The sequence below is a fragment of the Kineococcus arenarius subsp. arenarius genome (assembly GCF_050871845.1).
Taxonomy (GTDB): domain Bacteria; phylum Actinomycetota; class Actinomycetes; order Actinomycetales; family Kineococcaceae; genus Kineococcus.
In genome coordinates, this window is the sequence record NZ_JBJLSE010000024.1 from 1 (window position 1) to 44,497 (window position 44,497).

The window sequence follows — 44,497 nt, forward strand, 5'->3', positions numbered from 1 at the left end:
CCCCCACCCGTCGGGTGGGGGCCTTCGTGCTGCCGGGGTGGAGGCGAGGGGACTCGAACCCCTAACCCCCTGCTTGCAAAGCAGGTGCGCTACCAATTGCGCCACGCCCCCCCGGTGGGGCCGGACCGCGCTCAACGCACGGTGTCGGTGGCCTCCGCCCAGAGGTCGCGCTCGGCCTTCGCCGACGCCTTGCGGCGCCACGCCAGGGCGGCGCCCGCGACGACGGCCACCAGCAGGAGCTTCTTCACGCGTGACCTCCACAGCGGTTCCAGGACGGCCACGAAGGCTAGCACGGGGCCCTCGACCGGCCCGGGCCCGCGGGACCGCCGCAGCGCGGCGCTCAGGTCCGCACCGCGCGCGCCGACGGGAGAGCACGACCCGACGCGACGCAGAGGACCATGGACGCACCGCAGACCGCACCGCAGACCGCACCGCACCGTCCCGGCAGGCCCGCCGGCGCGGCGCCCGCGAGCGCGCTCCCGGGCGGTGCGGGCGTGCGCACCGCGGTGGTGCACGAGTGGGTCGGCGCGCGCGCCGGGGCCGAGCAGGTCTTCGAGGCCCTGGCGGGCACCTGGCCCGACGCGGACCTGTACGCCCTCAGCAGCGCTCCCGGCGTGCACCTGGACCTCGGCGGCAGGCCCTTGCGCACCACCGCCCTGGACCGGAGCGCCACCCGCGAGCGCCGCGCCCTGACCCTGCCGCTGATGCCCCTGGCGTGGCGGGCCCTCGGACGCGGCGACTACGACCTGGTGGTCACTTCCCACCACGCCTTCGCCACCGCCAACCGCCTCGCGCGGCCCGGCGGCACCCACCTGGCGTACGTGCACACCCCCGCCCGGTACGTGTGGAGCCCCGAGCTGGACGGGCGCGGCACCTCGCCGCTGCTGGCGCCGGCGCGGCACCTGCTGGCCGGCGTGGACCGCCGCGCGGCCGCCCGCCTGAGCGGCGTGGCCGCCAACAGCGCCGAGGTGGCGCGGCGGGTCGAGCGCTTCTGGGGCCGCGAGGCCACCGTCGTGCACCCCCCGGTGGACGTCGACCGCTTCGCGCCGGCCCCCGGGGACCGCGACGAGCTGCACCTGCCGGACGGCTACCTGCTCGCCCTGGGCCGCTGGGTGCCCTACAAGAACCACCTCCTCGTCGTCGACGTCGCCGAGCGGCTGGGGCGGCCCGCCGTCCTCGCCGGTGCCGGGCCGCTGGCCGCCGCCCTGCGCGAGCGGGCGGCGGGCGCGTCCGTGCCGGTGCTCGTCGTGGAGCGCCCCGCGGACGCGCAGGTGCGCGAGCTCCTGCGCCGTGCGAGCGCCCTGGTGTTCCCGACCTTCGAGGACTTCGGCATCGTGCCGGTGGAGGCCATGGCCTCCGGCACGCCCGTCGTGGCCCTGGCCCGCGGGGGTGCCGCCGAGACCGTCGTGGACGGCGTCACCGGAGCTCTCGTGGCCGAGCACTCCCCCGCCGCGTACGCCGAGGCGCTCACCCGCGCCGAGGCGTGCTCCGCGGCCGCCTGCACCCTGCGGGCGCGCGACTTCGGCCCGGAGCGCTTCCGGGAGCAGGTGCGGGCGTGGGTCGCCTCCCACGGCGGGGGGCGCTGACGTGGAGCTGTTCCTCGGCGCGGCGCTGGCCGCCACGGGTGTGCTGGTGTGCGTGACCGCCGGCGACCGCACCCGCCTGCTGGTGGCCGCCTTCCTCGCCGTGCCGCAGGTCTTCGCCGGTCCGTTGGGGGCGCTGTCCCTGCCCCTGAGCCAGTGCTGGGTGGTCCTCGCGACGCTGTGCTGGCTGCTGGAGCGCAAGGGCGTGCCGCTGCGCGACCCGGTGCTGCGGGCGGTGCTGGCGCTGGCCGTCGTGCAGGTCGCAGCCGTCGTCTGGTCGCCCGAGCCGCTCGCCGGGGTGCTGGAGGCCGCCCGGCTGACGTCCTTCGCCTTCCTGTACCTGCACGCGGTGCGGGTGGAGCGCGAGGACCCCCGCGGCGCGCGCGGGCCGCTGACGGTCGTGCTGGCGTGGGCGCTGGTGGCGGCCGCGCTGGTGTGGGTCTTCCGGTTGTCGCCCGGGCTGGAGACGGCGTTCCTGCGCTCACCGCTGGCCGTCGCCGTCGCGGGGCCGGACGCCATGACGGCGTTCTGGGGCGAGGGCGCCAACAACGTGATGGACCCCGCCAAGGCCGGTGGGTTCTTCATCAACGCCAACGTGGCTTCCATGTTCCTGGGGGTCGCGACGTTCGCGTTCCTGGCCCTGAGCGTGGACGGCCACCGGCGCCGGTACCTCCTCGGTGCGCTGGCGACCTGGTCGGCCACCTTCGCGACCGGCTCGAAGACCGCCGCCGCGCTGGCGCTGCTGCTGCCGGTGGTGGTGCGGGCCGTGCACGTGCTGGGACGCCCTTCGGCGCGCTGGTTCCTGCCGCAGGCCGCCGTGGTCGTGGCCGGCGGCGCCTGGTTGCTGCCGCGCCTGCTGGAGCGGTACGTGCCCGCCTACGCGGACGCCTCCTCCGAGAGCCTCGCCAGCCGCGCCCCCATGTGGGAGGCGGCCCTGCAGATGTTCCAGGACCACCTGCTGCTGGGGCTGGGGCACGGCGGGTGGGCGCGCACGATGGAGCTGTACGCGCACCTGGGCGTGGACGCGCTGCCGCCGCACAACCTGCTGATCGCCGCGTGGGCGTCCACCGGCCTGGCCGGGGTGCTGGTCCTGCTGCTGCTGGCCGCGACCGTCCTGCACCGGCTGCTGGCCGTCGTGGTCCGCCGGGCCGGCTCCCCCCTGGCCCGCACCGCGGGGTTCGCCCTCGGGGCGTGGCTGTGGGCGCTGGTGCACGGCATGGGCGACAACACCGCGGTCTACGGGGAGGCCAAGTCGATGATCCTGCTGGCGCTGCTGCTGGGCGTCGTCACGGCCCGCCAGGACGCGGGGCCGGCGGTCCCGCCGGCCGTCGAGGCCCCCGCCCGGAGGTCGGCGTGCCCCGCGTAGCGGTGCTGCGCCACCAGCTGGCGGTGGCCTCGGAGCCGTTCGTGCTGGAGCAGGCGCGCCGCTTCACCCGCTACGAGCCGGTCCTCGTGGGGCGCGACCCGCTGCCTGCGCACGCCGACCCGGGCCTGCCCGTCGTCACCCTGGCGCAGCGGTGGGGCCCCGCCGCCGCCGGGTACGCGGTGGGTGCGCTGTCCTGGCCGCTCACCCGGGTGCTGCGCGAGGTGCGCGCCGACGTGGTCCTGGCGCACTTCGGCGTGGAGGGCGCCCACGCGCTGCCCAGCGCGCAGCGCGCCGGGGTACCGCTGGCGACCGTCTTCCACGGCTTCGACGCCACCTGCACCCGCGCGGCCCTGCTGCGGGCGCGGCGCGCCTCCTGGGTGACGTACGTGCGCCGGCTGCCGAGGCTGGCGCGGCACGGCGACCTGTTCCTGCCCGTGTCCGGCCACCTGCGCGACCGGCTCCTGGCGCGCGGCTTCCCCGCCGACCGCACCGTGACGCACCACCTCGGCCTGGACCTGGGCAAGGTCCCCGCCGCAGCGCCCGCCGGGGACGGCCGCACCGTCGTGCACGTCGCGCGGCTGGTGGAGAAGAAGGGCACCGAGCACCTCCTGCGCGCCGTGGCCCTGCTGGCCGCGCGCGGCGGCGACGTCCGGCTCGTGTGCGTGGGCGACGGCCCGCTGCGCGGCGCGCTCGAGCGGCTCGCCCGCGAGCTGGGGATCGCCGACCGCGTCGTGTTCACGGGGGTGCTGGCCAACCCGGACGTCCTGGCGCACGTCGCCGCCGCGAGCGTGCTGTGCCTGCCGAGCGTCACGGCGCGCTCCGGCGACCAGGAGGGCCTGGGCCAGGTGCTGCTGGAGGCGGGCGCCCTCGGCCGGCCCGTCGTCGCCACCGCACACGGCGGGATCCCCTCCGCCGTCGTCGACGGCGTCACCGGCCTGCTGGTACCCGAGGCCGACCCGGCCGCGCTGGCCGGCGCGCTGGCCCGGCTGCTGGACGACCCCGCCCTGGCCCGCCGCACCGGGGAGGCGGCGCGCGCGCACGTGCTGCGCTCCTTCGACGTCGCCCGGCAGACCGGCCGGCTGGAGGACCTGCTCGACGGGGTGCTGACCGCCCGCGGCGCGGGGGGTGGGCGGCGGTGAGCGGCCGCCTCGTCGTGCTGACCCGCGGGTTGCCGCTGCACGCGGCCGGCGGCATGGAGTCCGTCGCCTGGGACGTCTCGCGCGCCCTGGCCGCCGGCGGCTCCGCCGTCACCCTGATCACCACGGCGGTGCCGGGCCGTCCGGCGGCGTGGACCCTGGACGGCGTGGACGTGCGGACGCTGCCGGGGACGACGCCGGGGCGCTACTCGCGCACCTGGTGGTCCTCCTCCCGCCGCGCGCTCGAGGAGCTGCTGCGCACCGGTCCCGTCGCCGGCGTCCTGTCCGTCAGCGCCGGGGCGTTCTCCTGCGTGGACGTGGCCGCACCCGCCGGGGCGGTCCGCCCCCGGTTCGTCCTGCAGGCCCACGGCACGTCCGCGGCGGAGCTGACCTCCAAGCTGCGCAGCGGGTCCGCGCTCACCGCGCTGTCCGCCGTCCGCAACGCGCGGGCGCTGCTGCGCGACACCCGCACCTACCGCCGCTTCGACGCGGTGGTGGCGGTCGGGCCGGCCGTGACGGCGTCGCTGACCTCCCCGCCGCTGGGCCGGCTGGTGCGGATGCCGCCGGTGCGCACCGTCGCCAACGGCGTCGACACGTCGGTCTTCCACCCCGACCCGGCCGCGGCGGCCGCGGTCCGGCGCGAGCTCGGCGTGCCCGCCCCGGCGCGCCTGCTGCTCGTCGCCGGGCGCTTGCACCCGCAGAAGCGGGTGGACCGGGCGCTGCGGGCGCTGCGGTCGCTGACGCGCACCCGCCCCGACCTGGACCCGCACCTGCTCGTCGCCGGCGGCGGCGACGACGAGGGGCGGTTGCGGGCCCTGGCCGCGGACCTCGGCGTGGGCGGGAGGGTCCGCTTCACCGGCTCCGTGCCGCGGGAGCGGCTGGCGTCGCTCTGCGCCGCGGCCGACGCCTCCCTGCTGACCTCCGCCTGGCGCGAGGTGGGCCTGACGATGACGGTGCTGGAGTCCCTGGCCTGCGGAACCCCGGCGCTGGTCCCCCTGGGCACCGCCGGCACGCAGGACGCCGGCGGCGCCGTGACGCGCGTCGACGTGGCCGACGAGCGGGCGCTCGCGGCCGCGGCCGGAGGCGTCCTCGACCGCGGCCGCACCGGGGGGACCCTGCTGCCCGCGCACTGCGAGCTGCGGCGGGTGGCGCGCGAGTACGAGCGGGCGCTGCGGGGCCGGTGATGCGCTCCGCCGTGCAGCGGCTCTTCTGGGGCGGGCTGGCCGGCAAGCTGCTCGGCCTCGTGCGCGAGGTGCTGCTGGCCGCCGCGTACGGCACCGGTGCGCCCGCCGTGGCCGCCCGGGTCGCCCAGACCGCGACGCTCGTGCCCGTCGACCTGTTCACCGCCGACGCCCTCAGCGCCGGGTTCCTGCCGGTGCACGCCGAGCTGCGGCGGCGCGACCCCGCCCGCGCCGCCGCGCTGTTCCACGGGCTGCGGGCGCTGCTGCTGGCCCTGGCGCTGGTGGTGACCGTCGCGCTGCTCCTGCTCGCCGGCACCGTCGTGGACCTGCTGGCGCCCGGCCTGGACGAGGCCACCGCCGGCACGACGGCCACCTTCCTGCGCGTCATGGCGCTGGGGGTCCCCAGCTACCTGCAGTTCGCCCTGCTCAGCTACCTGGAGGCCTCGCACGGCTCCTTCCGCCTCTCCAGCGCCCGTGCCACCGTCCAGAACGCCGGGGTGGTGGCGGGGCTGGCGGTGGCCTGGTGGCTCTCGGCCCCGGTGGCGCTGGCGTGGGGGTTCCCCGCCGCGTACGTCGCCCTGCACGTCTGGGCGCACCGCTCGCTGCGCCGCCGCGGGCTGCTGCCGCCGGCGCGCTGGGACCGGCGCGACGCGCGCGCCGTCCTGGCACCGCTGTGGCGGCGGGTGCGCCCCCTGCTGCTGCTGCCGCTGGTGCTGCAGGCGTCGGTGGTGGCCGAGCGGGTGGTGGCCTCCCTGCTGGGCGACGGCGTGGTCGCCGCCGTGGACTACGCCCGCTTCGTCGCCACCACGGGCGTGAGCCTGCTGGCGGTGCCGCTGGGCCTGGCGGGTCTGGCGGTGCTGCCCGGCCTGAGCGCGAGCGCCACCCTGGAGCGCCTGGAGCGGCTGGTGCCGGCGGTGCTCGTCGTGGTGGTGCCGCTGTCGGCGGTGCTGGCGGTGGACGCCGGCGGGGTGGTGCGCGCGCTGTACGGGCGCGGCGCGTTCGACGCTGCGGCGGTCGCGACCTCCGGGCAGGTGCTCACCGGCTTCGCCGTCGGGTTCTGGGCGCAGGCGCTGTCGTACGTGCTGGTGAAGGCGCTGAACGCGCGCGACCGCAACCGCGCGGCCGTCACCGCCCTCGCCGCCGGGCTGGCGGTGACGCTGGCCGTGGACCTGACCCTGCCGGCGGTGCTGGGGCCGGTGGCGCTGGGCTTGGCCGTGTCGGCGGGGGCCGTGGTCACCACCGCGCTGGCGGCCCGGGCGCTGGGGGTGGGGGCGGTGCTGGCGCGGGGCGCGGCGCTGTGCGCGCCGGGGGCGCTGCTGGTGGCGCTCGCGGCTGCGGCGGCGGGGGCGGCGGTACCGGGGACGTGGGCGGGTCTGTCGCTCGGCTCGGCGGCAGCGCTGGTGGTGTGGGGGCTGCACGTGGCGTGCGTGCCGGCGCTGCGCCGCGCGCTCGCGCAGGTGCTGCGCCGCTCCTGAGGGCTCGGGGCCCACCCGGGGTCAGTGGGCGAGCAGGCCTTCCACCGCTCCGCGCAGCTCCTCGCCGCGCGAGGCCCAGTCGTGCCCGGCCGCCGCCCGCCCGCAGTGCAGCACGCGTTCGGCCCGCTCGGCCGCGGGCGCCGTCAGCAGGTCCAGGACCCGGTCGGCGAACGGGCCGGCGCCGTCCTCGGTCCAGACCGCGCCGGGCAGCGCGGGCACCGCGGGCAGCGCCGTGCTCACCACCGGCACGCCGGCGGCGAGGTACTCGTACGTCTTCAAGGGGCTGATCCCCTCCGTGAGCGGCGTCAGCCGGTACGGCACCAGTCCGACGACGGCCGCGGCCAGCTCCGCCGCCAGTTCCCGGGGGGGGAGCGGTCCCACCACCTCCGCACCCTCGGCCAGCAGCGCGCCCCACGCCGGGTGCGCCGTCGTGCCCGGCGCCACGGGACCGACCAGGCGCACGCGAGCGGTGCCCCGCAGGCGTCGTGCCAGCGCCGCCAGCAGCTCCAGGTCCACCTTGTGCGCGGCGAGCGTCCCGGCGAACACGGCCACCGGTTCGCGCGGTGCCCGCCGCTGCGCCGCGGCGGCCGCGAACAGCTCCACGTCGGCGACGTTGGGCAGGTGCCGCAGCGGGGAGAAGCCCTGCCGGTGCAGGTGCTCGCGCACGGCGCCGCTCGTGGCGATCGCCAGGTCGGCCGCGCCGGCCAGCTCCCGCTCGGCGGCCAGGAGGCGCGCGCGGGGCACGCCGGGGTTCTCGTGCAGCAGGTCCACCAGGTGGTAGACGGTCGCGTCGGCGAGGCCGGGTAGGTCGTACGCGAACGGGGTGTACGTCCACAGCACCCGCGGGCCGGGGTGCTCGGCCCACCGCCGCACCTGCCGGTGCAGCAGGTGGGCGTTCAGCGCCCGGGTCGCCGGCCCGTGGTGCGGGACGAGCCGCGGCGCGACGACCGCCGCGCCGGGCGGGACGGGCCGGGCCGCGCGGGACGAGGCGGGGCGCAGCGCTCCCGGCAGCAGCCGCCGCAGCACCCGGCGGGCGTCGCCGGGGCGCAGCCGGCGCGTGCCGGTGCCCTCGGCGAACACGACCGGCCAGCGGCGTGCGAGCGCCGCCACGGCCCGGTGCTGGTTGGTGGCGACGGCCGCGTCCCAGTCCGCGGTGCCCAGCACCAGGACGAGGGGGCCGGGCGCGCTCACCGGCCGGCGGCCGCGACGACCTGCACGACCGTGCGCAGCAGGATCTTCACGTCCAGCCACAGCGACCAGTTCTCGACGTAGTGGTTGTCGTAGCGGGCCCGGTCGGCGATGGAGGTGTCCCCGCGCAGGCCGTTGACCTGGGCCCAGCCGGTGATGCCGCACGGCACCCGGTGGCGCCACAGGTACTCGTCGTGCTCGGCGCCGAAGCGCTCCACGAAGTACGGCCGCTCCGGCCTCGGGCCCACCAGGGACATGTCGCCGCGCAGCACGTTCCACAGCTGCGGCAGCTCGTCCAGGGACAGCCGGCGCATCCAGCGGCCCAGCGGGGGCAGGCCGTCGTCCGCGACGCTCCACCGGGTGGCGCTCTCCTCCGCCGTGGCGCGCACGCTGCGGAACTTCAGCAGCTCGAAGCGGCGCCCGGCCAGCCCCACCCGCTCCTGGCGGAACAGCACGCCCGGTCCGCCGTCCAGGCGCACCGCGAGGGCGCACAGCCCCAGCAGCGGACTCAGCAGGAGCAGGCCCGCCGCGGACGCCACCACGTCCACGACCCGCTTGAAGCGCCACGACGGCGCCCGGAACGCCGGACGCCGCAGCCGCACCAGCGGCACGCCGCGCAGCAGCTGCATCGTCCGGGAGGTGCTGGTGACCTGCCAGTAGCGCGGCACCGTGAAGATCTCGACGTCCAGGCCGTGGCAGGCGCGCAGGACGTCCACGACGACGGGTTCGGGCACGTTGGAGTACCCGATGATCACGACGGAGGCCTCGTGCTCGCGGACCAGGCGCGGCAGGTCGGCGATCCGGCCGAGCACCGGCAGCGGCCGGGAGCACGGGGGCAGGCGCGGTTCGTCGTCCACGAAGCCGACGGGCAGCAGGCCGTGCTCCCGGCGCGCCAGGACGCCCGCCAGTTGCGCCCCCAGGCCACCGCAGCCGACGACGAGGGTGCGCCGCCCGCCCCGTCCGCTGCGGCGCACCGCCTGCACGAGCACGTACGCGCCGGCGCGGGCGGCGACGACGAGCGCGGTCTGGGCGGCCGCGAACCGCAGCAGCGGCCCGTCCACGGGCCCGGCCCCCAGCACGACGTCGGCGAGGGAGGTCACCCCCAGGGCGGCCAGGGCCGCGGCCAGCAGCAGCGGCAGGTCGTCCAGGGCGCTGGGTTCCAGCCGGGGCCGGTACAGGCCGGTGAAGCCGTGCACGGCCAGCAGGGACACGCCGAACACGGCCAGGCCCGGGTGCCGCAGCCCGTCGGCGAGGCCGGGCAGGAACAGGTCCGCCAGCAGGACGACCAGCACGCAGCCGGCGTCCACGGCCACCAGCAGCGCGGTCAGCCGCGAGCGCGGGCGGCGGGCGGTGCCCGGCACCGGGCAGGGCTGTCCCGGGACCGGTGGGCGGGCTCCCGCCGTCGGGTCTCCGGTCAGCGTCACGTCGGTGCTCCAGGTGCTTCGGGCTGCTACCACACGGCTCGGGGATCCCCCGGGTTCCGTCGGCCGGACGGCGTGTCGACTTGAGCCGGAGGGGGCGCGGAACCCGGTTCAGGTCGTCCGCCGTGACGCCGATGGACCCTCGTCCGCACCACCGGGTGCCGGCCCCACCTCGCCCGACCCTCAGGAGCACCGAGGAGCACCGCCCGATGGAGCTGGTCGACTACCTGCGCGCGCTGCGCAAGCACTGGGTGCTGGTGGTCCTCTCGGTGCTGGTCGGACTGGGCGCGGGAGGCGGGTCGACGGCGCTGAGCACCCCGCTGTACCGGGCGGACTCGCTGCTGTTCGTCTCCATGCACGACGGCGGCAACGCCGTGGCGCTCATGCAGGGCGGCATGTTCACCCAGCAGCGGGTGCAGTCCTACACGGGCGTGCTCACCAGCCCCAAGGTGCTCCAGCCCGTGATCGACGAGCTGGACCTGGACACCACGGCGCGCGCGCTGGCGGAGCACATCGGCTCCGACGCCCCGCTGGGCACGGTCCTCATCGAGGTCACCGTGGAGGACTCCTCGGCGCAGCGGGCCGCCCGCATCGCCGACTCGGTCGCGAAGCACTTCGGCACGGCCGTGGCTGAACTGGAGCGGCCCTCCCCGGACGTGGTCAGCCCCGTGCGCGTCAGCGTGCTGCGCCCGGCGGAGGTCCGCGAGGAGCCCATCGCCCCCAGCCTGTCCCGCAACCTCGCGCTGGGCCTGCTGTTCGGGGTGAGCGCCGGGACGGGCCTGGCGGTGCTGCGGGAGGTGCTGGACACCACCGTGAAGACCCCGGCCGGCATCACGGACCTGGGCACCCCGCTGCTGGGCACCACCCTGCTCGGGGAGGGCGGCGAGAAGCCGGAACTGGTCGGGGAGCACGCGCGCACTCCGCAGTCGGAGGCGCTGCGGCAGATCCGCACGAACCTGCAGTTCGCCGACGTGGACCACCCGCCGCGGGTGGTGGTGGTCACCTCCGCGCTGCCGGGCGACGGCAAGAGCACCCTGGCGGTGAACCTCGCCCTGACGACGGCGCTGGCGGGGGTGCGCACGATCCTCGTGGAGGCGGACCTGCGGCTGCCGAAGGTGGCGGAGTACCTGGGGGTGGACCGCAGCGCGGGCCTGACGACGGTGCTGGCCGGGCGAGCCGACGTGGACGACGTGCTGCAGCCCTACGGGGACTCGGGCCTGTCGGTGCTGGCCAGCGGGCCGATCCCGATGAACCCCTCCGCGCTGCTGGGCTCGCGGCACATGGCCGACCTGCTGGAGCGGCTGCGTGAGCGCGCCGAACTGGTCATCGTGGACAGCCCGCCGCTGCTCCCGGTGGCCGACGCGGCCGTGCTGGCCCGGCAGGCGGACGGGGCGATCGTCGTGGTGCGGCACGGGCGCACGACCCGCGACCACCTCACCCGTGCCCTGGAGCGGTTGCGGGCGGTGGACGCCCGGGTGCTGGGCGCGGTGCTGTCGATGGTGCCCGCGCGGCGCTCGGAGTACACCTACCCGTACGACTACGGGTACGGGTACCAACCGGAGACCGCGACCGACGCGGAGCCGTTGCTCGCGGAGCGCTGAGCGGCCGGGCGCGCCGGGGCGGCCACGGCGTCGAGCACGTCCTCGACGGCCGCAGCCAGGCGCCGGGCGGTGCTGCGGTGCTCGGCCACCGGGTGGCGGTGCACGTCGGGCACGTCGTCGGCGACGGGAGCGGCGGGAGCGGTGGGCCCGCGCATCGCGGGCGCCGCCGCCAGCAGCGCGCGCCAGCCGGCGGCGGGGTCGGCCTCGCCCCGCTCGCCCCCGCCGCGCGGCACGGCGGCGGCGATGCGGGCGAGCTCGGGCAGGGTGAACGTGCGGCGCTGGGCCGTGGGGAGCACGTCCACCACGGCAGCGCGGTGCCGGCGCGTCATGGTCAGCACCAGGTCGGCCTCGTGCACGAGCGCCTCCTCGAGCTGCCGCGCGGCGAACCCGTCCGGCGGGGAACCGGTCACCTCCTGCAGCACCTGCGCGGTGACGGGGTCCACGCCCTGCCCGACGAGGGCGCGGGTGCCCGCGCTGCTCACCCGCACGCGGGACGCGCGGGCGCCGAACCGCTCGTCGAGCCGGTGCCGCAGCAGGGCCGCGGCCAGCGGGGAGCGGCTGACGTTGGCGGTGCACACGACGAGGACGCCGAAGCCGGCACGGCTCACGGCGCCATCTTCAGCACCTGCCGCCGCTCGCGCAGCGCACCGAGCAGCGCCGCGGTCTCCACGTGCCGCCGCCCCTCCAGCAGCGCCTGCTTGGCCGCCGCCTGGGCGGCCGCGGAGACCTCCTCGTGGCTGAGGCCGCTGGCGGTGGAGGCCACGCGGGGCCACTCGACGGCGCTGAGGTCGAACTCGCGCAGGCGGCGCAGCACCACCTCGTGCACGACGCCGGTGGTGGGCAGGGGGTAGTCGACGAGGGCGTCGAAGCGGCGCAGCACCCACCGCTCCAGCAGCTGGGGGCGGTTGCTGGTGGCGACGACGAGGCTGGTGGAGGCGTCCTGGGCGAGCAGGGTCGTGAAGGAGCGCAGCGCGTCGCGCGAGCCGGTCCCGGGTGCGCCGCCCGCGTCGGCCGCCGGGCGGCGCGCCGGGTCGAGGAGGGCGTCGAGGTCGTCGAAGAGGTAGACCGCGCGCGTCTGGGCGACGAGGTCGAAGACGAGCCGCAGCTTGGCGGCGGCCTCGTCGGCGTCCAGCTCGGCGACCGCGTCGAGGGGGACGGTGAACACCGGCAGGAGCAGCTCGGCCGCGAGGGCGTGCGCCGTCATGGACTTGCCCGTGCCGGGCGGACCGGTGAGCAGCAGGCGGCGCACCGGGTCGAAGCCGTGCGCGCGCAGGGTGTCCTGGCGGCGCTGCTCGGCGAGCACCCGGTGCAACCGGGACATGACGTCCGCTCCGAGGGCCACGTCGGCCAGCCGGGTGCCGGGCTGCACCACGGTCAGCAGGCCGGCGAGCTCGCCGCGCGGTTGAGCGAGCGGCACGGCGCGAGCCGGCAGTCCGGCAGCAGCCGGGCGCGCGCCGCGGCCGGCGTCCAGGAGGGCGCGCACCTCCTCGGCGTAGCGGGTGCGGCCGGTGCGGGTGGCGGCTTCGGCGATCTGCAGCACCACGGAGCGGAACCGGGTGTCGTCGCCCAGGCTGTGGCTCTCCACCAGCGCCTTGACCTGTGCCGCCGTCGCCATGACCCTCCCTGAAGTCACCAGGAGCCTACAGGGAGTGATATGAAGCCCGGGGCGTCGACGGACCGCCCCGGAACGCGGAGAACCCCGCACCGGATCGGCGCGGGGTTCTCGGGAGGTGGGCCTAGGAGGACTTGAACCTCCGACCTCTTCCTTATCAGGGAAGCGCTCTAACCGACTGAGCTATAGGCCCGGAACTGCGCGAGCGCAGCGGTCCCCACTCTACCGGACGCCCGGGCGTGCCACCGACCGCCGGTGTCTGCCGGTGGGTGGTCAGTCGTCCGAGAGCGTCACGTGCAGGCCGCCGACCAGCGCGGCCGACACGTTGTACAGGAACGCCAGGATCGTGGACAGCGCCGTGAGCAGCACCACGTCGACCACCGCGATGACCGTGGCCAGCGACAGGACCTTGCCGAAGCCCAGGTAGTCCAGCAGGTTGACGTCCACCTCGCCGCCGACGACGTCGCGCAGCAGCCCGTTGACGTCGGTGAAGACGCCCATGCCGTCCAGCACGCTCCACACCACGGCCGTGGCCACCACCAGCGCGATGCCCACCGCCACCGACAGCAGGAACGACAACTTCGTCACCGACCACGGGTCCACCCGCGCCAGCGTCAGCCGGACCCGCCGCGGCACCTCCACCGCCTGCGCCGGGCCCGTGCGCGCCGCCGGGCGGGACGGTGCTGCAGCGCTGGCCTTCGACGGGCTCGCCGCCGCGGTGGCGGGCGAGGAGGCCGTGCGTTCGGCGGGGCTCACGAGGCACCTCCGGAGTCGGTGTCGGTCTCGACCGCGGAACCCCCGTCGGCCGATCCAGGAGACCGTACGTCATGAGCCGGGTCCGGCGCAGTGTCTGCGGGGGACGGGGGCTCGTCCGCGCCGAGCGCGGCGGCCTGGTCGTCCCCGCTCCCGGCCACGTCCTGCAGCGGGTCGTCGACCCCCTGGACGGTGGCCTCCGACGCCTCCTCGGCGGCCACCTCGTCGTCCAGGACGCGCTCGGCGTTGCGGGCCACCGCGATGATGCGGTCCCCCGGCTCGGGGCGGGCGAAGGTGACGCCCATCGTGTCGCGGCCCTTGGCGGGGACCTCGTCCACCCGCGAGCGCACCACGCGCCCACCGGCCATGACGACGAGGACCTCGTCCTCCCCGGAGACCGTCAGGGCGCCCACGAGGTCGCCGCGCGCCTCGGCGAGCTTGGCGACCTTGATGCCGAGCCCGCCGCGCCCCTGCCGGCGGTACTCCGCGATCGCGGTGCGCTTGGCGTACCCGAGCTCCGTGACGACGAAGACGTCGAGGTCGTCGGAGGCCACGGCCATCGCCAGCAGCTCGTCGTCGCCGCGGAACTTCATGCCCGTCACACCGGAGGTGGCCCGCCCCATCGGGCGCAGGGTGTCGTCGGCGGCGGGGAAGCGCACGCTCATCCCCTTGCGGGAGACGAGGAAGAGGTCGTCCCCCTCGTCGACCAGGGCGGCGGCGAACAGCTCGTCGTCGACCTCCTCGCCGTCCGCGCCGGGGCGCTGGCGCAGGTTGATGGCGATGAGCCCGCCGGAGCGGTTGGAGTCGTACTCGCTCAGCCGGGTCTTCTTGACGATGCCGCCGCGGGTGGCGAGCACCAGGTGCGGCGCCTGCTCGTAGTCCGCGATGTCCAGGACGGCGACGATGCGCTCCCCCGGCTGGAAGGCCAGCAGGTTCGCGACGTGCTGGCCGCGCCCGTCGCGGCCGCCCTCGGGCAGCTCGTAGCCCTTGGCGCGGTACACCCGGCCCAGGTTCGTGAAGAACAGCAGCCAGTGGTGGGTCGTGGTGGTGAAGAAGTGCTCCACCACGTCGTCCTCGCGCAGGGACGCCCCGCGCACGCCGCGGCCGCCGCGGCGCTGGGCGCGGTACAGGTCGGTGCGGGTGCGCTTGGCGTAGCCGCCGCGGGTGACGGTGACGACGACGTCCTCGACGGGGATGAGGTCCTCGACGCTCATGTCGCCCTCGAAGGGCAGGATCTGCGTCTTGCGCTCGTCGCCGTACCTGTCGACGAGCTCGGTCAGCTCGTCGCCGACGATCTGCCGCTGCCGCTCGGGCCGGGCGAGGATGTCGTTGTAGTCCGTGATGAGCCGCATCAGTTCGTCGTGCTCGTCGGTGATGCGCTGGCGCTCCAGCGCGGCCAGCCGGCGCAGCTGCATCTCCAGGATGGCGCGGGCCTGGACGTCGTCGATCGCGAGGAGCCCCATCAGGCCGTCGCGCGCGGCCTCGACCGTGGCGCTGGCCCGGATCAGGGCGATGACCTCGTCGAGCGCGTCGAGCGCCTTGAGCAGGGCGCGCAGGATGTGCGCGCGCTCCTCGGCCTTGCGCAACCGGAACCGGGTGCGGCGCTGGATGACGTCCAGCTGGTGGGTGATCCAGTGCTTGAGGAAGGCGTGGATCGGCAGCGTGCGCGGCACGCCGTCCACCAGCGCGAGCATGTTGGCGCCGAAGTTCTGCTGCAGCTGGGTGTGCTTGTAGAGGTTGTTGAGCACGACCTTGGCCACGGCGTCGCGGCGCAGCACGATGACCAGGCGCTGACCGGTCTTGCCGGAGGTGTGGTCCTGCACGTCCGCGATGCCGGACAGCCGGCCGTCGCGGACGAGGTCCGCGATGTTGACCGCCAGGTTGTCGGGGTTGACCTGGTAGGGCAGCTCGCTGACGACCAGGCAGGTGCGCCCGGAGATCTCCTCGACCTCGACGACCGCGCGCATGGTGATGGAGCCGCGACCGGTGCGGTAGGCGTCGTTGATGCCGCGGTGGCCCAGGATCAGCGCACCGGTCGGGAAGTCCGGGCCCTTGACGCGCTGCAGCATCGCGGCCAGCTGCTCGTCGTCGGAGGCGTCCGGGTTCTCCAGCAGCCACTTCACGCCCTCGGCGACCTCGCGCAGGTTGTGCGGCGGGATGTTGGTCGCCATGCCGACGGCGATGCCGGCGGAACCGTTGACGAGCAGGTTGGGGAACCGGCTCGGCAGGACGTCGGGCTCCGCGGTGTGCCCGTCGTAGTTCGGGGAGAAGTCGACGGTCTCCTCGTCGATGTCGCGGACCATCTCCATGGCCAGCGGCGCCATCCGGCACTCGGTGTAGCGCGGCGCGGCGGCCGGGTCGTTGCCGGGCGAGCCGAAGTTGCCCTGCCCGTCGACGAGCGGGTAGCGCAACGACCAGTCCTGGGCGAGGCGGACCAGCGCGTCGTAGATGGAGGTGTCGCCGTGCGGGTGGTAGTGACCCATGACGTCACCCACGACGCGGGCGCACTTGGAGTACCCGCGGTCCGGGCGGTACCCGCCGTCGTACATCGCGTACAGCACGCGGCGGTGCACGGGCTTGAGCCCGTCGCGCACGTCCGGCAGCGCACGCGAGACGATGACGCTCATCGCGTAGTCGAGGTACGAGCGCTGCATCTCGAGCTGCAGGTCGACCTGCTCGACGCGGTCGCCGGTGGGGGGTTCGGTGGTGCTCTCGCTCACGGCGGGGTCCCTCTCAGGTCACGGGTTCTCGGGTGCTGGTTCCACGTGGAACGAGGGGGACCTACACGTCGAGGAACCTCACGTCGCGGGCGTTGCGCTGGATGAAGGAGCGGCGCGACTCCACGTCCTCGCCCATCAGCACCGAGAAGACGGCGTCGGCCGCGGCGGCGTCCTCGAGGGTCACCTGCAGCAGCGTGCGGTGCGCGCGGTCCATGGTCGTCTCGGACAGCTCGTCCCAGTTCATCTCGCCCAGGCCCTTGTAGCGCTGGGTCCGGTTCTCCTTGGGCAGCTTCTTGCCCGCGGCCAGCCCGGCCTCGATGAGGGCGTCGCGCTCGCGGTCGGAGTAGGCGAACTCGTGCTCCACACCGCCCATCCACTTGATCCGGTACAGCGGCGGCTGGGCCAGGTAGACGTAGCCGTTCTCCACCAGCGGGCTCATGTAGCGGAACAGGAGGGTCAGCAGCAGCGTGCGGATGTGCTGCCCGTCGACGTCCGCGTCGGCCATGATGATGATCTTGTGGTACCGCAGCTTGTCGAGGTTGAACTCCTCGCCGATGCCGGTGCCGAACGCCGTGATGAGCGCCTGCACCTCCTGGTTGCCCAGGGCCCGGTCCAGCCGCGCCTTCTCGACGTTGAGGATCTTCCCCCGGATCGGCAGGATCGCCTGGGTGCGAGGGTCGCGCCCGCGAGTGGCCGACCCGCCGGCGGAGTCGCCCTCGACGATGAAGACCTCGCACTCCGAGGGGTTGTTCGACTGGCAGTCCTTCAGCTTGCCGGGCAGCGAGTTGCGCTCCAGCAGCGACTTGCGGCTCGCCTCGCGGGCCTTGCGGGCCGCCTGGCGCGCCACCAGCGCGGAGTGCGCCTTCTTCGCGATGGTGTACGCCTCCTTGGGGTTGGAGGCGAACCAGTGCCCGAGGTGCTCGCGCACCTGCGCGTTGACGAAGGTGCGCGCCGAGGTGTTGCCGAGCTTGGTCTTCGTCTGGCCCTCGAACTGCGGCTCGGACAGCTTCACCGAGATGACGGCGGTCAGGCCCTCGCGGATGTCGGAACCCTCGAGGTTCTCGTTGTCCTTGAGCAGCTGGGGCTTCGCGGCCCGGGCGTACTCCTGCACCAGCGCCGTCAGCGCCGTGCGGAAGCCCGTCTCGTGGGTGCCGCCCTCGGTGGTGTTGATGGTGTTCGCGTACGTGAAGACGGCCTCGGAGTAGGCGGTCGTCCACTGCATGGCGATCTCCACGGAGATGCCCTGCTCGGCGTCCTCCGCCTCCAGGGAGATGATCGAGTCGTGCAGCGCGTCGTTCTTCTTCTGCGCGTTGACGTGCCGGACGTAGTCGACCAGGCCCCCGTCGTAGCGGTAGGTCACCTCGCGCAGCGGCGCCTCGTCGACCGCCTCGGCCTCGGCCTCGCCGTCGGCCGTGGGGCGCTCGTCGTGCAGCGAGATCGTCAGCCCCTTGTTGAGGAAGGCCATCTGCTGGAAGCGGGTGCGCAGCGTCTCGAAGTCGAACGTCGTCGTCTCGAACGTCTCCGCGCTCGGCCAGAACGTCACCGTGGTGCCGGTCTCCGCGGTCTCCTCGCCCTTGGCCAGCGGGGCCACCGGAACGCCGTCGGCGTACGACTGGCGCCAGACGTGGCCCTGCCGGCGCACCTCGACGTCCAGGCGGCGCGACAGCGCGTTGACCACGGAGATGCCCACGCCGTGCAGCCCGCCGGACACCGCGTACCCGCCGCCGCCGAACTTGCCACCGGCGTGCAGCACCGTCAGCACGACCTCGATCGCCGGGCGGCCCTCGCCGGGCATGACGTCCACCGGGATGCCGCGGCCGTTGTCCTGCACCCGCACCCCGCCGTCGGCGGTCAGCGTCACCCCGATGGTGTCGCAGTGACCGGCGAGCGCCTCGTCGACGGAGTTGTCGACGACCTCGTAGACCAGGTGGTGCAGGCCCCGCTCACCGGTGGAGCCGATGTACATGCCGGGGCGCTTGCGGACGGCCTCCAGGCCCTCCAGGACGGTGATGGCGTCGGCGCCGTAGTCCGAGGACGGGGTGCCGTCGGCCGCGACGGCGTCCGCCAGGGACGGCGCTTCCTCCGGTGCGGGCGACTGCTGGTCGGGGTTGGTCGGCTCTTGGTCTGGCACGAGCGCGTGCTCTCCCTCCGCGTCGAGCGGCGCGGGGGCGGGCGTGCGGAGACGAGCCCCGAGACGCCGGGGCCACCACGACCGCCAGGTTCACGCCATTCTACCCCGCGCGGAGCCGCCGGACGCGTCAGCGGGCCGCCCAAGGCGCCTGTGGCGCGCCGACCCCCCGTCCGCGGGGGGACCTACGCGCCGCCACCCGCGAGCGCGCAGCGCGCGTTCCGCGGCTCCCGCACCACCAGCGGCCCGGTCACCCGTAGGTGTCGCGCGGGCCGCGCCCGCCGGGGGCGGAGCGGTTCCCCTTGCGCCAGGACGGGCCCTGCGGCCCGCGCACCACGACCTTCGTCACCACGCCGTGGCCCAGCTCCTCGTCCAGGCGCCGCACCAGCACGCTCGTCAGCAGGCGCACCTGCGTGGCCCACGCCGTGGACTCCGCGCGCACCACGAGCGTGCCGTCCTTGAGGGTCTCCGGCGCGCAGTGCCCCGCCAGCTCCGGGCCGACCACCGCGTCCCAGCGCCCGAACGCGCCGCCCACCGCCACCGGCTGCTCCCAGCCCCGCTCGCCCACGAGCCGGCCCAGGGTGGACTCCAGGGTCTGCGGGTCGCGCGCGTCCGGCCAGGCCCCCGAGCGGGCCGAGGCGCCGGTGCGGCGCGCCCGCTCCTCCGCCCGGGTGGCACCGCCGCCGCGGCCGCCGGCGCCCTGGCCCGCGCGCCCGGGTCGCAGGCCCTTGGCCGCGGCCGCGGCGCGCGCCCGGCCCAGCGCCGTGCGGGCCAGGTCCGCCCCCGTCGTGGTGGCCTCCTGGCCGGTGGACGGCTCGGGCAGGTCCGCGCCCGCGTCCGCGACGGGCTGCGCGGGGTCCTCCGCCGGACCCTCCCGCGGCGCGTCGGCGTCTCCGCCGGCCGCGTCAGTCGCCACGGACGGCGCTGCCCGTGCTCACGAGCACCCGGTCGGCCCCGCTGCCCCGCAGGGCCTGCGGGACGTCCTCCGGCACCGCGGCGGTCACCAGCACCTGCTCGGCGCCGGCCACCACCTGCGCCAGCCGCTCGCGCCGCCCGGCGTCCAGCTCGGCGAACACGTCGTCCAGCACCAGCACCGGACCGCCCGGGTCGGTGTGCTCGTCGTCCTCGCGCAGCAGCCGGTAGCTGGCCAGCCGCAGCCCCAGCGCCACCGACCAGCTCTCCCCGTGGCTGGCGTACCCCTTGGCGGGCATCCCCCCCAGCGTCAGCACCAGGTCGTCGCGGTGCGGGCCGACCAGGCACACCCCGCGCTCCAGCTCCGCCTTGCGCTGCTCGGCCGTGGCCGCCAGCAGCGCCAGGCGCAGCTCCTCGCGCAGCGGCAGCGCACCGCCGGCGGCCGTGGCCGCCCCCTCGGACAGGACCGGGAGGGACGAGCGGTAGCCGAGCTCCAGCTCCCCCTGCCCGCCGCTGACCGTGCGGTACGCCTCCGACGCGGGCCCGCGCAGGTCCTCCAGCAGCGCCAGGCGCGCCGCCAGCAGCTCCGAGCCCACGGCCGCCAGGTGCTCGTCCCACACGTCGAGGGTCGAGGCGTCCGCGCGGCCGCTGCGCAGCGCCGCACCGGCGGACTTCAGCAGCGCCGTGCGCTGGCGCAGCACCCGCTCGTAGTCGCTGCGCACCCCGGCCAGGCGCGGCCAGCGCGTGACGAGGAGGTCGTCGAGGTAGCGCCGGCGCCCGTCCGGGTCGCCCTTGACCAGGGCGAGGTCCTCCGGGGCGAACAGGACGGTGCGCAGCACCCCCAGCAGCTCGCGGGGACGGCGCAGCGGGGCGCCGTTCAGCCGCGCCCGGTTGGCGCGGCCGGGCGTGATCTCCAGCTCGATCAGCGCCCGGCGCTCCCCCCGCACCAGCTGCGCGCGCACCACGGCCCGCTGCGCCCCCTGGCGCACCAGCGGGGCGTCCCCGGCCACCCGGTGGCTGCCGAGCGTGGCGGCGTACCCGATCGCCTCGACCAGGTTCGTCTTGCCCTGCCCGTTCAGCCCCACGAACGTCGTCGTGCCCGGCCGCAGCTCCAGCTCCAGGCCGGGGTACGAGCGGAAGTCGACCAGCGACAGGTGCGCGACGTGCACGCGCTCGGCGTCAGTGCGTCGAGCCGGAACCCGAGGTGGGCCCGGCGGCGTTCACCGCGTGCCCGCCGAACTGGTTGCGCAGCGCGGCGACCGCCTTGATCGACGGGGAGTCCTCCTGCCGGGAGGAGAAGCGCGCGAACAGGGCCGCCGCCAGCACCGGCATGGGCACGGCGTTCTCGATGGCCTGCTCCAGCGTCCAGCGGCCCTCGCCGGAGTCCTGGGCGTAGCCGCGGATGTTGTCGAGCTTGGGATCCTCCTCCAGGGCCCGGACCATGAGGTCCAGGAGCCAGGAGCGCACGACCGTGCCCCGGGTCCACGCCTTGAACACGGCGGGGACGTCCTTGATGATCCCCTTCGCCTCGAGCAGCTCGTAGCCCTCGGCGTAGGCGTGCATGAGGCCGTACTCGATGCCGTTGTGGACCATCTTGGAGTAGTGGCCCGCGCCGACGCCGCCGGCGTGCACGAAGCCCTCCTCGCGCGGGCCCTCGGGGCGCAGGGCGTCGAAGATCGGCATCGCGAGCTTCACGTGGGCGTCGGCGCCGCCGCACATGAGGCCGTAGCCGTTGTCCTTGCCCCACACGCCGCCGGAGACGCCGCAGTCCATGTACCCCGTGCCGCGCTCGCTGAGGAGCTTGGCGTTGATCTCGTCGTCGGTCCACTTGGAGTTGCCGCCGTCGATGACGAGGTCGCCGTCGCCCAGCAGGGGGGCGAGGTTCGCGACGGTGTCGCGGGTGACCTTGCCCGAGGGGACCATCACCCACACGACCTTCGGGGAGGGCAGCGCCTCGACCAGCGCGGCCAGCGAGGGGACGTCGGTGACGTCCGGGTTGGGGTCGTACCCCGTGACCTCGATGCCCTTGTCACGCAGGCGGGCGCGCATGTTGCCGCCCATCTTCCCCAGACCGACGAGTCCGATGTGCATCGGGACGACCCCTTCCTTCCCCGGCTGCCCGGGGTTCGCGTGCGTGCCGGCTCAGCCGGCGAGGCGGACCGGCATCAGCAGGTACCGGTAGCTGTCGTCGTCCTCCCCCTCGGCCTCGGCCTGACCGGTGATGACGGCGGGCCGGGTCGACTGGGTGAACGACAGGCGGGCGTAGGGCGCCGACAGCGCTCCCAGCCCGTCCAGGAGGAACTGCGGGTTGAAGGCGATGGCGATGGGCTCGCCCATGAGGGACGCCTCGAGGGCCTCCGTCGCCTGCGCGTCCTCGCCCTGCCCCGCCTCCAAGGACAGCACGCCGTCCTCGAAGCGCAAGCGCACGGGCGTGTTGCGCTCGGCCACCAGCGCCACGCGCTTGACGGCCTCGGCCAGGGCTGCGGTGGACACCACGGCGTGGGTGGGGGACTCGGCCGGGAACAGCGCCCGCACCTTGGGGTACTCCCCGTCCACGAGCAGCGAGGTGGACTGCCGGCCGTCGGCGGAGAAGCCGATGAGGTCGCTGCCCCCGTCGGCCAGGGCCATGCGCAGCGTGCTCGTGCCGCCCAGGGAACGGGCGACGTCGGACAGCGTGCGGGCCCGCACCAGCGCGGCGGTGGTGAAGTCCGGAGTGCTGGGGTTCCAGCGCAGCTCGCGCACGGCCAGGCGGTAGCGGTCGGTGGCCAGCAGCGTCAGCCGGCCGCCCTCGATCTCCAGGCGCACGCCCGTGAGGATCGGCAGGGTCTCGTCCCGGCTGGCCGCGACCGTCACCTGGGCGACCGCCTCGGTGAACTCCGAGCCCGGCACGGTCCCGGACTCCCCGGGCATCGCGGGCAGGGCGGGGTACTCGTCGACCGACATCGTCAGCAGGGTGAAGCGGCTCGCGCCGCAGGTGACGACCACCTTGGAGCCGTCGGTGGTCAGCGTCACCGGCCGCGGCGGCAGGCTGCGCGAGATGTCGGCCAGCAGGCGGCCGGAGACGAGCACCCGCCCACCGGTGCGGACCTCCGCGGGGACCTCCACGCGCGCGGAGACCTCGTAGTCGAAGGTCGACAGCCGCAGCGTCCCGTCGTCGCCGGCCTCCAGGAGCACTCCCGCCAGCACCGGCACGGGGGGCCTGGACGGCAGGGCCCGGGCCGCCCACGCGACGGCGTCCGCCAGCACGTCGCGCTCGACCTGCAGCTCCACCAGGTACCGCCTCCCGCCGAGTCCACCTCGTCCGCACCCACCCGCAGCGCGGGCGGCTTCCGACAGTAGTGGAGAGCCTGCCGGTCGGTGCAGGCGGCCGTCCACCGCCCGTCCACCGGTCTCCACAGCCTCCCCGGCTCCTCCGGGGCAGGGGTGGAGGTCCCCCGTCCCCAGCAGGTGTCCACACATCTCGTGGGTTGACGGATCCATCTCCAGGGGGATCCATCGTCGTCGTCGCCCTTGTGCAGCCTGTGGATGGACGGGCGTCGTCGCAGGTCAGCGCGGTCGGCGACCCGTTCTGGGCGTGTGGACCGCCTGCGGACGCCGGCCGCCTCCCGTCCACAGGCCTGGGGACGGCGGGAACGGCGCCCACAACCGTCCCCAGGCGGTCCCTGCGGTGTCCACGGTTCGTCCACCGGGTTGTCCACGGTTGGGGATGTCGGTGTCCACAGAGTTGTCCCCAGCGTGTGGACACCCGTGGACAACCTTCGCGACCCTCCGGACGAATGTGGGTCCACCTGTGGAGAAAACGATTTCCGTGGGGTGCCGAGCGCTCCGGACGCACGAGAGCCCCCGCACCGGGGGGTGCGGGGGCTCAGGGGAACCGTGCGGAAGTGCACAGGTGTGGGGACAACCTGTGGACGACGGCGCTCAGCTGGGGATCGCTGGGGACGACGGCCCCTCAGCGGCCGGTGGTGCGCTGCAGGAGGCGCCTCAGGCGCCGGCCTGCTTCTTGATGCGGTTCGTCAGCTCGGTCACCTGGTTGTAGGTGCTGCGCCGCTCCGCCATCTGCTGCTTGATCTTGCGCTCGGCGTGCATGACGGTCGTGTGGTCGCGCCCGCCGAAGTGCTGACCGATCTTGGGCAGCGACAGCTCCGTCAGCTCCCGGCACAGGTACATCGCGATCTGCCGCGCCGTCACCAGCGTGCGCGAGCGCGACGTGCCGCACAGGTCCTCCAGCGTCACGCTGAAGTACGACGCCGTCTGCCCCATGATCGCCGCTGCCGTGATCTCCGGCGTCTCGTCGTTGGGGATGAGGTCGCGCAGCACGATGTCGGCCAGCTGCATGTCCACCGGCTGCCGGTTCAGGCTCGCGAAGGCGGTGACGCGGATGAGCGCCCCCTCCAGCTCCCGGATGTTCGAGGAGATCTTCGAGGCGATGTACTCGTTGACGTCCTCGGGCACCTCCAGCCGCTCCCCGATCGCCTTCTTGCGCAGGATGGCGATGCGGGTCTCCAGGTCCGGCGGCTGCACGTCCGTGATCAGGCCCCACTCGAAGCGGCTGCGCATCCGGTCCTCGAAGCCCGACAGCTGCTTCGGCGGCAGGTCGGAGGTGATCACGACCTGCTTGCTCGCGTTGTGCAGCGTGTTGAAGGTGTGGAAGAACTCCTCCTGCGTCTGCACCTTGTTCGACAGGAACTGGATGTCGTCGATGAGCAGCACGTCGACGTCCCGGTACCGGCGCTGGAACGCCTGCGCCTTGTCGTCGCGGATGGAGTTGATGAAGTCGTTGGTGAACTCCTCGGAGTTCACGTACCGCACCTGCACCCCCGGGTAGAGGTTCTGCGCGTAGTGCCCGATGGCGTGCAGCAGGTGCGTCTTGCCCAGCCCCGACTCGCCGTAGATGAACAACGGGTTGTAGGCCTTCGCCGGCGCCTCGGCCACCGCCACCGCCGCGGCGTGCGCGAAGCGGTTGCTGGCGCCGATGACGAAGGTCTCGAAGATGTACTTCGGGTTCAGCCGGGCGTTCTCGGTCTTCGCGCCCGGCTTCGAACGGGACGCCTGCCGTCCGGTGCCGGCACCGCGGTCCACCTTGAAGCCCGTGAACAGCAGGTCCGGGTCGGAGTCGTCCAGCGAGGGGTCGTCCTCGCCCGCCGCCGGCGAGGAGCGCACGTCCGCCTCGCCCTCCGGGCGGGCCCCGCGCTCGCGCTCCAGGCTGCTGACGCCCCCGCCGGGGCCCGTGCCGCCGTGCTCCCCCGTCAGCTCCGGGGCCAGGGTCTGCCCGATGGAGGTGTCGACCGTGACCGCCAGCCGCACCGCGATGCCCAGTTGCTCGCTCAGCGCGCGGGTCAGCGGCTCGCGGACCTTCTGCTCGATGACCTCCTTGGTGAGGTCGTTGGGCACCGCCAGCAGCGCCGTGCCGTCCAGCAGCCCCAGCGGCCGGGTCAGCCGCACGAACGCGCGCTGGTGCGGGGTCACACCGCCCTCGTCGAGCTGCGCGACCGCGCGCTCCCAGACGTCGGGGAAGTTGCCCCGGTCGGTCTCCACTCGAGCCATCTCCCGTCGTGCCCGGCCAGTTCGACGGGCTTCGTCCACACCTCTGTCCACACACTGTGCACGACGGCCGGGTAGGACGAGGCACCCCTCGACGCGCCAGGGTCAGCGGGGGCGTCGGCAGTCGGACGGGACGGTAACAACGGCGGCGGTCGCCGTTCAAGTGGCGTCCGCCGGGCGGTCACCTGCACGGGGCACCGGGTGGCGCGACGGCGCTTTGACCGGGGTGGGGGCGCCACCGTACCCTGCTGGGGATTGTGCTCCGTGGCACCTCCGGTGCGCCGAACGACTCGGCCGCCACCGGCAAGGACCGACGGCGGAGCCCCGGCCCTTCAGCGAGCATGGAGAACTGACGTGAGCAAGCGGACCTTCCAGCCGAACAACCGTCGGCGGGCCAAGACGCACGGCTTCCGCCTGCGCATGCGCACCCGCGCCGGCCGCGCCATCCTCTCCGCGCGCCGCGCCAAGGGCCGCGCGCAGCTGTCCGCCTGATCAGCGTCCGCACGAGCGGCACCCGGTGCTGCCGGCAGCGCACCGCCTGAGGTCGCGGGACGACTTCACCGTCGCCCTGCGCCAGGGCGTGCGCGCCGGTACCCGCCGTGTCGTCCTGCACTGGGCGCAGACCGACGAAGCCCACCCCACGAGGGTGGGCTTCGTCGTGTCCAAGGCCGTGGGCAACTCCGTGGTGCGCAACCGCACCCAGCGGCGCCTCCGGCACCTCGCGGCCGCCCGCCTGCCGGTCCTGCCGGCGGACGGCGGCCTGCTCGTGGTGCGGGCGCTGCCCGCGGCCGCGGGCGCCACGTCGTCCGACCTCGCCGGAGACGTCGACCGGGGGCTGCGCCGCCTCGGACTGACGCCCTCGTGAGCCCCGCCGGCGGCTCCGAGCCGCGCTCGTGGTGGCACCCGCTGCGCTGGCCGGCGCTGCTGCTGGTCGCGCTGGTGCGCACCTACCAGTTCACTGTCTCCCCCGTGCTGGGGCCGACGTGCCGGTTCTACCCGTCCTGCTCCGCCTACGCGGTCGAGGCGCTGCGCACCCGGGGAGCGCTGGTCGGCACCTGGTTGACCGTTCGAAGGCTCCTGCGATGCCACCCGTGGAACCCTGGTGGCGTCGATCCCGTTCCGCCCAGGGGTCCCTCAGGGCGGGGACAGCACCGATGAGGGCGAAGAGCCCGTCTCGAGAGGACTAGCCGCAGCATGATCGAGTTCTTCTACGACCTCTTGTACCCCATCCAGTGGGTCGTCGCCTGGATCATGGTGCGCTTCCACGACCTGCTCACCGCGATCGGGCTCGACCCGGCCGGTGGTGCGGCGTGGTCGCTGTCCATCGTGGGCCTGGTCGTCGTCATCCGCGTCCTGCTCATTCCGCTGTTCGTCAAGCAGATCAAGGCGATGCGCGGGATGCAGGTCATCCAGCCGGAGATGCGCAAGATCCAGCAGAAGTACAAGGGCAAGACCGATCCTGCCAGCCGTCAGGCGATGCAGCAGGAGATGATGGCCCTGTACCGCACCTCGGGCACCAACCCGATGGCGAGCTGCCTGCCGATCCTGCTGCAGTCGCCGATCTTCTTCGCGCTCTTCCACACCCTCAACGGCATCGGCAAGGGCGAGGCCGTCGGCCCGCTGAACGCCGAGCTCGTCGAACAGGCGGACAACGCGACGATCTTCGGCTCGCAGCTGTCCGACATCTTCCTGCAGTCCTGGGGCCAGGAGGGTGAGCTCAGCACCATCGTCCTCACCGCGGTGATGATCGTGCTGATGTCGCTGTCGCAGTTCATCACGCAGAAGCAGCTGATGGCGAAGAACACCTCCTCGGCGTCGATGGAGGGCAACCCGTTCGCGCAGCAGCAGAAGATGATGCTCTACATCCTGCCGGTCATCTTCGCCGTCTCCGGCGTCAACTTCCCGATCGGTGTCCTCTTGTACTGGCTGACGACGAACGTGTGGTCCATGGGGCAGCAGTTCTTCGTGATCCGTCGCATGCCGAACCCCGGGTCCGTGGCGGAGAAGCAGCTGCAGGAGCGCCGTGCGCGCCGCGCCGCCCGGCGCGGCCAGGTGCTGCCGGCCACGGACGCCGGCGCCGCCGCGTCGGCCGACCACCCCACCACCACGGCTGCGCAGGCTCGCCGCCAGCGCCAGCAGCCCAAGCGGGGCGGCAGCCGGGAGAACCGGCGCCCCAGCGGCTCGCGCAGCAAGCAGCGCCCCGGCAACCGCTGACACGACCGACCACGAACGACCGAGGAGGACCACGGGTGAACGCCACGACCGGCGCGGTGGAGACGGACGCCGAGGACGCTGCGACGACCACCGCTGGACGCCCCGCACCGCAGCGGCCCGGGACCGCAGCCAAGCGGCTCGAGGAGGAGGGCGACATCGCCGCCGACTACCTCGAGGAGCTGCTGGACATCGCCGACCTGGACGGCGACATCGACATCGACATCGACAACGGGCGGGCCTCGGTGGCGATCGTGGCTGACGAGGCGGGCACCCCTGCCCTCCAGCGCCTCGTCGGTGCTGACGGCGAAGTGCTGGAGGCGCTGCAGGAGCTGACGCGCCTCGCGGTGCAGGCGCAGACCGGTGACCGCACCCGGCTCCTGCTGGACGTCGCCGGGTACCGCGCGGACAAGCGCACCGCCCTGGTCACCCTGGCTGAGGAGGTCTGCGCCCGGGTCCGCGCCAACGGCGAAGCGGAGCGGCTGGAGCCCATGTCGGCCTTCGAGCGCAAGGTCGTCCACGACGCGGTCTCCGCGCAGGGGCTGACGAGCGAGTCGGAGGGTCAGGAGCCGCAGCGGCGGGTCGTCGTCCTGCCCGTGGCCGGAGACGCTGCCGACGAGACGGTCACCGACACGGCTGAGGAGTCCGCGGACTGACCCGGCTCCTGCTCCCCGGCGGATAGGGTGGCCGGGTGCTAGACGAGGTTCCCGAGGGCGGTGGCGTTTCACGTGAAACGCTACCGCCCTCCGTCGTTCCCCCGACCGCTGCGGACGTGTTCGGCGATCAGCTGAGCGCGGTGACCGCCTACCACGATTTCCTCGCCACAGCGGGGGTGGAGCGCGGCCTCATCGGCCCGCGCGAGGTGCCTCGCCTGTGGGATCGCCACCTGCTCAACTGCGCCTACCTCGGTGACCTCATCGAGGAGGGCAGGACCGTCGTGGACGTCGGTTCGGGAGCGGGCCTGCCGGGCATCGCCCTCGCACTGGCACGCCCCGATCTCCGGGTGCAACTCATCGAGCCCCTTGAGCGCCGCTACACCTTCCTGCGTGAGGCGATCAGCCGCGTCGACCTCGGGGACCGGGTCGCGGTGGCCCGAGGTCGAGCGGAGGACGTCACCGGCGAGTTCTCCGGCGACGTGGTGACGGCCCGAGCCGTCGCACCGCTGGCGACCCTCTACGGCTGGACCCTCCCGCTGTGCCGGCAGGGCGGGTACCTGCTGGCCATCAAGGGCCGCAGCGCGGCGGAAGAGGTCGCCGCTGCATCCACGGTCCTGGCTGAACTCGGCATCGACAGTGCACCCGAGGTCGTGCACTGCGGCCCGGCCGGGGACGAGGGCACCACGGTCGTCCGAGTCGCGCGGGGCAACGGTCCACTGCGTCGGCGTCCAGTGCAGTCCGGGACCGGCAAGACCCCTGGCAATCGGCGTCAGCGGACGTCACGAACCTCTGGAAGGAAGAAGGCGTGACGCACTTGGGATGGTTCGGGACGCTGCGGTCGGCCTCGTCGCGAGGACTCGGGTGGCTGGGGCGCGCCGAGCAGGCGAACGCCCCTCATGTTCCACGTGAAACCACAGACCTCGCCGTCGCAGCTTCACCGTCGATGCCGGCCGCGGCCCCCGAGGCCACGCCCCCCGCTCCCCGAACCGCTGCGGGGGAGGAAGGCGCCGCCCCCCCAGCCCCCTCCTCCGTCGCCGTGGAGGCTCCCGCGGTCGATGAGGCCGTTTCACGTGAAACGAGCACCGAGGGACGGGAAACGGGAGCGGTCGACGCCCCCGGAGAGCCTGAGGGCTTCGCCGTCCCCGCTGTTCCACGTGAAACGGTGCGCCCCTTCGTGCAGGAGCGCTTCCCACGGCCGGCTGAGACCCGGATCCTCACCATCGCGAACCAGAAGGGTGGGGTCGGCAAGACGACGACCGCGGTCAACCTGGCGTCGGCCCTCTCCGCCGCGGGCCTGAAGGTCCTCGTGCTCGACCTGGACCCGCAGGGCAACGCCTCCACGGCTCTGGGCATCGAGCACCACGCGGAGGTGCCCGGTGTCTACGAGGTCCTCGTGGAGGGCAAGGCGCTGGCCGAGGTGGTGCAGCGCTGCGACGAGGCCCCGGACCTGTGGTGCGCTCCTGCGACCGTCGACCTGGCCGGCGCGGAGATCGAGCTTGTGTCCATGGTGGCGCGGGAGTCCCGGCTCCAGCGGGCGTTGACCAAGTACCTCAAGACCCTCGAGCGCAGCGGCGAGGGGCGGGTGGACTACGTCCTCATCGACTGCCCGCCCAGCCTGGGTCTGCTCACCATCAACGCGTTCGTGGCCGCCCCCGAGGTGCTCATCCCCATCCAGTGCGAGTACTACGCGCTCGAGGGCCTGAGCCAGCTGCTGGCGAACATCGAGCTGATCCAGGAGCACCTCAACCCGGACCTGACGGTCTCCACGATCCTGCTCACCATGTACGACGGCCGCACGCGCCTGGCGGCGCAGGTGGTGGACGAGGTGCGTCAGCACTTCGGCGGTCAGGTGCTGCGGGCCCTCGTTCCGCGCTCGGTGCGCATCTCGGAGGCACCCAGTCACGGCCAGACGGTCATGACGTACGACCCGTCGTCCTCCGGGGCGCTGGCGTACCTGGAAGCCGCCAGGGAGATCGCCCACCGGGGCGAGACGCTGGACGCGGTGTCGGACGGGGAGCAGGGCGTCGCCGCCGTCGCGCCACCGCCGGCGAGCGACCCGTGGTCGCGGTGGACGGACGGAACAGGGAGCCGGCGCGGTGTCGCGTCGAAGGAGGGTGGAGCGTGAGCGAGAAGCGGCGTGGGCTCGGACGTGGTCTGGGCGCGCTCATCCCCAACGGTGCGACCGCACCGTCAGCGGCCCGGGGCGGGGCAGCGGCACCGCCACCCGTGATGCGCCCCGGCGCGCGGCCGGTGGACCTCTTCTTCGACCAGACGACGGCGCGACTGCCCCGCCCGGCCGAGGAGGCCGCTGAGCCGGTCGTGCCCGTCGAGGCACCCGTCGAGACCCCTGTCGAGGAGGCGCGCGCAGCCACCGCGGTCGCCCCCGTCGAGGAGGAGGCGGCAGCGGACGCCGCCGGGGCACCGTTCGGCGACGAGGGGACCGGGTCCGGCGACACCCCGCAGCCGAACGAGGTGGTCGGGCCCGACCAGGACCCCTCCGCGGCGCCGGTGGACCCGCCCGCGGACGACCCGGCGGACTCAGCACCCAGCACCACCACGGTCCAGTCGGCGACCGAGCCAGCGGACGAGTCCACGGAGGGTTCCGTGGACGGCCTGCTCCCCGTGCCGGGGGCCCGCTTCGCCGAGGTGCCGATCGGTGCCATCACGCCGAACCCGCGTCAGCCCCGCACCGTCTTCGACGAGGACGAGCTGGCCGAGCTGGTGCACTCCATCAGCGAGATCGGCGTCCTCCAGCCGGTCGTCGTGCGTCCGATCGACGCCGCGGGCGACGGCTCGCCGCGCTTCGAGCTCGTCATGGGCGAGCGGCGCTGGCGTGCAGCCACCGAAGCCGGGTTGAACGCGATCCCGGCGATCGTCCGCGACACCGCCGACGACGACCTGCTGCGCGACGCCCTGCTGGAGAACCTGCACCGCAGCCAGCTGAACCCGCTGGAGGAGGCCGCGGCGTACCAGCAGCTGCTGGAGGACTTCGGCTGCACCCACGAGGAACTGGCTTCCCGCATCGGCCGCTCCCGTCCCCAGATCAGCAACACGCTGCGCCTGATGAAGCTGCCCCCGCTGGTGCAGCGCCGCGTCGCCGCCGGTGTGCTCAGCGCGGGGCACGCCCGGGCGCTGCTCGCCCTGGAGGACGGCGGGGCCATGGAGCGCCTCGCCCAGCGCATCGTCGCGGAGGGGCTGTCCGTGCGGGCGGTGGAGGAGATCATCGCCGTGGGCGACGCCGACGCCGCGCCGCGCCGGCGCAACCCGGCCGAGCCGCGCCCGGAGATCGAGGCGCGCGCCGCCCAGCTCGCCGACCGGCTGGACACCCGCGTCCGCATCAGCGTGGGACGCACGCGGGGGCGCCTCACGGTCGATTTCGCGGGCCTGGAGGACCTGGACCGCATCCTGCGACTGCTGGACGCTCCCCGGGCGTCCTGACGCCCGTGGGGGTCGGGGAGCGGTGCCTCCCCGACCCCCACCGCTCGGCCCACCCGGTGCGGCCGGCGCGCTCGTCGCGCCGGGTGGAGCCGCCACCTAGGATGCCCAGGACGCGCAGGGAGAACAGAGGGGGTCGCCCCGGTGGGTCGCCGCATGGCGCCGTTGACGCTCGACACGGTCGCCGACCTGCCGAAGGCGGCGCGCCGGTGCGTGTTCTGGGAGCTGGACGCCGTGGCCGCCCAGCGCGCCGAGGAGGCCGGCTACCCGGACTTCGAGAAGGAGGCGTGGATCTCCTCGGTGCTGCTGCAGTGGGGCCCGTGCGGTCGTCTCGTGCACGTCGACGAGCAGGCGGTGGGGTTCGTGATGTACGCGCCCCCGTCGTACGTGCCCCGGCAGACGGGTTTCGCGACGTCCCCGGTGAGCGGGGACGCGGTGCTGCTGACGACGGGCTGGATCGACCCGGCCTTCCGCGGGCAGGGCCTGGCGCGGATGCTGCTGCAGGGCGCGGCCAAGGACCTCACCCAGCGCGGCGTCAAGGCCGTGGAGGCGTTCGGCGGCACCCACCTCGTGCCGGGCGGCGACGGCGACGAGCGCTGCGCGCACGACACGTCCGAGCCGTGCGTGCTGCCCGTGCACCTGCTGGAGTCGGTGGGCTTCACCGTGGTCCGGCCGCACCACCGCTACCCGCGGCTGCGGCTGGAGCTGAAGAACGCCATCAGCTGGCGCGAGGACGTCGAGGCGGCGCTGGAGCGGCTGCTGGGCAGCGTGCGGGTGCCGGTGCTCAGCGGCATCGCGCACGGCTGAGGGCCTCCGTCGGGCCCCGCCGCCCCGCCGCGCGGGCCCGGGTGGCGCTCGCGCGGGAACGGCCTACGCTCCGCCTCGAGCACCCTCCGCGGCGTCCCGCGCCGCGCGCCGGCGACCGGTCCCCCGGGCCCGCTCACGCACCGGTGCGTCGTGGAGGTGCGTCCCACCGGTGACGTTCTCGAGGAGGTTCTCGTGTTCGACGTGCCGGCGGCCGGCGTGGTCCTGGCCGCCTCGCTGACGATCGCCGCCGTGGCGGCCGGTGCCGTGGCCCTGTGCCTCGTCGCGGTGCTGGTCGTCGCGCTCACGGGGCTGGGCCTGGCGGGTGCGGTCCACCTGGCGGCGTGGGTCGGACTGCGGTGCGCGCGCCTGCGCGGCCGCGCACGTGCGGTCGGCGCTCCGGCCGTGCACCCCGCACCCCCCGTGCTGCGGCTGCCCCGGCCGCGCCGTGCACCCCGGGCGGAGGTGGAGCAGCCCCGGCAGCCGCTGTCCGCCTGAGGGCTCCCGGCCCGGCGCGAGCACCGCGGGACGCGGTGAGCGCGAACGAGCCCCGGCACCGCGGAGGCGGTGCCGGGGCTCCGGGGACGTCCTGCTCAGCCGATGACGTCGGACAGCTCGGCCAGGATGTCCGGCTTCGGCCGCGCACCGAGGATGCTCTTGACGACCTCGCCGCCGGAGTAGACGTTCATCAGGGGGATGGACGTCACGCCGTACTTCGCAGCGGTGCGGGGGTTCTCGTCGGTGTTGAGCTTCACGATGGTGATCTTGTCGCCGTGCTCGGCGGCGATCTCCTCCAGGACGGGCGCGACCCGGCGGCACGGGCCGCACCACGGCGCCCAGAAGTCCACCAGCACGGGCTTGTCGGAGTTCAGGACCTCGGCCTCGAAGGTGTCGTCGGTGACGGCGGTGGTGGCGCTCACGGGGAGCCTCCTCGTTCTCGCAGGGGTGGGGGTCAGCGCGCGCGCGGCTGCGGGCGCTCGACGGTGCCGGCGGACGCCGCGATCGGCACCTCGGTCTCCTCGCGGGGCGGGTCGACGTGCTGCTCGACGTCGCCGCGGGCCGCGAGGTACCGCTCGGCGTCCAGGGCCGCGGAGCAGCCCATGCCGGCGGCGGTGATGGCCTGCATGTAGGTGTGGTCCACGACGTCGCCGGCGGCGAACACGCCCGGCACGTTCGTCTTCGTGCTGCGGCCCTCCACGAGCACGAAGCCGTTCTCGTCGAGGTCCACCTGACCCTTGACGAGCGCGGTGCGCGGCTCGTGGCCGATGGCGATGAACAGGCCGGTGACCGGCAGGTCGCGCTCGGCACCGGTGACGGTGTCGCGAAGCGTCAGGCCGCTGACCTTGTCCTCGCCGTGGATCGCGGCGACCTCGGAGTTCCACGCGAAGCGGATCTTGGGGTCCTCCTGGGCGCGGCGGACCATGATCTTCGAGGCGCGCAGCTCGTCGCGGCGGTGCACGATCGTCACGCTGCGCGCGAAGCGCGTCAGGAACGTGGCCTCCTCCACGGCGGAGTCACCGCCACCGACGACCGCGATGTCCTGGTCGCGGAAGAAGAAGCCGTCGCAGGTGGCGCACCAGCTCACGCCCCGGCCGGACAGGCGCTTCTCGTCGGGCAGGCCGAGCTCCCGGTACGCGGACCCCAGGGCGAGGATCACGGCGTGGGTGCGGAACGTCTGCCCGCTGCCGGTGACGACCTCCTTGACCTCGCCGGACAGGCGCACGTCCACCACGTCGTCGGTGACCAGCTCCGCGCCGAAGCGCTCCGCCTGGGCGCGCATGTTGTCCATGAGGTCCGGCCCCATGATCCCCTCGGGGAAGCCGGGGAAGTTGTCGACCTCGGTGGTGTTCATCAGCGCACCGCCGGCGGTGACGGAGCCCTCGAACACCAGGGGCGCCAGCTCGGCGCGCGCCGCGTAGAGGGCCGCGGTGTACCCGGCAGGACCGGAACCGATGACGATGACGTTGCGGACGACGTCCACCGAGGGGCTCACGGGGGAACCTGCTTCCTTCGATCCGGGGCGCGACCGGGACGCCGGTCGCGTGCTGGCCTCAACCGATCGTAGGGCGGTGCTGTTCCCCTGCGCGCCCCCCTCCCCGCAGCGCTCAGGGCGTGCCCGGGGCGGGCAGCTCCACGCGGTTCAGGGGCTCCTCGCCGGGCACGCAGTCGAGGGCGACCACGACGACCTGCCCGGCCCGGCCCTGCGCGGGCCGCTCCACGACGAGGGCGGCGGGTTCGGAGCGCCAGGCGGCGATCTGCACGGCGGCGACCGAGGCGGCGTCCACACCGGTGGCCCGCGCGCACGCCAGGGCCTGCTCGGCGGCGGGGCGCTGCGCCTCGTCCGGGGTGCCGGTCAGCGGCACCGCCGAGGACTTCAGGTCGCGCTCGGCGTCGATGCCGGGCAGCGCGTCGGGAGCCGGCCGGCCGGCCGCGGAGCCGCCGTCGGCCGGTGCCGCGAGCAGGGACGTCCCGGCGGCGGCCACGGCCGCGTCGGCGGCGTAGTCGGTGCTGCTGCGCAGCACGGGCACGGCCGCTCCGGCGGCGGTGGCTCCCGTGCCGGTGTCCCCCGCGGCCGCGGCGCTGCCCGTGTCGGCGGCGCCGCCCGCGGACGTGCTGGAGCTCTCGCCGCTGCCGGCGTCGAGCTGGGCCGTCACGCCGACCCCGACGGCGACCACACCGGCGGCGGCGCCCGCCGCGAGGGCGCGGCGCCAGCGCAGCCCGCGCGAGCGGCGGTGCCCGGCCAGCGAGGCGACCCGGGCGCCCGGCTCGTGCGCGTCCTGGTCCTCGCGGGCGCGGGCCAGCGCGGCGTCGACGCGGGCGACCACGTCGGCGGGCATCGGACCTGCGGTGTCCGCCGCGGCGCGCAGCAGCTCGCGCACGCGCGCCTCCTCCGGCGGCAGCGGCTCGCCGCCCACCGGGTCCCCGGACCCCGTCACCCCGCACCTCCCGCGCGTTCCCCCACCGGCCCGTCCACCGGGCCCCCGCTGTGACGCGCGGCGGCCCTCACGGGTTCCCGCCCGGCGCCGCGCCGCGCAGCAGCGCCGCCAGCGCGGTGCGCCCCCGGGAGCAGCGCGACTTCACCGTGCCGACGGCGACGTCGAGGACCTGCGCGGCCTCGGCCACCGGCACGTCGTACATGTCGACCAGCACCAGCGCCGTGCGCTGCGCCTCCGGCAGCAGCGCCAGGGCCCGCGTCACGTCCAGGCGGGCCTCCACGGCGCCGGTGCCGTCGGCGGACACGGCGAGGGCCGCGCCGGTGCGGGTGGAACCGCCGTCCGGGCCGGTCTCCTCCTCCAGCGGCCGGGCGGGGCGGGCGGCGCGGCGGCGGGCGCGGTCCAGGCAGGCGTTGACGACGATGCGGTGCAGCCACGTGGTGACCGCGGAGTCGCCGCGGAAGCGGCCGGCGCCCCGCAGCGCGGACACCAGGGCGTCCTGCACGGCGTCGGCGGCCTCCTCGCGGTCGCCCGTGGTGCGCAGCGCCACCGCCCACAGCCGGTCGCGGTGGCGGCGCACGACCTCCCCGAACGCGTCGGGGTCGCCGGCGACGTGGGCGGCGATCAGCTCGGCGTCCGTGCGCGGGTCGCGGGGTGCCTCGCTCACGACGCCGCGGGCGTCCCCAGCACCTGCACGTCGCCGACGGAGACGCGGAACTCCCCGTCGGTGGTGGGGGCCTGCGTGAACCACAGCAGCAGCTGCCCGGCGCGCACCGGCTCGGGCGGGGCGAGGGTCTGCGCCCCGCCGGCGGGGGCCTGCGCCACGACCGCGGAACCCGCCAGGGGGTCCTCGCCGCCCGGGGTGGTGCGCAGTTCCACGGTGCCGCCCTCGCCGCCGGCGGTGAGCTGCACGGACGTCACGTCCACCTCGGCGCCCAGGTCCAGCAGCAGCCCCACGCCGTCCTTCAGGCCGCCGAAGTCGGCGGTGTCGTAGCGCTCGCTGTCCCAGGCCGTGGCGGGGTCGCCGTCGGTGACCCGTTCGGGGGCGGTGCCCTCCTCGCCGTCGCCGAGGGGGTCCACCGCGGTGACCGCCGCCACCGGCAGCGGTGCCGGCGCCGCCGGCGGCGGGGCGGGAGCGGGGGCGGGGGCGCTCGTCGCGGCCGGGGGGGAGGCGGCCGTGGAGGTGGCCACCGCGGGCGACGCGGGACCGTCGTCGTCCGGGCTCAGCCCGCGCAGCTGCCACAGCGCCAGGACGAGACCGGCCAGCACCACCCCGGCCACCAGCGCGATCACCAGGCGGGAGTCCTCCCGCTGCGGGCGCGCCGTGGAGCGCGGCCGGGTGAACGGCACCGGCGGCTCCTCGTCGGGGACCACCTCGTCGCGGTTGAGCAGCCGACCGCGGAACTCCGCCGCGGCCAGCTCCCCGCGCATCCGGCGCAGCGCGTCGCCCAGGTCGTCCAGCGACCACGGCGCGAGCTGCAGGGCCAGCTCCGCCGGCTCGCGCGGGCCGTCCTGGTGCGGGCCGAACGTCACCGCGCACAGGGTGTCCAGGTCGTTGGGGGCGTCCGGCCGCAGCTCCTTCGGCGGCACCGGGACGCCGTCGACGGCGGGCGCCGGCGGCAGCCCGGGCGCCGCGGGCAGCTCCTCGAGCACCGGCCAGGTCCCGGTCAGGCCGGCGTGCACGAGCGCGACCAGGCCGACGGCGTCGGCGCGGTTGGCCAGCGCCGCCGCGCGGCTGGGGGACACCGCCGGCGGATCCTCCTCCAGCGCGGCCTCCACGCCCACGCCGAGCACCCGCACCACCGCGTCCGGGCCCAGGACCACGGACTCCGGCGTCAGGCGGGTGTGGTGCAGGCCGCGGCGGGCGGCGGCGTCCAGCGTGGACGCGGCCTCCCCCACGAGCCCGCGCACCGCGGCCGGGCTCAGCGTGCCCTCGCGCAGCAGGTCGCCCATCGTCCAGCCCTCGACGGCCTCCTCCACGACGAACGCCAGGGCCCGCCGTTCCCCCGAGGCCGCCTCGTGCAGGTCGGTGCCGGCGTCCAGGACGCGCGGCACGTGCGGGTCGGTCAGGGTGGCGGCGCGCCGGCCGGCGTCGAGGAACTCCGCGGCGCGCGGGTCGCCGGCGTCCAGGGTGCGCACCCGCACCCACCGGTCCAGCGTGGTGTCCCAGCCGAGGTGGTCGGTGCTGGGGGAGGTGGCGGGCAGCTCGCGGTGCAGCACGTACCGGTCCGCGATGCTGCTGCGGCCGACGCCGTCCAGTGTTCCCCCCGGGTCCCGGGCGCACCGCGCGTGCGCCAGCGGGCCCGCGAGCGCGGGCCGGGCCCCATGCTAGGGCGGCTCAGCCCGCCACCGGGCGGACCGCGCCGTACAGGCCCGGCATGGCGACGCCGGCCTCGCGCACGACGTCGCCGCTGTGCGGGGCGTGCAGCACCCTGCCGCCCCCCAGGTACAGCGCGACGTGGTGGATGCTCGAGGGGGAGCTGCCGCTGGCGTAGAAGACGAGGTCGCCGGGCAGCAGCGCGTCCAGCGGCACCTTCGGCAGCGCGGCGTACTGCTGGCGCGAGGTGCGGGGGATCGCGGTGCCGGTCTGCCGGTAGGCCCACTGCGTCAGGCCGGAGCAGTCGAAGCTGCCGGGGCCGGTGGCGCCCCACGCGTAGGGCAGGCCCAGTCGGGTGCGGGCGGCGGCGACGGCGTCCTGCGCCGCGTCGCCGGTGGTCGCCGCGGCGGCCCCGGTGGTGACGGCGTCGGCCACCCGGGTGCTCGTGCCCGTCGCGGCGCCCGTCGTGCTGCTCGCGGTCGCGGCGTCGGCGACCCCGGCGCGGGCGGCGGTGGCCGCCGCGGCGGCCAGCGCCTCGGCGCGCGCCCGCTCCTCCTCGGCGGCCACGGCGCTGACGACGGCCGCGTCGGCGCCGGCGAGCAGGCGCTCCTGCTCGGCGAGCGCGGCCTGCACGCGGTCGCGGGCCGCGGCGGCGGCGGAGCGCGCGGTGGTCCTGGCGGCGCGCACCTGCTCCAGGCGGTCGGCGGCCTCGGCGACGGCGGCGACGTCGGCGGTGCGGGCGGCGCGCGCGGCGCGGTCGGCGGCGGCCGCGGCGTGCAGGCCGTCGAGGGAGCCGGTGGCGAGCGCGCCGGAGACCCGCTGGGCGAGGGACAGCTGCCCGGCGGCGCCGTCGATGTACAGCGACCGCACCCGCCGGACGGCGTCCGCGGCGGTGCTGCTGCGGGTTCCCGTGGCGCGGTCGAGGGCGCTCTGGGCGGCCACCTCGTCGTGGACGGCCGCGCGCCCCTCCTCCACGGCGGTGCCGTACTCCTCGGTGGCCACGGACGCCTCCAGCCGCAGCGCGGCCACCCGCTCGCGCAGCCGGGCGGCCTGTTCGCGCAGCACCGCGCTGCTCGTGGCGGTGGCGGCGGCGGTCGCGGTCGCGGTGGGAGAGGGGGCGGACGGTTCGGCGGCCGCGGTCAGCGGGGCGCACGGCAGCAGCAGCGCCGCACCCAGCAGCACCGCGGCACCCCGACGCAGCCGCCCGTCCCCACCCCACGCACCTCGCACACCCGGTCCATCGGCCCCGCGGCCGGCGGGCTGGACCGCCCGGACGGGTGGTGCGTGCCCGCTCCGCCCGCGCATCGGCGACCATCGGGGCGTGAGCACGACACGCCGCCCGGCGCCCGCCGCCCCCTCCGAGCCCCCGGCACCCGACACGCCGACGGAGTCGCTGGCCCGTTCCAGCGCCCTCATGGCGTCCGGGACGCTGGTGTCGCGGTTGCTGGGGTTCGTGCGCACCGCGGTGCAGGGCGCGGTCCTGGGCGTCAGCACGCAGGTCGGCGCGCAGACGTTCGACGTCGCCAACAAGGCGCCCAACATCTTCTACATGCTGCTGGCCGGCGGGGTGCTCAACGCGGTCCTCGTGCCGCAGATCGTGCGGGCCCTGAAGCGCCCCGACGGCGGTGAGGACTACGTCAACCGGCTCATCACGCTCGCCCTGGCCGTCATGGCGGGCGCCACCGTGCTGCTGACGCTGGCCGCGCCGCTGGTCGTGCGCGGGTACGCGCCGTCCTGGCAGGCGGAGTGGACGGCGCTGGCCACGCTCATGGCGTTCTGGTGCCTGCCGCAGGTCTTCTTCTACGGCCTGTTCACGGTGCTGGGGCAGGTGCTCAACGCCAAGGGCAGCTTCGGGCCGTACATGTGGGCGCCGGTCGTCAACAACGTCGTCGCGATCGCCTCGCTGCTGGTCTTCGCGCTCGTCGCCCCGGGAGCGAAGGAGTGGTCCGCCGGGGACTTCGACGCCACCTCGATCGCCGTGCTCGCCGGCGGCGCCACCCTGGGCATCGTGGCGCAGGCGCTGGTCCTGCTGTGGCCGCTGCACCGCTCCGGGTTCCGGTACCGGCCGCGCTGGGGCGTGCGCGGTTCCGGCCTGGGCACCGCCGGCCGCGTCGCCGGGTGGACGTTCGCGGGCGTCGTGGTCGGCCAGCTGGTGTTCGTGTTCACCACGCAGATCGCGACGGACGCCGGCGAGTACCTGACGGTGAACGACCTGGAGGGCGCCACCAACGCCACCTACACGCCGGCCTACCTGCTGTTCATGCTGCCGCACTCGCTGGTGGCGGTCTCGCTGGTGACGGCGCTGTTCACCCGGATCAGCTCCGCCGCCGCGGGCGGCGACACCGCCGCGGTGCGGCGCGACTTCTCCTCCGGGGCGCGCACCGTGCTGGTCGCCGGGGTGCTCGCCACCGCCGCGCTCGTCGCGCTGGGGCCGTGGATCGGCATCGCCCTGTTCGGCGGCGACGGCTTCTTCGTGGGCCGAGTGGCCGCCGCGATGGCCCTGGGGCTGGTGCCGTTCAGCGTGACGTACCTGGTGCAGCGCGTGTTCTACGCCTACGAGGACGCCCGCACCCCGTTCACCGTCTCCGCCGTCGTCGCGGCCGTCATGGCCGCCGGGGACCTCGCCTGCTGGCTGCTGCTGCCGCCGCGGTGGACGGTGCTGGGCATCGCCCTGGCGATGAGCCTGTCCAACGTGGTGGGCGTGGTGCTGGGCCTGGTGCTGCTGCGCCGCCGGCTGCGCTCCCTGGACGGCGGCGGCCTCGACGGCCACCGCGTGCTGCGCACCCTCGTGCGGGCGCTGGTCGTCGGCGCGCTCTCCGGCGGCGCCGCGTACGGGGTGGCCGTGCTGATCGCGCGGCTGGGCGACTCGCGCGCCGTGGCCCTCGCGGTCGTCGTGGTGGGCGGGCTGGTGCTGCTGGGCCTGTTCGTCGCGCTGTGCCGGGTGATGCGGGTGCGCGAGCTGAGCGACCTGGCCGCCCCGCTGCTGCGCCGGCTACCCCTGCCCGGTCGGCGCTGAGGGGCGCTGCCCGTCCCGCTGCCCGGCGGTGCCGCCGCCGTCCGCACCGTGGTCCGTGCCGTCGTCCACGTCGGCGTGCGGGGCGGCGTCCACCCGGCGCCGCCCGCGGCGCACCGCCCGCACCAGGCCGGTGGCCAGCAGCGCCGCCGCGCCGCCCCCGACGAGACCGGTCAGCCAGCCCTCCAGGTCGGCGCGCACGTTCACGTCCAGCTCCACGGCCTCGCCCAGCTGCAACCCGTCGGGGGTGCGCAGCCGGGCCTCCACCACGACGCTGCCGTTGGCCAGCGCCCGCACCGGCACGCCCACCCGGAGTTGACCGTGCGCCGGCACCGTCTGCACGGGCACCTGCGTCAGCTGCACGCGGGGGCTGCGCGGGCGCAGCACCAGCTCCACCCGCACCGGTGCCGACAGCTCGTTGACCACGGTGACGGGCAGCTCGGTGCGGGTGGCGGCGAGGTTGAGCACGCTGCCGGGCAGCACGTGCACCGCGCTCAGGAGCGCGGCGACGTCCTCCTCCAGCTCCCGGCGGCCGGCGCGCACGTCCGTCAGGTGCCCCCGCCAGGAGGCCGCCAGCAGCATCAGCGCCGAGCGCTGCACGGCCCCGGCGGCGGTGGCCGCGCCCTCCAGGGCGCTGCTCAGCTCCGCGAGCGTGGCCACGGCGGCGTCCACGGCGGCGACGTGCACCACCGGCAGGACCGCCCGCCGCGACGTCGTCGCCGGCACGGGCACCTCGCTGCGCTCCACGTCCGGCACGGGGGTGGCCAGCAGGTCCGTCAGCGGCTGCCACGACGCCCACCCGGAGGTCTCCACCGCGGTGACGAGGCGCTGCACGGCGGCCGGGCGCGGGTCCAGGGTGCGGGGGGCCGCGACGAGGAGGCTGCGCGGGTCGCTGGGCCGCTGCAGCGTGATCGTGGCGATCTCGGCCAGGACCCGCTGCACGAGGGCCGCGGGGCTCTGCTCCCCGGTGGCCCCCTCCTCCGCGGCCCCGTCCCCGGACTCCTCGACGGCCGCGCCGGCGGTGCGCACCAGCAGCGCGGACAGGGCGCTGTCGGCGACGAGCACGGCCAGGGCGCCGTCACCGGTCCCGCTGCCGGTGTCGACCACCGCGCGCCCGGTGGGGGTGTAGGTGAGGTCGTCGCCGGTGGTGAGGGTCTCGTCGTCCAGGACGACGGCGGTGGCGCCCGCCCGTGCGGCCAGGGACAGCGCCTCGGCGTCGGCGGTCTCGTCGGCGGGCCACGCCACGTCCGTCAGGACGGTGGCCGCACCGCTCAGGGCCGCGGCCACGTCGGCGCCGGCGGCCTGCGCGGCCGTCAGCAACCCGGCGCCCTCGGGTGCGGCGCTCAGCGAGGCCAGGTCCGGGTCGCCGTGCGGCAGGGCGACCAGGCAGCGTCCCTGCGCGGCGGCGGCGAGCCGCTCGCGCCAGGCGGTCAGGGTCGCGACCACCGCGGCGGGGTCGTCGGTGCCTGCGGGCAGGGTCGCTGCCGCCGACCCGGCGGCCTCCGCGGACGGGTCGGTGGCGGGGTCGTCGGGCTGCCCGGCGCCCTCCTCGCCGGCCGCGGCGACGGCGGGCAGGACGGTGGCGAGGACGGCGGGGTCCACCGCCCAGGAGGTGCGGGAGTCGCTGGAGGCGTCCAGCAACCGCCCCAGCCGCCCGTCGACCTCCGCGGCCAGCCCGGCGGCCTCACGGGTGCGCCCCGCCACCAGGGGCAGCAGCAGCGTCAGCAGGGTCGTGCGGACCCCCTCGGGCACGCTGGAGACCAGGAAGGTGCGCACCAGCCCGACGCGCTCGCCGGAGGCGTCCAGCACCTCCACGGCGGCCGGGTGCGCGCCCTGCCCGGTGCCCAGCTCCGCGGCCTGCAGGATCAGGACGACCTCCGCCCGGCCGCCGGGGGCCAGCGGCCCGGCGGCGACGTCGACGGGGTCGGAGGCGACGGTGGTGCGGCCCAGGGAGGCATCGGCGTCGGCGCTCTCCCAGCGGTCTAGGGAGTAGCGCGCCACGACGGGGGAGCGCTGCGCGACCAGGTGCGCCCGCAGCCCCTCCAGCGCCTGCTCGCCGTCGTTGACGACGCCGGCGCGCACCGTGACGAGGGAGCGGGCGGGGTCGTCGGCGGCGTACGTGGTGGGGGTCACGTCCAGCACGGTGACCCGCAGCGGCAGGGCGTCGTCCGCGGCGGTCGCGGTCGCGGTGGGCGTGGTCTCGGCCGCGCGCGCCGGGGCGGCCCCGGCGAGCGCCGCGGCACCGGCCAGCCCGGCGAGCACGTCGCGCCGGCGCGGGCGGGCGGTGGCGGTCGCGGTGGTCACGGTGGTGGGGGTCACGCCAGCTCGCCGAGCCGCAGCAGCGCCGCCTCCACTGCCCGGCGCTCGTTGGGGAAGGCCAGGCGCGCGTCGAGCTCGCGGAACGGCACCCAGGCCACGTCGACGGCCTCGGCGTCGGGGTCGTTCTCGACGGTGAGGTGCCCGCTGACGGCCTTGAGCAGGAACAGGTGCACGACCTTGTGGATGCGCCGCCCGTCGGCGGAGAACCAGTAGTCGATGCTGCCGAGGGCCTCCACGACGACGCCGCGGATGCCGGTCTCCTCCTCGATCTCGCGCACCGCGGTCTCCTCGAGGGTCTCGGTGCCCTCGGGGTGGCCCTTGGGCAGGCACCACTCCAGGCGCCCGGCCCGGTTGAGGCGGCAGATGACCGCGGCGCGCGGCTCGCCGGTGCTGACGTCGACGACGAGCCCGCCGGAGGAGGTCTCCTGCACGGTGGGCAGCCGGCGGCGCGGCTCCCGGGCAGGTCTGACCATCGGCTCACTGTAGCCAGGGAGGTGGTCCACCTCTGGCACCCTTGGACCCCGTGCTGCACCCCGAGGGACACGACGGACCGGACGAGGCGCTGGAGCGCGCTCTGGACGAGGCGCGCGGGCGCGCGGTGCGGGCGCTGGAGCCGGTGATGCCGGTGCTGGTGGACCTGGGCCGGCGCTTCGAGCAGGCCGGCCACGAGCTGTCCCTGGTGGGCGGTCCGGTGCGCGACGCCTTCCTGGGCCGGCGCTCGGCGGACCTGGACTTCACCACGGACGCGCGCCCCGACGACACGGTCGCGATCCTCAAGCGCTGGGGCGACGCGTTCTGGGAGGTGGGCCGCGAGTTCGGCACGATCGGCGCGCGCAAGCGCTCCGGCGGGGTGGACGTCGTGGTGGAGGTGACGACGTACCGCTCGGAGAGCTACGACCCGGACTCGCGCAAGCCGGAGGTCTCCTACGGCGACGACCTCGTGGGCGACCTGTCGCGGCGCGACTTCACGGTGAACGCGATGGCGCTGCGGCTGCCGTCGCTGGACTTCGCGGACCCGCACGACGGGCTGACGGACCTGGCGGCGGGCGTGCTGCGCACCCCGGTGACGGCCGAGCAGTCCTTCTCCGACGACCCGCTGCGGATGATGCGGGCGGCGCGGTTCGCGGCGCAGCTGCGCCTGCGGGTGGCGCCGGACGTGCTGGCGGCGATGACGGCGATGGCCGGGCGGATCACCATCGTGTCGGCGGAGCGGGTGCGCACGGAGCTGGAGAAGCTGCTGCTGGCGGTGGACCCGGTGGCGGGGCTGCGGCTGCTGGTGGACACGGGCCTGGCCGACCACGTGCTGCCGGAGCTGCCGGCGCTGCGCCTGGAGATCGACGAGCACCACCGCCACAAGGACGTGTACGAGCACTCGCTGACGGTGCTGCAGCAGGCGATCGACCGCGAGGACGGCCCGGACGGGGACGTGCCGGGCCCGGACCTGCTGCTGCGCCTGTCGGCGCTGCTGCACGACGTCGGCAAGCCGCGGACGCGGAGGTTCGAGGAGGGCGGCGGCGTGAGCTTCCACCACCACGAGGTGGTGGGCGCGAAGATGGTGGCCAAGCGGCTGAAGGCGCTGCGCTTCGACAACGACACGGTGAAGGCGGCGGCGCGGCTGACGGAGCTGCACCTGCGCTTCCACGGCTACGGCGACGGGGAGTGGACGGACTCGGCGGTGCGCCGGTACGTCACCGACGCCGGCCCGCTGCTGCCGCGCCTGCACAAGCTGACCCGCAGCGACTGCACGACCCGCAACCAGCGCAAGGCGAACCGGCTGGCCGCCGCGTACGACGACCTGGAGGCGCGCATCGCGCGGCTGCGCGAGCAGGAGGAGCTGGACTCCATCCGCCCCGACCTGGACGGCACGGCGATCATGGAGGTGCTGGGGATCGGGCCCTCGCGCACGGTCGGCCGGGCGTACCAGCACCTGCTGGGCCTGCGCATGGAGCGCGGTCCGCTGGGCGAGGACGCGGCCCGCGAGGAGCTGCTGGTCTGGTGGGCGCAGCAGCCGGAGTCGTCGCCGCAGCAGCCGGAGCCCCAGCAGCCGGAGTCCTGATCCCCCACCCCCTCCCCACCGGCTCGACGGCGAACTCCAGGGCGTGACCTACCTCAGCGGTCCCGGGTGTCCCGAGGAAGCCCCCATCGGCTAGCTCTCCTGCCCGACCGGGGACCGTGGAACCGCCCCGGGT

General features: G+C 75.4%; 39 protein-coding genes and 2 tRNA genes. 18 read left to right on the forward strand and 23 right to left on the reverse strand.

What is annotated here, in order from left to right; translation table 11 throughout:
* Window positions 1–38 precede the first annotated feature (38 nt).
* Window positions 39–111 (reverse strand) — tRNA-Ala (locus ACRYM0_RS08285).
* Window positions 112–131: 20 nt separating this feature from the next.
* Entirely contained in the window at window positions 132–293 is a 162-nt protein-coding gene (locus ACRYM0_RS08290; RefSeq protein ID WP_432503931.1) for a DLW-39 family protein, read from the reverse strand.
* Between the two features lie 105 nt (window positions 294–398).
* Here ACRYM0_RS08290 and ACRYM0_RS08295 point away from each other — a divergent pair, with 105 nt between their 5' ends.
* Genes ACRYM0_RS08295 through ACRYM0_RS08315 form a run of 5 tightly spaced genes read left to right on the forward strand, consistent with a single transcriptional unit; the run spans window position 399 to window position 6,741 of the window.
* Window positions 399–1,586 carry a glycosyltransferase gene (locus ACRYM0_RS08295; RefSeq protein WP_432503933.1) on the forward strand — a complete coding sequence of 396 codons (1,188 nt, stop codon included), beginning with the start codon at window positions 399–401 and terminating at the stop codon, window positions 1,584–1,586.
* A 1-nt stretch (window position 1,587) separates the two neighbouring features.
* Window positions 1,588–2,949 carry an O-antigen ligase family protein gene (locus ACRYM0_RS08300; protein ID WP_432503935.1) on the forward strand — a complete coding sequence of 454 codons (1,362 nt, stop codon included), beginning with the start codon at window positions 1,588–1,590 and terminating at the stop codon, window positions 2,947–2,949.
* Window positions 2,937–4,088 (forward strand): glycosyltransferase, encoded by a 1,152-nt coding sequence (locus ACRYM0_RS08305; protein WP_432503938.1) that lies wholly within the window; start codon window positions 2,937–2,939, stop codon window positions 4,086–4,088. Before ACRYM0_RS08300 ends, ACRYM0_RS08305 begins: the two co-directional genes overlap by 13 nt.
* Window positions 4,085–5,269, forward strand: coding sequence for a glycosyltransferase family 4 protein (locus tag ACRYM0_RS08310; RefSeq protein WP_432503940.1), 1,185 nt, complete (start codon window positions 4,085–4,087; stop codon window positions 5,267–5,269). Before ACRYM0_RS08305 ends, ACRYM0_RS08310 begins: the two co-directional genes overlap by 4 nt.
* A complete protein-coding gene (locus tag ACRYM0_RS08315; RefSeq protein WP_432504001.1) occupies window positions 5,269–6,741 on the forward strand; it encodes a lipid II flippase MurJ in 1,473 nt (490 codons plus the stop codon). The genes ACRYM0_RS08310 and ACRYM0_RS08315 overlap by 1 nt, the downstream gene beginning before the upstream one ends.
* 21 nt (window positions 6,742–6,762) lie before the next feature.
* Here ACRYM0_RS08315 and ACRYM0_RS08320 read toward each other — a convergent pair whose 3' ends face one another.
* Window positions 6,763–7,932 (reverse strand): glycosyltransferase, encoded by a 1,170-nt coding sequence (locus ACRYM0_RS08320; RefSeq protein WP_432503942.1) that lies wholly within the window; start codon window positions 7,930–7,932, stop codon window positions 6,763–6,765.
* Window positions 7,929–9,290 carry a sugar transferase gene (locus tag ACRYM0_RS08325; RefSeq protein ID WP_432503944.1) on the reverse strand — a complete coding sequence of 454 codons (1,362 nt, stop codon included), beginning with the start codon at window positions 9,288–9,290 and terminating at the stop codon, window positions 7,929–7,931. Before ACRYM0_RS08325 ends, ACRYM0_RS08320 begins: the two co-directional genes overlap by 4 nt.
* Before the next feature lie 269 nt (window positions 9,291–9,559).
* On the opposite strand from ACRYM0_RS08325, the gene ACRYM0_RS08330 reads away from it, so the two are divergent.
* Entirely contained in the window at window positions 9,560–10,951 is a 1,392-nt protein-coding gene (locus ACRYM0_RS08330; RefSeq protein ID WP_432503946.1) for a tyrosine-protein kinase domain-containing protein, read from the forward strand.
* On the opposite strand, the gene ACRYM0_RS08335 is transcribed toward ACRYM0_RS08330, so the two are convergent.
* From ACRYM0_RS08335 to dnaA, 11 genes are all read right to left on the reverse strand, one after another.
* Complete coding sequence (locus tag ACRYM0_RS08335; RefSeq protein WP_432503948.1) at window positions 10,888–11,559, reverse strand: arsenate reductase/protein-tyrosine-phosphatase family protein; 672 nt, start codon at window positions 11,557–11,559, stop codon at window positions 10,888–10,890. The two genes, ACRYM0_RS08330 and ACRYM0_RS08335, sit on opposite strands and share 64 nt — an antisense overlap.
* The gene (locus ACRYM0_RS08340) at window positions 11,556–12,566 is read right to left on the reverse strand and encodes an AAA family ATPase (RefSeq protein ID WP_432503950.1); all 1,011 of its coding nucleotides are present in this window, start codon (window positions 12,564–12,566) and stop codon (window positions 11,556–11,558) included. Before ACRYM0_RS08340 ends, ACRYM0_RS08335 begins: the two co-directional genes overlap by 4 nt.
* A gap of 116 nt (window positions 12,567–12,682) precedes the next feature.
* A tRNA-Ile gene (locus ACRYM0_RS08345) sits at window positions 12,683–12,756 on the reverse strand.
* Between the two features lie 80 nt (window positions 12,757–12,836).
* Complete coding sequence (locus ACRYM0_RS08350; protein ID WP_432503952.1) at window positions 12,837–13,319, reverse strand: DUF3566 domain-containing protein; 483 nt, start codon at window positions 13,317–13,319, stop codon at window positions 12,837–12,839.
* The gene (gene gyrA, locus ACRYM0_RS08355; protein WP_432503954.1) at window positions 13,316–16,036 is read right to left on the reverse strand and encodes a DNA gyrase subunit A; all 2,721 of its coding nucleotides are present in this window, start codon (window positions 16,034–16,036) and stop codon (window positions 13,316–13,318) included. The genes ACRYM0_RS08350 and gyrA overlap by 4 nt, the downstream gene beginning before the upstream one ends.
* 61 nt (window positions 16,037–16,097) lie before the next feature.
* On the reverse strand, window positions 16,098–18,167 hold the full coding sequence (gene gyrB / locus ACRYM0_RS08360) for a DNA topoisomerase (ATP-hydrolyzing) subunit B (protein WP_432503956.1): 2,070 nt from the start codon (window positions 18,165–18,167) through the stop codon (window positions 16,098–16,100).
* Window positions 18,168–18,414: 247 nt separating this feature from the next.
* Window positions 18,415–19,080: a DciA family protein gene (locus tag ACRYM0_RS08365; protein ID WP_432503958.1), complete on the reverse strand. Its 666-nt coding sequence runs from the start codon at window positions 19,078–19,080 to the stop codon at window positions 18,415–18,417.
* The gene (gene recF / locus ACRYM0_RS08370; RefSeq protein ID WP_432503960.1) at window positions 19,070–20,245 is read right to left on the reverse strand and encodes a DNA replication/repair protein RecF; all 1,176 of its coding nucleotides are present in this window, start codon (window positions 20,243–20,245) and stop codon (window positions 19,070–19,072) included. The genes ACRYM0_RS08365 and recF overlap by 11 nt, the downstream gene beginning before the upstream one ends.
* 10 nt (window positions 20,246–20,255) lie before the next feature.
* Window positions 20,256–21,167 (reverse strand): phosphogluconate dehydrogenase (NAD(+)-dependent, decarboxylating), encoded by a 912-nt coding sequence (gnd, locus tag ACRYM0_RS08375; protein WP_432503962.1) that lies wholly within the window; start codon window positions 21,165–21,167, stop codon window positions 20,256–20,258.
* A 51-nt stretch (window positions 21,168–21,218) separates the two neighbouring features.
* Window positions 21,219–22,346: a DNA polymerase III subunit beta gene (gene dnaN, locus ACRYM0_RS08380; protein ID WP_432503964.1), complete on the reverse strand. Its 1,128-nt coding sequence runs from the start codon at window positions 22,344–22,346 to the stop codon at window positions 21,219–21,221.
* A 714-nt stretch (window positions 22,347–23,060) separates the two neighbouring features.
* Window positions 23,061–24,614, reverse strand: coding sequence for a chromosomal replication initiator protein DnaA (gene dnaA / locus ACRYM0_RS08385; protein ID WP_432503966.1), 1,554 nt, complete (start codon window positions 24,612–24,614; stop codon window positions 23,061–23,063).
* 360 nt (window positions 24,615–24,974) lie between these two features.
* On the opposite strand from dnaA, the gene rpmH reads away from it, so the two are divergent.
* From rpmH to ACRYM0_RS08435, 10 genes are all read left to right on the forward strand, one after another.
* The gene (gene rpmH / locus ACRYM0_RS08390; RefSeq protein ID WP_166610470.1) at window positions 24,975–25,112 is read left to right on the forward strand and encodes a 50S ribosomal protein L34; all 138 of its coding nucleotides are present in this window, start codon (window positions 24,975–24,977) and stop codon (window positions 25,110–25,112) included.
* Window positions 25,113–25,137: 25 nt separating this feature from the next.
* Window positions 25,138–25,485 (forward strand): ribonuclease P protein component, encoded by a 348-nt coding sequence (rnpA, locus tag ACRYM0_RS08395; protein WP_432503969.1) that lies wholly within the window; start codon window positions 25,138–25,140, stop codon window positions 25,483–25,485.
* Window positions 25,482–25,778: a membrane protein insertion efficiency factor YidD gene (gene yidD, locus ACRYM0_RS08400; protein ID WP_432503971.1), complete on the forward strand. Its 297-nt coding sequence runs from the start codon at window positions 25,482–25,484 to the stop codon at window positions 25,776–25,778. The genes rnpA and yidD overlap by 4 nt, the downstream gene beginning before the upstream one ends.
* A 36-nt stretch (window positions 25,779–25,814) precedes the next feature.
* On the forward strand, window positions 25,815–26,834 hold the full coding sequence (gene yidC, locus ACRYM0_RS08405; RefSeq protein ID WP_432503973.1) for a membrane protein insertase YidC: 1,020 nt from the start codon (window positions 25,815–25,817) through the stop codon (window positions 26,832–26,834).
* Window positions 26,835–26,869: 35 nt separating this feature from the next.
* Window positions 26,870–27,487 carry a Jag family protein gene (locus ACRYM0_RS08410; RefSeq protein WP_432503974.1) on the forward strand — a complete coding sequence of 206 codons (618 nt, stop codon included), beginning with the start codon at window positions 26,870–26,872 and terminating at the stop codon, window positions 27,485–27,487.
* A 35-nt stretch (window positions 27,488–27,522) separates the two neighbouring features.
* Window positions 27,523–28,296, forward strand: a complete 774-nt coding sequence (rsmG, locus tag ACRYM0_RS08415) for a 16S rRNA (guanine(527)-N(7))-methyltransferase RsmG (protein WP_432503976.1) — start codon at window positions 27,523–27,525, stop codon at window positions 28,294–28,296.
* A 56-nt stretch (window positions 28,297–28,352) separates the two neighbouring features.
* Window positions 28,353–29,612 (forward strand): ParA family protein, encoded by a 1,260-nt coding sequence (locus tag ACRYM0_RS08420; RefSeq protein ID WP_432504003.1) that lies wholly within the window; start codon window positions 28,353–28,355, stop codon window positions 29,610–29,612.
* Entirely contained in the window at window positions 29,609–30,925 is a 1,317-nt protein-coding gene (locus ACRYM0_RS08425) for a ParB/RepB/Spo0J family partition protein (protein ID WP_432503978.1), read from the forward strand. The genes ACRYM0_RS08420 and ACRYM0_RS08425 overlap by 4 nt, the downstream gene beginning before the upstream one ends.
* A gap of 141 nt (window positions 30,926–31,066) precedes the next feature.
* Complete coding sequence (locus tag ACRYM0_RS08430; RefSeq protein WP_432503980.1) at window positions 31,067–31,729, forward strand: GNAT family N-acetyltransferase; 663 nt, start codon at window positions 31,067–31,069, stop codon at window positions 31,727–31,729.
* A 192-nt stretch (window positions 31,730–31,921) separates the two neighbouring features.
* Window positions 31,922–32,224, forward strand: coding sequence for a hypothetical protein (locus tag ACRYM0_RS08435; RefSeq protein ID WP_432503983.1), 303 nt, complete (start codon window positions 31,922–31,924; stop codon window positions 32,222–32,224).
* A 95-nt stretch (window positions 32,225–32,319) separates the two neighbouring features.
* Here the strand turns inward: ACRYM0_RS08435 and trxA are convergent, their stop codons facing one another.
* The 6 genes from trxA to ACRYM0_RS08465 all read right to left on the reverse strand — a co-directional run bounded on the left by trxA (window position 32,320) and on the right by ACRYM0_RS08465 (window position 38,158).
* Window positions 32,320–32,646 carry a thioredoxin gene (trxA, locus tag ACRYM0_RS08440; RefSeq protein WP_242129965.1) on the reverse strand — a complete coding sequence of 109 codons (327 nt, stop codon included), beginning with the start codon at window positions 32,644–32,646 and terminating at the stop codon, window positions 32,320–32,322.
* 32 nt (window positions 32,647–32,678) lie between these two features.
* Window positions 32,679–33,719, reverse strand: a complete 1,041-nt coding sequence (gene trxB, locus ACRYM0_RS08445) for a thioredoxin-disulfide reductase (RefSeq protein WP_432503985.1) — start codon at window positions 33,717–33,719, stop codon at window positions 32,679–32,681.
* A gap of 112 nt (window positions 33,720–33,831) precedes the next feature.
* A complete protein-coding gene (locus ACRYM0_RS08450; RefSeq protein ID WP_432503986.1) occupies window positions 33,832–34,662 on the reverse strand; it encodes a hypothetical protein in 831 nt (276 codons plus the stop codon).
* A 67-nt stretch (window positions 34,663–34,729) separates the two neighbouring features.
* Entirely contained in the window at window positions 34,730–35,326 is a 597-nt protein-coding gene (gene sigM, locus ACRYM0_RS08455; RefSeq protein WP_432503988.1) for an RNA polymerase sigma factor SigM, read from the reverse strand.
* Window positions 35,323–36,879, reverse strand: coding sequence for a protein kinase family protein (locus ACRYM0_RS08460; RefSeq protein WP_432503990.1), 1,557 nt, complete (start codon window positions 36,877–36,879; stop codon window positions 35,323–35,325). The genes sigM and ACRYM0_RS08460 overlap by 4 nt, the downstream gene beginning before the upstream one ends.
* Before the next feature lie 118 nt (window positions 36,880–36,997).
* Complete coding sequence (locus tag ACRYM0_RS08465; protein ID WP_432503992.1) at window positions 36,998–38,158, reverse strand: C40 family peptidase; 1,161 nt, start codon at window positions 38,156–38,158, stop codon at window positions 36,998–37,000.
* A gap of 139 nt (window positions 38,159–38,297) precedes the next feature.
* Between ACRYM0_RS08465 and murJ the strand changes: the two genes are divergently transcribed.
* Window positions 38,298–39,992, forward strand: coding sequence for a murein biosynthesis integral membrane protein MurJ (gene murJ / locus ACRYM0_RS08470; RefSeq protein WP_432503995.1), 1,695 nt, complete (start codon window positions 38,298–38,300; stop codon window positions 39,990–39,992).
* Here the strand turns inward: murJ and ACRYM0_RS08475 are convergent.
* Together ACRYM0_RS08475 and ACRYM0_RS08480 are read right to left on the reverse strand one after the other, a co-directional pair.
* On the reverse strand, window positions 39,969–42,308 hold the full coding sequence (locus tag ACRYM0_RS08475) for a DUF6049 family protein (protein WP_432503997.1): 2,340 nt from the start codon (window positions 42,306–42,308) through the stop codon (window positions 39,969–39,971). The two genes, murJ and ACRYM0_RS08475, sit on opposite strands and share 24 nt — an antisense overlap.
* Window positions 42,305–42,781, reverse strand: coding sequence for an NUDIX hydrolase (locus ACRYM0_RS08480; RefSeq protein WP_432503999.1), 477 nt, complete (start codon window positions 42,779–42,781; stop codon window positions 42,305–42,307). Before ACRYM0_RS08480 ends, ACRYM0_RS08475 begins: the two co-directional genes overlap by 4 nt.
* 146 nt (window positions 42,782–42,927) lie before the next feature.
* Here ACRYM0_RS08480 and ACRYM0_RS08485 point away from each other — a divergent pair, with 146 nt between their 5' ends.
* On the forward strand, window positions 42,928–44,364 hold the full coding sequence (locus ACRYM0_RS08485) for a CCA tRNA nucleotidyltransferase (protein WP_432504005.1): 1,437 nt from the start codon (window positions 42,928–42,930) through the stop codon (window positions 44,362–44,364).
* Window positions 44,365–44,497 lie beyond the last annotated feature (133 nt).

Coding starts and splice junctions, on each gene's coding strand:
- gnd (WP_432503962.1), bottom strand. CDS start 21,167: ATGCACATCGGACTCGTCGGTCTGGGGAAGATGGGCGGCAACATGCGC.
- ACRYM0_RS08485 (WP_432504005.1), top strand. CDS start 42,928: ATGCCGGTGCTGGTGGACCTGGGCCGGCGCTTCGAGCAGGCCGGCCAC.
- ACRYM0_RS08480 (WP_432503999.1), bottom strand. CDS start 42,781: ATGGTCAGACCTGCCCGGGAGCCGCGCCGCCGGCTGCCCACCGTGCAG.
- ACRYM0_RS08340 (WP_432503950.1), bottom strand. CDS start 12,566: ATGGCGACGGCGGCACAGGTCAAGGCGCTGGTGGAGAGCCACAGCCTG.
- ACRYM0_RS08295 (WP_432503933.1), top strand. CDS start 399: ATGGACGCACCGCAGACCGCACCGCAGACCGCACCGCACCGTCCCGGC.
- ACRYM0_RS08315 (WP_432504001.1), top strand. CDS start 5,269: ATGCGCTCCGCCGTGCAGCGGCTCTTCTGGGGCGGGCTGGCCGGCAAG.
- ACRYM0_RS08330 (WP_432503946.1), top strand. CDS start 9,560: ATGGAGCTGGTCGACTACCTGCGCGCGCTGCGCAAGCACTGGGTGCTG.
- yidC (WP_432503973.1), top strand. CDS start 25,815: ATGATCGAGTTCTTCTACGACCTCTTGTACCCCATCCAGTGGGTCGTC.